The 57,671-nt window shown below is 71.6% G+C and carries 50 protein-coding genes (1 of these 50 only partly in view); 28 read left to right on the top strand and 22 right to left on the bottom strand.

Annotated features, from left to right (window positions below; all coding sequences use genetic code 11):
• The first annotated feature begins 91 nt into the window (after positions 1-91).
• Positions 92-1,108: a hypothetical protein gene (locus tag V3N99_10250; protein ID MEO3937127.1), complete on the top strand. Its 1,017-nt coding sequence runs from the start codon at positions 92-94 to the stop codon at positions 1,106-1,108.
• Here the strand turns inward: V3N99_10250 and V3N99_10245 are convergent.
• Positions 1,069-1,956 (bottom strand): hypothetical protein, encoded by an 888-nt coding sequence (locus V3N99_10245; GenBank protein MEO3937126.1) that lies wholly within the window; start codon positions 1,954-1,956, stop codon positions 1,069-1,071. The two genes, V3N99_10250 and V3N99_10245, sit on opposite strands and share 40 nt — an antisense overlap.
• 42 nt (positions 1,957-1,998) lie before the next feature.
• Between V3N99_10245 and V3N99_10240 the strand changes: the two genes are divergently transcribed.
• Positions 1,999-3,042, top strand: a complete 1,044-nt coding sequence (locus tag V3N99_10240; GenBank protein MEO3937125.1) for a Gfo/Idh/MocA family oxidoreductase — start codon at positions 1,999-2,001, stop codon at positions 3,040-3,042.
• On the opposite strand, the gene V3N99_10235 is transcribed toward V3N99_10240, so the two are convergent.
• Positions 3,027-3,863, bottom strand: coding sequence for a thioesterase family protein (locus V3N99_10235; protein MEO3937124.1), 837 nt, complete (start codon positions 3,861-3,863; stop codon positions 3,027-3,029). The genes V3N99_10240 and V3N99_10235 overlap by 16 nt on opposite strands.
• A 290-nt stretch (positions 3,864-4,153) precedes the next feature.
• On the bottom strand, positions 4,154-4,825 hold the full coding sequence (locus tag V3N99_10230) for an LON peptidase substrate-binding domain-containing protein (protein MEO3937123.1): 672 nt from the start codon (positions 4,823-4,825) through the stop codon (positions 4,154-4,156).
• A 23-nt stretch (positions 4,826-4,848) separates the two neighbouring features.
• On the opposite strand from V3N99_10230, the gene V3N99_10225 reads away from it, so the two are divergent.
• The 3 genes from V3N99_10225 (at position 4,849) to map (ending at position 6,985) form a co-directional block, all read left to right on the top strand.
• Positions 4,849-5,688, top strand: a complete 840-nt coding sequence (locus V3N99_10225) for an alpha/beta hydrolase (protein ID MEO3937122.1) — start codon at positions 4,849-4,851, stop codon at positions 5,686-5,688.
• The gene (locus V3N99_10220; protein MEO3937121.1) at positions 5,688-6,089 is read left to right on the top strand and encodes a pyridoxamine 5'-phosphate oxidase family protein; all 402 of its coding nucleotides are present in this window, start codon (positions 5,688-5,690) and stop codon (positions 6,087-6,089) included. Before V3N99_10225 ends, V3N99_10220 begins: the two co-directional genes overlap by 1 nt.
• A 128-nt stretch (positions 6,090-6,217) precedes the next feature.
• On the top strand, positions 6,218-6,985 hold the full coding sequence (gene map / locus V3N99_10215) for a type I methionyl aminopeptidase (GenBank protein ID MEO3937120.1): 768 nt from the start codon (positions 6,218-6,220) through the stop codon (positions 6,983-6,985).
• Here the strand turns inward: map and V3N99_10210 are convergent.
• The 3 genes from V3N99_10210 to V3N99_10200 form a co-directional block, all read right to left on the bottom strand.
• Positions 6,945-7,895, bottom strand: a complete 951-nt coding sequence (locus V3N99_10210; GenBank protein MEO3937119.1) for a DMT family transporter — start codon at positions 7,893-7,895, stop codon at positions 6,945-6,947. The genes map and V3N99_10210 overlap by 41 nt on opposite strands.
• A gap of 103 nt (positions 7,896-7,998) precedes the next feature.
• The gene (locus V3N99_10205; protein ID MEO3937118.1) at positions 7,999-8,232 is read right to left on the bottom strand and encodes a hypothetical protein; all 234 of its coding nucleotides are present in this window, start codon (positions 8,230-8,232) and stop codon (positions 7,999-8,001) included.
• A gap of 121 nt (positions 8,233-8,353) precedes the next feature.
• Entirely contained in the window at positions 8,354-11,689 is a 3,336-nt protein-coding gene (locus V3N99_10200; protein ID MEO3937117.1) for a DEAD/DEAH box helicase, read from the bottom strand.
• Positions 11,690-11,926: 237 nt separating this feature from the next.
• On the opposite strand from V3N99_10200, the gene V3N99_10195 reads away from it, so the two are divergent.
• Positions 11,927-13,057 (top strand): acyl-CoA desaturase, encoded by a 1,131-nt coding sequence (locus V3N99_10195; protein MEO3937116.1) that lies wholly within the window; start codon positions 11,927-11,929, stop codon positions 13,055-13,057.
• A gap of 178 nt (positions 13,058-13,235) precedes the next feature.
• Here V3N99_10195 and V3N99_10190 read toward each other — a convergent pair whose 3' ends face one another.
• From V3N99_10190 to V3N99_10180, 3 genes are all read right to left on the bottom strand, one after another.
• A complete protein-coding gene (locus V3N99_10190; protein ID MEO3937115.1) occupies positions 13,236-13,580 on the bottom strand; it encodes a hypothetical protein in 345 nt (114 codons plus the stop codon).
• Positions 13,581-13,678: 98 nt separating this feature from the next.
• The gene (locus V3N99_10185; protein ID MEO3937114.1) at positions 13,679-13,873 is read right to left on the bottom strand and encodes a hypothetical protein; all 195 of its coding nucleotides are present in this window, start codon (positions 13,871-13,873) and stop codon (positions 13,679-13,681) included.
• On the bottom strand, positions 13,843-14,175 hold the full coding sequence (locus V3N99_10180; protein ID MEO3937113.1) for a sigma factor: 333 nt from the start codon (positions 14,173-14,175) through the stop codon (positions 13,843-13,845). The genes V3N99_10185 and V3N99_10180 overlap by 31 nt, the downstream gene beginning before the upstream one ends.
• A gap of 146 nt (positions 14,176-14,321) precedes the next feature.
• Between V3N99_10180 and V3N99_10175 the strand changes: the two genes are divergently transcribed.
• Positions 14,322-14,669, top strand: coding sequence for a UBP-type zinc finger domain-containing protein (locus V3N99_10175; protein MEO3937112.1), 348 nt, complete (start codon positions 14,322-14,324; stop codon positions 14,667-14,669).
• A gap of 18 nt (positions 14,670-14,687) precedes the next feature.
• Here the strand turns inward: V3N99_10175 and V3N99_10170 are convergent, their stop codons facing one another.
• The gene (locus V3N99_10170) at positions 14,688-15,323 is read right to left on the bottom strand and encodes a pyridoxamine 5'-phosphate oxidase family protein (GenBank protein MEO3937111.1); all 636 of its coding nucleotides are present in this window, start codon (positions 15,321-15,323) and stop codon (positions 14,688-14,690) included.
• Between the two features lie 87 nt (positions 15,324-15,410).
• Here V3N99_10170 and V3N99_10165 point away from each other — a divergent pair, with 87 nt between their 5' ends.
• Positions 15,411-15,947 carry a GNAT family protein gene (locus V3N99_10165; GenBank protein ID MEO3937110.1) on the top strand — a complete coding sequence of 179 codons (537 nt, stop codon included), beginning with the start codon at positions 15,411-15,413 and terminating at the stop codon, positions 15,945-15,947.
• A gap of 36 nt (positions 15,948-15,983) precedes the next feature.
• On the opposite strand, the gene V3N99_10160 is transcribed toward V3N99_10165, so the two are convergent.
• The 3 genes from V3N99_10160 to V3N99_10150 form a co-directional block, all read right to left on the bottom strand.
• On the bottom strand, positions 15,984-16,355 hold the full coding sequence (locus V3N99_10160; GenBank protein ID MEO3937109.1) for a hypothetical protein: 372 nt from the start codon (positions 16,353-16,355) through the stop codon (positions 15,984-15,986).
• A gap of 171 nt (positions 16,356-16,526) precedes the next feature.
• Positions 16,527-16,742, bottom strand: a complete 216-nt coding sequence (locus tag V3N99_10155; GenBank protein MEO3937108.1) for a hypothetical protein — start codon at positions 16,740-16,742, stop codon at positions 16,527-16,529.
• A 514-nt stretch (positions 16,743-17,256) separates the two neighbouring features.
• Positions 17,257-17,799, bottom strand: coding sequence for a PadR family transcriptional regulator (locus V3N99_10150; GenBank protein ID MEO3937107.1), 543 nt, complete (start codon positions 17,797-17,799; stop codon positions 17,257-17,259).
• A gap of 4 nt (positions 17,800-17,803) precedes the next feature.
• On the opposite strand from V3N99_10150, the gene V3N99_10145 reads away from it, so the two are divergent.
• From V3N99_10145 to V3N99_10135, 3 genes are read left to right on the top strand one after another with little or no spacing between them, the layout of a single operon-like run.
• Positions 17,804-18,073, top strand: coding sequence for an MFS transporter (locus tag V3N99_10145; protein MEO3937106.1), 270 nt, complete (start codon positions 17,804-17,806; stop codon positions 18,071-18,073).
• 47 nt (positions 18,074-18,120) lie between these two features.
• On the top strand, positions 18,121-18,555 hold the full coding sequence (locus V3N99_10140) for a heme-binding protein (GenBank protein ID MEO3937105.1): 435 nt from the start codon (positions 18,121-18,123) through the stop codon (positions 18,553-18,555).
• 51 nt (positions 18,556-18,606) lie between these two features.
• The gene (locus tag V3N99_10135; protein ID MEO3937104.1) at positions 18,607-18,939 is read left to right on the top strand and encodes a hypothetical protein; all 333 of its coding nucleotides are present in this window, start codon (positions 18,607-18,609) and stop codon (positions 18,937-18,939) included.
• Positions 18,940-20,469: 1,530 nt separating this feature from the next.
• Here V3N99_10135 and istB read toward each other — a convergent pair.
• Both istB and istA read right to left on the bottom strand, forming a co-directional pair.
• Positions 20,470-21,279: an IS21-like element helper ATPase IstB gene (gene istB, locus V3N99_10130; GenBank protein ID MEO3937103.1), complete on the bottom strand. Its 810-nt coding sequence runs from the start codon at positions 21,277-21,279 to the stop codon at positions 20,470-20,472.
• On the bottom strand, positions 21,276-22,883 hold the full coding sequence (istA, locus tag V3N99_10125; GenBank protein ID MEO3937102.1) for an IS21 family transposase: 1,608 nt from the start codon (positions 22,881-22,883) through the stop codon (positions 21,276-21,278). The genes istB and istA overlap by 4 nt, the downstream gene beginning before the upstream one ends.
• Before the next feature lie 723 nt (positions 22,884-23,606).
• Here istA and V3N99_10120 point away from each other — a divergent pair.
• Positions 23,607-23,933 (top strand): helix-turn-helix transcriptional regulator, encoded by a 327-nt coding sequence (locus tag V3N99_10120; GenBank protein ID MEO3937101.1) that lies wholly within the window; start codon positions 23,607-23,609, stop codon positions 23,931-23,933.
• A 1,111-nt stretch (positions 23,934-25,044) separates the two neighbouring features.
• Here the strand turns inward: V3N99_10120 and V3N99_10115 are convergent.
• Positions 25,045-25,719, bottom strand: coding sequence for a response regulator transcription factor (locus V3N99_10115; GenBank protein MEO3937100.1), 675 nt, complete (start codon positions 25,717-25,719; stop codon positions 25,045-25,047).
• Positions 25,716-27,254 (bottom strand): ATP-binding protein, encoded by a 1,539-nt coding sequence (locus V3N99_10110; protein ID MEO3937099.1) that lies wholly within the window; start codon positions 27,252-27,254, stop codon positions 25,716-25,718. The genes V3N99_10115 and V3N99_10110 overlap by 4 nt, the downstream gene beginning before the upstream one ends.
• 529 nt (positions 27,255-27,783) lie before the next feature.
• Here V3N99_10110 and V3N99_10105 point away from each other — a divergent pair.
• Positions 27,784-32,013, top strand: coding sequence for a chitobiase/beta-hexosaminidase C-terminal domain-containing protein (locus V3N99_10105; protein MEO3937098.1), 4,230 nt, complete (start codon positions 27,784-27,786; stop codon positions 32,011-32,013).
• Positions 32,014-32,210: 197 nt separating this feature from the next.
• The gene (locus V3N99_10100; GenBank protein MEO3937097.1) at positions 32,211-32,591 is read left to right on the top strand and encodes a response regulator transcription factor; all 381 of its coding nucleotides are present in this window, start codon (positions 32,211-32,213) and stop codon (positions 32,589-32,591) included.
• 587 nt (positions 32,592-33,178) lie between these two features.
• Here the strand turns inward: V3N99_10100 and V3N99_10095 are convergent.
• Positions 33,179-34,009, bottom strand: a complete 831-nt coding sequence (locus tag V3N99_10095) for an MBL fold metallo-hydrolase (protein MEO3937096.1) — start codon at positions 34,007-34,009, stop codon at positions 33,179-33,181.
• Positions 34,010-34,514: 505 nt separating this feature from the next.
• Here V3N99_10095 and dnaK point away from each other — a divergent pair.
• The 10 genes from dnaK to V3N99_10045 all read left to right on the top strand — a co-directional run bounded on the left by dnaK (position 34,515) and on the right by V3N99_10045 (position 46,529).
• On the top strand, positions 34,515-36,407 hold the full coding sequence (dnaK, locus tag V3N99_10090; GenBank protein ID MEO3937095.1) for a molecular chaperone DnaK: 1,893 nt from the start codon (positions 34,515-34,517) through the stop codon (positions 36,405-36,407).
• Positions 36,404-37,018 (top strand): nucleotide exchange factor GrpE, encoded by a 615-nt coding sequence (gene grpE, locus V3N99_10085; GenBank protein ID MEO3937094.1) that lies wholly within the window; start codon positions 36,404-36,406, stop codon positions 37,016-37,018. Before dnaK ends, grpE begins: the two co-directional genes overlap by 4 nt.
• A 41-nt stretch (positions 37,019-37,059) precedes the next feature.
• Positions 37,060-38,103: a DnaJ C-terminal domain-containing protein gene (locus V3N99_10080; GenBank protein ID MEO3937093.1), complete on the top strand. Its 1,044-nt coding sequence runs from the start codon at positions 37,060-37,062 to the stop codon at positions 38,101-38,103.
• Positions 38,100-38,573, top strand: coding sequence for a MerR family transcriptional regulator (locus V3N99_10075; GenBank protein ID MEO3937092.1), 474 nt, complete (start codon positions 38,100-38,102; stop codon positions 38,571-38,573). Before V3N99_10080 ends, V3N99_10075 begins: the two co-directional genes overlap by 4 nt.
• Complete coding sequence (locus V3N99_10070) at positions 38,570-38,869, top strand: ribonuclease E inhibitor RraB (protein ID MEO3937091.1); 300 nt, start codon at positions 38,570-38,572, stop codon at positions 38,867-38,869. The genes V3N99_10075 and V3N99_10070 overlap by 4 nt, the downstream gene beginning before the upstream one ends.
• Complete coding sequence (locus V3N99_10065; GenBank protein ID MEO3937090.1) at positions 38,870-39,841, top strand: hypothetical protein; 972 nt, start codon at positions 38,870-38,872, stop codon at positions 39,839-39,841.
• 9 nt (positions 39,842-39,850) lie between these two features.
• The gene (locus V3N99_10060) at positions 39,851-40,684 is read left to right on the top strand and encodes an enoyl-CoA hydratase-related protein (GenBank protein ID MEO3937089.1); all 834 of its coding nucleotides are present in this window, start codon (positions 39,851-39,853) and stop codon (positions 40,682-40,684) included.
• A 169-nt stretch (positions 40,685-40,853) separates the two neighbouring features.
• Complete coding sequence (locus V3N99_10055) at positions 40,854-42,893, top strand: DUF1800 domain-containing protein (GenBank protein MEO3937088.1); 2,040 nt, start codon at positions 40,854-40,856, stop codon at positions 42,891-42,893.
• Between the two features lie 134 nt (positions 42,894-43,027).
• A complete protein-coding gene (locus V3N99_10050) occupies positions 43,028-45,103 on the top strand; it encodes a DUF1800 family protein (protein MEO3937087.1) in 2,076 nt (691 codons plus the stop codon).
• Between the two features lie 34 nt (positions 45,104-45,137).
• Complete coding sequence (locus tag V3N99_10045) at positions 45,138-46,529, top strand: DUF1501 domain-containing protein (protein ID MEO3937086.1); 1,392 nt, start codon at positions 45,138-45,140, stop codon at positions 46,527-46,529.
• Positions 46,530-46,582: 53 nt separating this feature from the next.
• Here the strand turns inward: V3N99_10045 and V3N99_10040 are convergent, their stop codons facing one another.
• The gene (locus V3N99_10040; protein ID MEO3937085.1) at positions 46,583-47,032 is read right to left on the bottom strand and encodes a MarR family winged helix-turn-helix transcriptional regulator; all 450 of its coding nucleotides are present in this window, start codon (positions 47,030-47,032) and stop codon (positions 46,583-46,585) included.
• 143 nt (positions 47,033-47,175) lie between these two features.
• Positions 47,176-48,636 carry an NADP-dependent phosphogluconate dehydrogenase gene (gndA, locus tag V3N99_10035; protein MEO3937084.1) on the bottom strand — a complete coding sequence of 487 codons (1,461 nt, stop codon included), beginning with the start codon at positions 48,634-48,636 and terminating at the stop codon, positions 47,176-47,178.
• A 159-nt stretch (positions 48,637-48,795) separates the two neighbouring features.
• Between gndA and clpB the strand changes: the two genes are divergently transcribed.
• The 4 genes from clpB to V3N99_10015 all read left to right on the top strand — a co-directional run bounded on the left by clpB (position 48,796) and on the right by V3N99_10015 (position 54,040).
• Positions 48,796-51,384, top strand: coding sequence for an ATP-dependent chaperone ClpB (gene clpB, locus V3N99_10030; protein MEO3937083.1), 2,589 nt, complete (start codon positions 48,796-48,798; stop codon positions 51,382-51,384).
• 232 nt (positions 51,385-51,616) lie between these two features.
• Complete coding sequence (locus V3N99_10025) at positions 51,617-52,714, top strand: hypothetical protein (GenBank protein MEO3937082.1); 1,098 nt, start codon at positions 51,617-51,619, stop codon at positions 52,712-52,714.
• On the top strand, positions 52,711-53,469 hold the full coding sequence (locus tag V3N99_10020; GenBank protein MEO3937081.1) for a DALR anticodon-binding domain-containing protein: 759 nt from the start codon (positions 52,711-52,713) through the stop codon (positions 53,467-53,469). Before V3N99_10025 ends, V3N99_10020 begins: the two co-directional genes overlap by 4 nt.
• Before the next feature lie 193 nt (positions 53,470-53,662).
• Positions 53,663-54,040: a hypothetical protein gene (locus V3N99_10015; GenBank protein MEO3937080.1), complete on the top strand. Its 378-nt coding sequence runs from the start codon at positions 53,663-53,665 to the stop codon at positions 54,038-54,040.
• Between the two features lie 75 nt (positions 54,041-54,115).
• On the opposite strand, the gene katG is transcribed toward V3N99_10015, so the two are convergent.
• Positions 54,116-56,401, bottom strand: coding sequence for a catalase/peroxidase HPI (katG, locus tag V3N99_10010; GenBank protein MEO3937079.1), 2,286 nt, complete (start codon positions 56,399-56,401; stop codon positions 54,116-54,118).
• Between the two features lie 143 nt (positions 56,402-56,544).
• Positions 56,545-57,671: the 3' portion of an alpha-amylase family protein gene (locus V3N99_10005; protein ID MEO3937078.1), read on the bottom strand. It continues 829 nt past the right edge of the window; only the last 1,127 of its 1,956 coding nucleotides appear in the window; the start codon falls outside the window, past its right edge; the stop codon is at positions 56,545-56,547.

Here is a 57,671-nt window from a genome sequence, read left to right as displayed (position 1 = left end):
GGCGAGCGGTCGGTCAGTGTGAAAGGTCGCCGGTGCCCGGTAGCGGCGTGGCCGCCTCCCATCAGGAGCCCCGGGGTCCTATTCTGCGGATGTGACCTCTGGTGCCCACGAGCGGGCCAGCCGCCGCCCACGAGCCGACCTCGCGGCGCCGGCCCTCGACGGCGCGGGCTGGCTGCCCCGGCCGGTGGCGGAGCAGCTCGGTGGCCGGGTGGCCGACCTCGTCGGTGACCTGGTCATCGACCTCGAGCGCACGGTCCCCGGGGCGGTCGACGCCGCCTACGTGGTGGGCTCCGCGGCCGTGAGGGACCACCGGAGCGGTCTCGACGACGTCGAGCTCGTGCTGGTCCTCGCCGGCCGGCCCGACGCCCTGCTCGGGCGCCTGCTCGACGACGTGCACGAGCGGGTCGAGCGGGCCCACCCCGACCTGCGGCCGGATCTGGTCTACACCACCTGGCGCGACCTCGGACGGCCGCCGGCGATGTCCGGCACGGCCTCCGGGGCCGCGTCCGGGCCGGCCCCCGTGACGCCCGGTCTGGCCCGTCGGGGCGGGGTCACGCTCACGGGCGCCGAGTGCGCCCCCACGGCGTTCACCCGCCAACAGCTGCTCGACCACGGGGTCGCCGTCATCGGCCCCTCGGTGTCGATCGCCCAGGTCGTCGTCACCCGCGACGCGCTCGCAGCCCAGTGCCTGCGTGAGATCGCCGAGTGCTGGACCCCCTGGTGGGAGCGGTCGGCCCTGCTGCTGTCCTCCGCGGGTCGCGCGAGCCTCTCGCCCCTGGTGACCGACCCCGTGCTGCGGATCACCCGCCTGCACCACACCCTGCTGAGCGGTGAGGTGCTCAGCCTGAGCGACGTGGGTCAGTGGGCCCTGACCGTGTGCGAGCCGCAGTGGTCACGGCTCCTGCGCGAGAGTCTGCTCGTGCGCCAGGACCCCACCGCCGCATCGCTCTACCGCAACCCGTTCGCCCGCCGCCGTGACGCGCTCGCCTTCACCGACCTGCTCATGACGGTCGACGAGGAGACGTATGGAGCGCCGCCCGTGCGGCAGCTGCCGCTGGTGACCCCTGGTCAGGTCGAGTCACGCAGGCGGTTGGTCGGCCGCCGGTAGCCGTCGGCCGACCCCGGCAGCTCGCGGGTGCCCGCAGCGCTGGGGGCCTCAGACGCACCGGTAGCACCAGACACGCCCGACGAGGTGGGTCGTTGGGAGGCAGCCAGGTCGACGGTCGGGGGGGAGGCGACCACGACCAGCTCGGGCGCCGGTGGCGTCGACGGGGCCGACCCGTTCACCCCGGGCGGGGTGAGGGGCACGCCGCTGGCAGTGGCGCCAGGGGAGTGGGCGGCCTCGGCACCGGCGTCCCCTCGGCCAGTCGTTCCAGCCGGTCCGGACCGGCGACCGACGGCGCCCGTGGCCAGCAGCAGGGCCGCGCCAGCCCCGATGACGGCCGTGAGCAGGCCCAGGCCCCCCTGACCGGCGAGCGTGTCCCAGGGGTCGACCTGGAAGCTGGAGATGCTGTCGCTTCCCCCAGCATCAGCGACACTCCCGTGGGTGGTCAGGACCCACGCGACGACGACCACAGCGAGGGTGGCTCCGAGGGCGCCCACCAGCCCGGCGACCACCGCGCCCGTCCGGCGCACGCGATCGGTCACCGGCACGGTCGGCACGTGAGCCAGGGAGACGACGGTCAGGGCGAGCACGGCCAGCGCCGGAGCCAGGTTCGGCGACGTGGTCGACGGATAGGAGAGCAGGATGCCGATGCGCAGGCTGAGCGGCACCGTTGCGGTGCCCTGCCCGCCATCGCCCGGGAAGATCCCGCCGTGCAAGCCGCTCTCGACGTGGTACACCTGCCCGACGACTCCCAGAGCGGCGCACAGCACCAGGGTGGGCGCGAGACCGCTCCCCGCCCAGGTCAGGACACGACGGCGAGGTGACGGCGCGGCATACTTCTCGGACTCCACCCGCAGATCCTGCCATCCCCGAAGGGAACGTGCTCGCCTCCCATGAGCGACGCCATCACCAGCAGCACCGCCACCCTCGTCCCCGACCCTCGCGACGCCCCGCCGCTGCGGTGGGGGATCATCGCACCCGGGGGGATCGCCAACAAGTTCGCCGCCGCGGTGCGCGACCACACTGCGGGCAGCGTCGTGGCCGTCGGCTCGCGCGACGCGGCCCGAGCGGCCGACTTCGCCGGGCGGCACGGCATACCCCGCTCCTACGGCTCGTATGCCGCGCTCCTCACCGATGACGAGGTCGACGCGGTCTACGTCGCGTCGCCGCACTCGGCCCACCGCGACCACGCGGTGCTGGCACTCGAGGCGGGCAAACCGGTGCTCGTCGAGAAGGCGTTGGCGCGCAACGGCGGCGAGGTCGACGAGATCTTCGCCGCTGCCGAGCGCACGGGCCTCTTCGCGATGGAGGCGATGTGGACCAGGCACCTGCCGTCGATCGCCCGGCTGCGGGAGCAGATCGCGGCCGGCGCCATCGGCGAGGTCGTGAGCGTCAGCGCCGACCACGGACAGTCCCTCGACCTCGGCGCCGAGCACCGGCTGAAGAACCCCGCGCTGGCCGGCGGGGCGATCCTCGACCTCGGGGTCTACCCCGTCTCCTTCGTCGTCGACCTGCTCGGGGCGCCGACCAGCGTGCAGGCGGCGGGGCTGCTCACCGAGACCGGGGTCGACGGGCACGTGTCGATGCTGCTCGCCTACGGCGGCAAGGCGGTCGGGCTCGTCGACACCACCTTGTGGACCAAGACCCCGACGACGGCGACGGTCTCGGGCACCGAGGGCAGCCTCGAGATCGACGGCGACTTCTACTCCGGCGGGCGCACCGTGACCCTGCGCGGCGGCGACCGTGAACGCACCGTGCTCGCGACGTGGCACGACGACGTCACCAACGGCTTCGAGTACGAGGCGGCAGAGGTCGCCCGGTGTGTCGTTGCCGGTCGGAGCGAGAGCGGGCGGATGACCTGGGACTCGTCGCGAGCGGTCATGGCGGTCATGGACGCGGCCCGACGACAGGTGGGAGTCGTCTACCCCGGCGAGTGAGGGCGACGGCGGATCGTGAGGATCTGCTCGGCGCGGCCGACGGCACCCTGCTGGTCGAACAGCCACGAGGTGGTGAGGCCGACCCCCTGCCCGCCGAAGACGACGGTGGTGTCGAAGCCGACCCACTCGCCCACCGGCTGGCGGAAGAGGTGCAGCGACAGGTCGATGTTGGGGTAGATCCACGCCTGCGGGTCCTCGCGGACGACGACGCCGTTGGCGGTGTCGACGAGGCCGACGAAGGCCGCAGTGGGGCTGGTGTCGGTGCCCTCGACGAGGTCGATGTCGGTGCGCAGCCAGACCCGTCCGCGTCCGGGTCGGCTCGCCGGGTCGCGCCAGCCCTCGAGCGAGTCGAGGTAGCCGCCTCCCTCGGGCCAGGTCGACCGGCTGTCCCACCGATCCCACGTCTCGGGGGCGGGCAGCGGTGCGGGGGCGCCACCGGCGACGGCGGCCGTGTCGCCGTGCGCCATCCGCCAGGCGTGGGCCCGCACGGCCGGTCGGCCACCGGCGACGAGCACGGCCTCGACCAGCTCGATGGTGCGCCCCGGGCGGATGGTCGTGACCGTCACCTCGGTGGTGCCGCGCGGGATGACCCCGAGGATCTCGAAGGTGACGCGAGCCAGCTGCAGGTCGTCGCGCGGCTCGTGCTCCTCCATCGCGTGCACGAGCAGGCCCGACACCGGCGCCATGTGCTGCTCGTGGTCGTTCCACGCGCCATGCACGTGGACGCTGGGCTCGTAGATCCCCCCGGGCAGCCGGCGGTAGTAGCTCGTCGGCACCGGGAGGGTCCCGGCTTCGAGCGTCGTCGCGGTGTCGGCGGTCATTGCGCCAACTGTAGGGGCCCGGCCTCGCTCAGGGAGGGGGTTGGCCGGTTGTGCGGTCCCACACGCGCCTGGCCGGTCCCGATCAGGCCCGGGGCAGCCACTCGATCACCTGGGCGACGACGCTGTCCCAGTCCGGCCACTCGTGCCCACCGGGTGGGTACGCCGTCGCCGGTGCCCTGCGGCAGCACGACGCACACGCTCGTGCCCATCTCGAGGGCGTCGGAGAAGAGCTCCCAGGTCAGTGCCGCCACGTCGCCACCATGCAGGAACGCCAGCCGACGTCGGTCAGGCTAGTTGAGGTTGGACGGGGGCGCGGGTCGCGGCGCCAGCGTCACCCCGAGACGGTCCTCGATCTGGGTCTCGCGGCGGATCGTGCGCAGGACCATGCTCAGCCGCGTCTCGGTGTCGGGGGCGGCCAGCAGCACCTGCGTCTCCTGCGGCTCGAGCTCGAGCACCCGGGGCGCCCAGTAGGAGATGCCGGTGGGGTCGTCGGGGGGCTGGCCCTCGGCCGCGAGCTCCTCGCCGCGCGCGTCGAGGTGCAGCCCCACCGCGACGACCAGCTCGCGGCCCAGCGTGGCCGCCCGCTCGGGGTCGCCGATCGGCTCGGCGAGCCGCTGCACCAGCCCCGTCAGGTAGGGCGTGCTGCTGGTCTCGTCGAGCCCACGCAGGTGGAAGCGCTCGGCCCCGACCGCGACCACGCCGAAGACGCCCTGACCGATCAGGCCGATCTGCTCGATGCGCGCGACCGTGCCGACGTCGTGGGTGTCACGGATGCCCTCGCCCACCTCGAAGCCGCGCCGGATGGCGACCACACCGAACTGCGGTGACACGCCCTCGGTGCGGGCCCCCTCCCCGAGCAGGTCGTGCATCAGCTGCACGTAGCGCGGCTCGAAGACCTGGAGGGCGAGCGGTGCTCCGGGCAGCAGGACAGAGCCGAGGGGGAAGAGCGGGAGGGAGTCCACCTCTGCGACCCTACGATGTCGGCATGCCTGACGCCTCCCTCGAGCCCCTCACGACCTTCCGCCGGGGCGACCTGACCTTCGACGTGACCGACTCCGGACCCGGGCCGGAGGAGGCCGTGGTGCTGCTGCACGGCTTCCCCGCCGACCGCCAGTGCTGGGACGAGGTCGCGAGGCACCTGCAGGGCGCCGGTCTGCGCACCCTCGCCCCCGATCAGCGCGGCTACAGCCCGCGGGCCCGCCCGAGGGGGCGCCGGGCCTACACGACCGACGAGCTCGTGGCCGACGTCGTGGCGCTGCTCGACGCGGCCGGCCTGGAGAGGGCGCACGTCGTCGGCCACGACTGGGGCGGGGCGGTCGCGTGGGCCGTGGCCGGCAGCCACCGCGACCGGGTGGCCTCGCTGACCGTGCTGTCCACGCCCCACCCGGCGGCGCTCGCGCAGGCCTACCGCACGCGGTGGCAGGCGATGCACTCGGCCTACATGGCGTGGTTCCAGCTGCCGTGGCTGCCCGAGGCGCTCTTCGAGCGGACCTTCCGGCCGGGGCTGCTGCGGTCGGGGCTGCCGACCGCGGTCGCCGAGCGCTACCTCGCCAGGATGAGGGAGCCGGGGCGGCTGACCGCGACGATGAACTGGTATCGCGGGATGCCGTTCTCGAAGGGGTCGATGCACCGCAGCAAGGTGCCGACGACCTTCGTCTGGGGCAGCAGCGACGCCTTCCTCGGGCGGGTCGCCGCCGAGGGCACGGCGGCCCTGGTGACGGCCGACTACCGCTTCGTCGAGCTGCCCGAGGGCCACTGGCTGCCCGAGGTCGCCGCCGGGGCGTGCGCCGACGAGATCATCGCGCGCGTGCAGTCGACGCGCTGATGCGCTTCGACCCTGCGGCGCTGCCGCCGGAGATCGCCGTCTTCCTCACCGAGCGCCACCTCGCCACGCTCACCACGCTGCGCGCCGACGGCACCCCGCACGTGACGGCGATCGCCTTCACGGTCGACCTGCCCACCCTGACCGCGCGGGTGATCACCAGCGACGGCAACCAGAAGGTCGCCAACGTGGAGCGGGCGGGCGGGGACGGTGCCCCCGCGGTGCTGGCGCAGGTCGACGGCCGTCGGTGGGTGGCGCTCGAGGGCCGGATGCGGCTCTCGCGCGAGCTCGCGGTCGTGCAGGACGCCGAGCACCGGTATGCCGCCCGCTACCGCGTCCCGAAGCCGAACCCGCAGCGCGTGGTGCTGCTGATGGACGTCGAGGCGGCGATCGGGTACTTCTGAGCGGGGCGGGCGTTTTACCCCGCTGCGTACCGAGGTAGAACGTCGCTCCGGGGCGCGACGTTTCACCCCGCTCCGCCACCAGCCACCCGCCCGGACGGAGTCGCCACCGGCGGCATACGCTGGAGGGGATGATCGAGCTGCTCACCCCCACCCAGGTCGAGGAGATGCGCCCCGCGGGGCGTTTCGTCGCCTCGACGCTCACCGCCCTCGCCGAGGCCGCCGACGTCGGGGTCGACCTGCTCGAGCTCGACGCCCTGGCGCACGACCTGATCCGCGAGGCGGGGGCGACGTCGTGCTACATCGACTACCACCCCAGCTTCGGCGCGATGCCGTTCGGCAAGGTGCTGTGCACGTCCGTCAACGACGCGGTGCTGCACGGGCTGCCGCATCCATACCGGCTGCGTGACGGTGACCTGCTGAGTCTCGACTTCGCCGTGAGCCTCGATGGCTGGGTGAGCGACTCGGCCCTCAGCCTCGTGGTGGGTGAGGCCCGTGACGAGGACCTCGCGCTCATCGCGACCTGCCAGGAGGCGCTCGACGCGGCCATCGCGGTGGCCCGCAACGGGAACAAGATCGGTGACCTGTCGGCCGCGATCGGTGCGGTCGCGCGCGCCCACGGGCTGGGGGTCAACACGCAGTTCGGCGGCCACGGAGTCGGTCGCACCATGCACGGCGACCCGCACGTGGCCAACGACGGGCGGGCCGGCCGGGGCTACCCGCTGCGGCCGGGGCTGGTCATCGCGGTCGAGCCGTGGTTCCTGCAGGCGAGTGACCAGATCCGCTTCGACGACGACGGGTGGACCATCCGCAGCGCCGACGGGTCGCGGGGGGCGCACGTCGAGCACACCATCGCCATCACCGACGGCGACCCGATCGTGATGACCGCCCGCGGGTAGTCCGGGGTGTGGGTCCGGGGGTGCGGCGGCGGGTCGCCACGGCGACCCCGGCCACCGCGATCACGAGCCCCGCGAGCTCGCGCACGGTGAGCGTGCGGTGGAGCACCAGCCACTCGAGCACGGCCGTGACCGGCGGCATGAGAAAGAAGAGGCTGGCCGCGGCCCCGGCCCCGCGGGCCCGCACCAGGGTGCCGAGCAGGAGCAGACCGAGCACCGAGTTGGCGATGGCGAGGTAGCCGAGCGAGAGGGCCGCCCCGGTCGGGTCGGAGACCGGGTAGAGCCCCTCTGTCGCGAGCGCCAGGACCCAGACCGGAGGGGCCGACACGGCGAACTGCAGGGTCGCCGACCAGATCGGGTCGGGCCGCCCACCGATCCACCGCTGGCCCAGCGTGCCGAGGCTCAGCGCGAGGGTGCCGAGCACGCCGAGGGCCACCCCCACGATCCCGCCCGCCTGGTCGAGGTCCGGCCCGAGGACGACGAGCACCCCGACGACGCCGACCACGAAGCCGACGACCTGCACGCGGCTGAGGCGCTCGCGCAGGATGACGGCGGCCAGCAGCGCCGTGAGCACCGGGCTGAGCGAGTGCAGCAGCGAGCCGAGCGTGCCGCTCAGCCCCGCGGCGAAGCCGAGGTACATCAGGCCGAACAGCAGCCCGTTCATCACGAACCCGACGACGGCGATGCGGGCCGCCATCGCCCGGTCGATGCCCGGGCGGCGCCGCAGGGCGAGGGCGAGCGCCGCCGCGACGAGCGCCGCGAGGGCGAAGCGCCAGGCGACGAGGGTGAGGGCGCCCATGGTGCGCACGCCGTACGGGCCGGCGATGTAGCCCGAGGACCACACGAGCACGAAGGCGACCGCGGGGGCGACGGGGAGCGAGGTGGACTCCCCTCGCCTCTGGTCCACCGCCACCGGCGAATGGTGTCACGGCCTACGTCACGGCCGGGTACCCGGGGTGGGGCATCCGGTCGGTGCGCGGCCGGGTGGGCCCCGGGGTCGGGTCAGGGGGAGGCGGTCAGTGCCTGGCGGGGGTGCGGCCGCGGACGAAGTAGGCGAGAGGCAGGGCGCCCATGGTGTTGCCCAGGACGAGCGCGACGGCCCAGCGACGCTTCGGCCCGCGCACCTCGCTCGCGGGACGTCGCCGCAGGTCGACGAGCGCAGCGATCCGGAGGGTCGCGTCGAGGGCCCCCGCGACCAGGATGAGCCGCCGCGTCCGCCGGCTCAGCTCGCTCCACGACGTCATCTCCATGAGGCACTCCCCCGTCGTCCCGCGTTCGACCGACGCCGAAAGCCTGTCGCCAGTGTGTCGTCGGCTCTCGTGGGCCGCAAGTCGCCGAGGCCGGCTTCCCGGCGCGACCCGGCGCCGGGGCTCAGTCGGCTGCGAGCAGCCCGCGGATCTCGTCGGCGGTGATCTGCCCGCTCGAGAGCGCACCGCCGTCGATGACCTGCCCGAAGAGCTGACGCTTGCGCTCCTGCAGCGCGACGACCTTCTGCTCGATGGTGTCGGCGGACACGAGGCGGTAGACCATGACGTGCTTGTCCTGGCCGATGCGGTGCACGCGGTCGACGGCCTGGGCCTCGGCGGCAGGATTCCACCACGGGTCGAGCAGGACGACGTAGTCGGCCTCGGTGAGGGTCAGGCCGAAGCCGCCCGCCTTGAGGCTGATGAGGAAGACCGGGGCGTCGCCCGTGCGGAACTCGTCGATGACGGCGCCGCGGTTGCTCGTCGAGCCGTCGAGGTAGGTGTAACCGATGCCCGCCGCCTCGAGGCGGGTGCGGGCCCGCGCCAGGTAGCGGGTGAACTGGCTGAAGACGAGGACGCGGTGCTTCTCGGCGAGCAGCGGCTCGAGCAGCTCGAGCAGGGTGTCGAGCTTGGCCGAGCCCACCTCCTCGTGGGCGGCGTCGACCAGGGCCGGGTCGAGGCTGAGCTGCCGCAGCAGGGTGAGCGAGCGGAAGATCGCCATCCGGTTGCCCTGCGGGTCGTCGAGCAGGCCCAGCAGCTTCTGTCGCTCGCGCTGCAGGTGGGTGTCGTAGATGCGGCGGTGCTTCGGCGACAGCGTCACCTCGAGCACCTGCTCCTGCTTCGGGGGCAGGTCGGAGGCCACCGCGTCCTTGGTGCGGCGCAGCACGACCGGGCGGATGCGCGAGCGCAGCGTCGTGAGCCGCTCGGGGGCCTCGCCGCTCTCGATCGGCCGACGGTAGACCTCGGAGAAGCGCTGCGGGCTGGGGAAGAGGCCGGGGGCGACGATCGACAGCAGGGCCCACAGCTCCATCAGGTTGTTCTCCATCGGCGTGCCCGTGATGGCGAACTTGACCGGTGCCGGCAGCCGTCGCGCGCACTGGTGCACCTGCGACTGGTGGTTCTTGGCGAACTGCGCCTCGTCGAGCACCAGCGCCGACCAGGCCGTCTCGCGGAAGCCGGGGGCGTCGAGGCGGAAGACGGCATACGAGGTGACGACGAGGTCGGCGCCCGCCACCGCCTCGGCGACCTCGGTGCCGCGCTTGCGGCTCGTCGACCCGAGGGTGACCACCTTGAGCGACGGGCAGAACCTCGCGGCCTCGCTGGCCCAGGTGGGCAGCACGCTGGTCGGGGCGACGACGAGCACCGGAGGCCCGTCGGGCTGCTCGTCGCGGGCGGCCAGCACCATGGCCAGCGCCTGCAGGGTCTTGCCGAGGCCCATGTCGTCGGCGAGGATGCCGCCGAGGCCGGCGCGGCGCAGCAGCGCGAGCCAGGTGAACCCCTCCTCCTGGTAGGGGCGCAGCGTCGCCATCAGGCCCGCGGGCACGGTCGGTGACTGCCGCCCGTCGTCTCCCGACAGGGCCGAGACCGCCTGCGCCCACCGGGCGCTCTGTTCGCGCACCACTCCGAGGTGCACCAGCTCCTCCCAGAGGTCGGCCTGGTAGGGCGTGACGCGCAGCGGGCCGTCGACGCTGTTGTCGTCCTGCAGGTCGCGTGCCTCCTGCAGCAGTCGGCGCAGCTCGTCGAGCTCGGGCAGGTCGGTGCGGAACCACGTGCCGCTGTCGAGGATGACGTGACCGACCCTGGTCGCGAGGGCGGTGAGCAGGGTCGCCATCGGCACCTTCTCGCCGCCGATCGTCACGTCGACGGTGAGGTCGAACCAGTCGGTCTTGCCCGGCACCGAGATGCGCGGGTCGGTGACGGTCAGCTGCACCACGGGGGCCTCGTCGGCCTCGGCGTAGCTGCGCTCACCGAGGACCTGCACGTCGAGCCCGGGGTCGGCCTGCAGGGCCGGCAGGACCTCGTCGAGGAAGGTGAGCATGGGCAGGCCGGACAGCCGGGTCGTCGGCACCAGCCGCGGTCGGCCCGCCACCATGACCCGCAGCGACGGCACCTCGGCGAGGACGTCCGGCCCGAGCAGGAGCCGTGACTCGGCGCTGGCGTCACGGGCCACGCCCTGCCCGCCGGCTGCATCGGGTGCGATGACGACGGTGCGCTCGCCGACGGCATACCGGAACTGCCAGGCGAGGGTCACCTCGTGGCGCGACTGCTCGTGGGAGACCACGAGACCGAGGCGGGGCGGGCGCGCCTGCGGGAACTCGACGCTGCCGTCGGTCGAGGTGAGCATCACCTGCCGGCGCAGCACCGGGGTGTGCGCCACGAGGAAGCGCTCGACGTCTTCGGGCGGGATGCGCACCGAGCCGAGGGCGAGGAACCGGGCCTGGTTGCGGTCGAGTGGGGGGTCGATGCGGGCGAGCTCGAGTGCACCGTCGTCGGCGATGGAGACGGTGCCGAACGGTGGGTCACCGATGAAGGCGGGCTCGGTGACGTCGGGCTCGCCCCACCCGGACTCCTGCGGGAGCGACACGCGGGGCAGGACCCGGACGGCGCCGCCGACCTCCTCGCGTCGCACGTCGAGCACGAAGCTGGCGCCACCCGACCGCAGCCGCACCTCGTGCTGGCCCTTCTCACCGCTGAGGAGCGTGACCCCACCCTGCTGCAGCTCGCGCATGAGCAGCCACCACCCCGGCCCGAGGTCGTCGAGGTGCAGCTTGTCGCCCGAGCCGATGTAGAAGCGGCGTCGCCGCTGCTGGTAGGTCTGGGCGAGGTCGACGAGCAGGCGGCGGTGCTCGGGGTCGATGCGGGCACGGTTGACCCGGTCGTGCTCGACGTTGGTCCACGTCACGAGGGTGCGGCTCCACGGGCCCTTGGCGCCCCTCACGAGCGGCCGCATCTGCACCCGGGCCCGGGCGCCAGCGCGGGTCACCTCGAGCAGCAGCGCCACCGGCGAGTGGGCCTCGTCGTCCGGCGTCGCGGACAGACCGGCGAGGGCGGCCTCCCAGTCGGGGGCCTGCAGGGCGGCGACGGCGCGTGTCGAGCCATCGGCTCGACCGCCGCCCGGTGCGACGACACCGAGCCGGGTGCGCGCAGCGGCCACCAAAGCGACGGTGTGCTTGCAGTGCTCGCCCACCGGGCACGTGCAGGTGCTGTGCCAGTAGGCCAGGTCGGTGCCGCCGGGGCCGGAGTCAGCCTCCAGCCAGACGGTCGTGCGGTAGTCCTGACCGGCGCTGCCGTGGACGACCCCGACGAGGCGCCGCCCGTCCTGGCTCGCCGTCACGGCCAGCACCCGACCCTGGGACGCGTAGACCAGGCCCCGCGCGAGGGTCGCGGGGCCGGTGATGCCCTGCAGGTCCTCGTCGTCGAGCTCGACGAGCGAGCCGGCCACGAGGGGGTGCGCCGAGTCCATGGCCACCGCTCATCCTCCTGCTCTCGCTGCCCGCAGGCCGACCGCGTGGCCCTGTGTCCATGCTAGGCACCCGCACCGACAGCGTCTCCCGCCGTCCACAGGGAGTGTGGGGGGGCTGCTCCCGTCGCGCTACTGGCGTCGACCCGCGGCACGTGATCCACTTCATCCCGGAGCGCCGTCGCTCCCGACCCCGGACCCGGTCGAGCACCACCACCTGACCGTCGGAGACGAGGCACCATGGCCGTCCAGCCCGTCGCGCTATCGATCGCGACCCCCGCCCCGAGCGAGCCGCGGCGAGCCCCCGACCCACGGGCGCCCGGCCCACGGGCCCGCGACCACGTCAGCTCGTATGCCGCCCTGCTGGCCCAGGTGCGTGCCGCCGGCCTGCTCGAGCGGCGCCTCGGCTGGTACGCCCGGCACGCCCTCGTGCTGGCGCTCGCCCTCGCCGGTCTCGTCACCGCCTCCGTCCTGCTCGGAGACTCCTGGTGGCAGCTGACTGTCGCCGCCGGGGTCGGCGTGCTCGTGGCCCAGCTGGGCTTCCTCGGTCACGACGCCGCCCATCGCCAGGTCTTCGCCTCCTCGCGGGCCAACCTGCGCGCGTCCCTGCTGATCTCGACCCTTGGCATCGGGCTCAGCCACGGCTGGTGGATCCACAAGCACAACAAGCACCATGCCAGCCCCAACGAGGAGGGGCGAGACCCCGACATCGCGCCCGGCGCGATCGCGTTCACGCCCGCGGTCGCCGCGACCCGGCGCACCGGAGCGGTCGGCTGGTTCACCCGCCACCAGGGCATCTTCTTCTTCCCCCTCCTGCTGCTCGAGGGGGTCAACCTGCACGTGGCCGGCATCCAGACCCTGGTCCAGCGTCGAGACCTGCCGCACCGGCGCCTCGAGGCGACCCTCCTCGCCCTGCGCCTCGGCGGCTACCTCGCGGTCGTCTTCGTCTTCCTGCCCCCGGGCAAGGCCGTCGCCTTCCTCGCCGTGCAGCTCGGCGTCTTCGGCGTGCTGCTCGGGGCCGCGTTCGCCCCCAACCACAAGGGGATGCCGATCGTGCCGCGCGGTGCGCGCCTCGACTTCCTCACCCGCCAGGTCGTCATGTCGCGCAACGTGCGCGGCGGCCCGGTCGTCGACACGATGATGGGCGGGCTCAACTACCAGATCGAGCACCACCTCTTCCCGAGCATGCCGCGGGCCAACCTGCGCCGGGCGCAGCCCCTGGTGCGCGCGTTCTGCGGGGAGCACGGGGTGAGCTACACCGAGACCACGCTCGTGGCGTCGTACGCCATCGTCGTGCGCTACCTCGACGCCGTCGGCCTCGGCGAGCGCGACCCCTTCGCCTGCCCGCTCGCGGGAGACCTCGGCCGCTGAGCCCGTAGGGGCTCAGTGACCGCGCGGGACCGAGGACAACCCCCCGCTGGGGGTCGAAGCGCAGGATCCACCCGCTCCTCGACCCGACCACACCGGCACCCGGTGGGTAGCAGGGACACGAGCGAGATGGAGGGGACGTGGCGCGCGGGGTCCCCGAGGAGGACTGGCGCGAGACCAGTCAGGGGCGCGTCGCCGAGCGGCCCTTCCAGCCACGCGCAGCGGCGACGGCGCCCACGACGACGACCACGGGGCCAACCACCGCCCAGACGCTGTTGCCGCTCATGGCACTCCGGCCCACGTAGCTCAGCCCCTGCAGCGTCCACTGGGCGCCAGCCCGAGCGGAAGATCCAGAGCAGGCCGCCGGTGGGCGACGGGGTGGCGGAGTCGCCGGTGGCGGCGGAGCTGCCGGTCGTGGCCCGGGCAGGCGCGCACCTGCCGTGCTGATCCCGACGGGGGCAGCCAGCGTGCAGGCCGCGAGGGTGACGGCGAGCAGGGCGCGGGTGGGGCGGAGGGGCGAGGTCATGACGGGCCTCTCGCAGGAGTCGTGGCGCCGCTGTCGGTGTGTCACGACGTCCACCCTGTTGACGCGGCGGGTGGCTGGTCCGGTTGCCCGAGGCCGGGTCAGGACGGGGGCGTCTCGAGGGCCAGCACGGCCGTCGCCAGGTGGGAGAGCTGGCCGCTCAGCCACGCGCTGGCCCGGGCGCGTTCAGCCGTCGTGGGCAGGGACTGAGAGCCGACCGCGATCAGGTCGCCCCGCTCGATCGACCCGTCGGGACGCTCACGGGTCAGGCTGACCTGGAAGAAGGTCCCCTGCACCGTCCCCGAGCACCTGCGACGGCTGGGTGGTCGGTGCGGTGGTGGGTGCGGTGGTCGGTGCCGTGGTCGGTGCCGGTGGGGGGGGCGGCGTCGCCGGCGCCGTCCTCGTGCTCGATGCGGTCCCACTTGCGGTAGACCGAGACCAGGGCGTTCTGCACGACGTCCTCGGCCAGCAGCCAGTCGCCCACGACGAGGTAGGCGGTCCGGCAGAGCGACGGGTAGGCAGCCGCGACGAAGGCGGCGAAGTCCTCGTCGCGGGCACCGTCACGGGAGCCCCCGCCCCGCAGCCATGCGATCTTCACCGGACCATCCTCGCTGTCGCCCACCATGGTGCCCCTCGCCGGGGCACCTGACCAGTGGACGCGCGCGGGCAGCGATCAGGTTGCCTCCACCGACGTGACGACGCCAACCACTCGCGTCGGGGGGCGGCGCTGCATACGGTCGGGGAATGAGTGCAGACCCGGCCATCGACCCCTCCGTCGCCCCGAGCGGCACCGGCTGTGTGGAGTGCCTCGCCGACGGCTCGTGGTGGTTCCACCTGCGCCGGTGCACTGCGTGCGGGCACATCGGCTGCTGCGACAACTCCCTCGGGCGCCACGCGACAGCCCACTGGGAGGCGTCTGGCCACCCGCTCCTCACCAGCTACGAGCCGGGGGAGGACTGGTTCTACGACTACCGCGACGAGTCGATGCTGGCTGGGCCGCCGCTCGCGCCCCCGACCAGCCACCCCGACGACCAGCCGGTGCCGGGGCCGGCCGGTGCGGTGCCGGACGACTGGCAGGAGCAGCTCAGCTGACGGCGGGCACTCCGGCGGTCAGTGGGTGGCGCGCAGCCCCGTGACCGACGGGGGTGGCGCGATCGCGGGGCGCAGGTCGGGGGCGGCGACCACGGTGGTGGGGCGCTCTCCGAAGAGCACCTTGCCCGACCACGCCGGGCCAGCGACGTCGTCCGCCGGGTCCTCAGCCCACTCGTCCGAGAGCCGGAGCGACCACTCCTGCAGCGGCATCGCCAGTACGACGGTGGCCGCGAGCTCCTTGCGGGTCGAGCGGCGCACCTCGGCCACCCGACCCGGCACGAGGCGGTCGGTGAGCACGTCGAGGGCGACCGCCTTGGCGTCTCCGGTCACCTCGACGAAGGTGCCGAAGACGACCGCGCTGCGGTAGACGAGCGACGACTCGAACGCCGAACGGGCGACGACCACCCCGTCGACCGTGGCGACCGAGACGACAGCCGGCGCGTCACGCACGATCCCCAGCCAGCGCGAGCCGGTCGACCCGTGCACCAGCAGCCGGTCGCCCCAGCGCACGACCGCGGTCGGCATGATCCCCGGGCCGCCGTCGGGTGCGACGAAGGCGACGTGCCCGACGATGGTCGCGTCGAGCAGCGCGTCGAGCGCCGCCCGGTCGCGAGACATCTTCCCGGGAAGCCGGGTGGGCTCGGTGCGTGTCATGGGAGCACTCTGGCAGGCCGGCGGCTAAGAGGTCGTCTCGGCCGCACCCGGGGCGGCGATCGTCGGGTCCGACGTAGTCTCCTCGGTGTGCCCAAGACGCCTTCCGTGTCGCTGCGACCGAGCACGGTCGACGACCTGGATCTCCTGTTCGAGATCGCCGCCGACCTCGATACCTGGGAGGAGCGAAATCCGCAGGCGCCGCGACCTCTGACGAGGGACCGCTTCGATGCCCGGCTCGTGCGGAGGGCCGACGACGACGACCCGCGAGCGGCGGTCTCCCTCGTAGTCGACGTCGACGGCACCGCGGTCGGCAGCGCGACCCTCTTCGACGTCGACCTGCTCGCCCGCCACGCCGAGGCGGGGATCGCGCTCGTGCTCAACGCCCGGGGCCGTGGCATCGGCACCGCCGCGATGATCCAGCTCGTCGAGTTCGGGTTCGTGCGTCACAACCTGCGCCGGATCCACCTGCAGGCGATCGCGTCCAACGTCGCCGCGATCCGGGCCTACGAGAAGGCGGGCTTCGTGATCGAGGGACGGCAGCGCCAGCACGCCTGGGTACGAGGCGCCTACGAGGACATCGTGCGCATGGGGATCCTGCGCTCGGAGCACACCTCCGTAGTCTGACCGGGTGGCCTCGGGCGCACCGCCCGGCGCCCGGCGTCAGAGCGCGTCGAGAGCGGCGTCGACTGCCGTGACGAGCGCGTTCTTCGCCTCGTTCGAGATGCGGTGGTTGAGGAACAGCGCCCAGTCGAGATCGTCACCTCGACTGTGGGCGATGGTGCTCGTGCCCTCGAGGTCGCCGTAGCGCGTCCCCGGCATCCGGCCGCCGGTGTCCCAGGCGGCGTGGGTGCCCAGGAGCCGCGCCGTCGTCGTCGCCGACGTCGCGAGCCCGCCTGCGGTCGGGCCGGGCTCGAGGGCCATCTTGCTCACGAACGTCCCGGGGGAGTCGAGGGAGCCCCAGACCAGCCCGTGCCGCGTGAGCCCCTGCGCGGTCGGCTCGTCGAACTGGCTCTGGTGGCGGGCGGCGTCCACACCGTGGTGAGCGCGGAAGGAGTCCCTGCTCGCGAGGAGCGTCGGGGGCCGTCTGCTGTTACCTCGCACGCGATCCGACGATCGGAGAGTGCCGGCTCAGGTGCGGCGTCGGCTATCGCGTCCCGTCCGATGACGCAACGGGCGTCCCTCCGCCTTGCCGTGAGCCTGCCGTCAGATCTTGAGGCCGGTCTTCTCCAGGATCAACCGGGCGGCACTGTTCCTGGCCACGTCCTTGCTGGAGTCGGACAGCGGCTCCGAGATGGTCACGGTGCCCTGCGGGCCAGAGACCTTCATCTTGCCCGTGCCGGCGCGTTCTACCTCACCGCCCGCCTTCTGGATCTTCTTGACCAGGTCCCGAGCAGCCGAGGAGCGCCAGCGTTCAACCATGGCCTCAGCCTACGCGCTCGGTGGGTCGTGGGTCGATGTAGGTTCCCGCGTGATGTGTCGTCCGAGCAGCGCTCTGGCCTGCGGTTTGACAAGAAGCTGAGACGCTCGCGTTCTCATTACCTTGTCCAGATCCTCAGTGGCGGCGTACCGCAGGACGACCCGGTCCCGGGGCACCCATCCGGACGGGCTAAACGGGACGCCAACTACGGCGGACCACGGTTGCCTTACGCCGCTCCCGCAGGCGGGTCCCCTATCGGACAACCCTCGCCGTCATGTCGGAGGTTGCCAAGGGCGCGGTCTTGTGTGATAGCAATCGACACCGACCGCGTTGCCTCCTCAGCCACGACAAGCTGGCCACGCCTGCAACGTGCACCGGCAACGTCCTCAAGGACGGTAGGTCAGCTTGCGGAACGTGACGTGCCTGTACACGCCTTGGTCAGCGACAATCTGGCGTCTGACGGTCCGGGTCTTGTGGGCGTTCTGGTGGGGAGCGCTTGGCTTGATAGGCACGCGGTCAGACGTCGAGCGCCCGAGCTGCCTCGTCGAGGAAGGCCTGGTCGGCCTGGGAGCGGCGCAGCCCAAACAGGGCGGTAAGCAGGCGTGGGTCGTGAGGTGGTGGTCCACCGCCATCGGGGTCGAAGCCGCGGTGGGTCAGGATCTGCCGGCAGTGGGTCTCGGACGCCTCGGTTTGGCTGCGCCAGCTGGCGAGCAGTCGGGTGACGTTCTCGACCGGGGCATGCGCCGCGAAGAACAGGAGCAGCTGCTGCGGGTGTCGTGGCCGTTCGCTCACGTCGAGGTGGGTCAGCCACGCCTGGAACGCCTCCCGCCCGGCGGGGGTCACCGCGTAGACTCGCTTGGTGGGGGAGGCCGCCTGGGGGACGTCGGTGCTCTCGACGAGGCCGCGCTGCTGCAGCCGGGGCAGCTCGGCGTACAAGGCCGACCTCGTCACCGGCCAGAAGTGCACCACGCTGCGCTCAGCCCTGTGCCACAGGTCGTAGCCGCTGGCCGGCTCGTCCAGCAACAGCCCGAGCGCGAGCCAGGCAGCGTGAGGATCCATGCCGATGTCGTCGGCCCATCAGCGCCCCACCTTGCTCGTGACGGGCCTTGCCTTCTTCATGGTCCTGCTCGACACCACCATCGTGACCGTGGCGCTGCCGTCGGTGCAGAGCGACCTGTACGCCGACCTCGGGTCGCTCAGCGCCGTGGTCACCGGTTACACGCTGCCGTTTGCTGTGCTGCTGCTGCCCTGCGGCACCCTCGGTGACCGGTTCGGGCGCCGCCGCCTGTTCCTCGTCGGGCGCCGTCAGCAGCGTCCTGCTATTGCGCGCTAGGCGCGTCGCTCACCCCCCAAGCGCCGACGTTCCCGTCGCCGTTCCCCATGAAGGAGCCCCCACATGCCCCGTTCACCCTCCAGCACTTGCTCGACGCGCTGCACACCGCTCTCGCCGAGGCCGACCGGCGCTCCATTCCCTCAGGGATCTGCCTCGTCGACGACGGCGGGCACGTGCTGCTGCACGCCCGCCACCCCGACGCCCCGATAGCCGCTGCCGACAGTGCGCTGAGCAAGGCCCGCACCGCCGTGTGGCTCGGGGCCGACACGGGGGCACTGCCGCCGACCTCACCCCTCGTGCCCGCCCTCACGTCCGGCGTGTCATGGCCCGTTGCCGTTTTCCCCGGTGGCCTTGTGCTGCGCCAGCACGGCAGGATCGTCGGCGCCGTCGGCGTCGGCGGGAGCACCGACCCGGCCGATGATGCCGCCGTCGCCTCCACGGCTGCCGCACGGCTGACCGGCGCGCACGACGCCAACGGCTGACTCGACCGACTCTTCGCAAAGCCCGCCCAACAACAGGACAGCGGCTCCCGCTTGGCCAACCTCCTGCGGGCGACCCACGGGCGACCCACCGCCGACCCGGCTGGGGACCGCGCCTGGCTCCTTAGGCAACTCAAGAGTTGGAGCCCCGCACTGAACGCGCCGATCCAGAACGCCGGTGACGAGATCATCCCCCGACTGATTCATGCCCTGCCGGTCGGCCACCTGTGGCCACGGGTGCCGGGTGCCTACGCGGCCGACATGTTCTCCCGCAGCACGGTGTCGCCCGCGATGTCCGCTGCCAATCTGGAGTCGTTCTCCGAGCCCGACACGCTGGAGCGCGTGGTCGCGCTCTTCTGGGGCCTGAGTGTCGGCAAACCGACTTGAGAAGGCGCGAGCGGTTGAGACGATGTCCGAGACGGGTCCAGTAGCTGCACGGAGACCGAGCCCATCTCTGTCGCGAGGTCCTTCGTCTCCATGGGGGGCTGATAGTCGGCTGAGGCACCTCGTGCTTCTCAGGGCTAACGCAGGGGCGCCGGTCTACGCGGGCGGTCCGACATAGGTGAGACGGGTGGTGGGCATGGGTGAAGTCAAGCACGGGTCTCCCCAGCAGATCCTCGTTCTGGTCACCGGTCCCTGGGTCCTTGCGCGCTCCTTGAGGTGGGCACAAAATTCTGTATGAACGCACTCCACACACGTGATTAACGCAGTGCGGACCATTGATGGGGTAATCAACGTCTGCCGAATCATCTGGTCGGTGCCGGAGCGCCGGAGCATCGATGACGGTGTGCCGCACGTAGCGGTCGCGGCATCGACCCCATCAGCCGGGTAGTGGGACCGTTGCAGTTTTACCGCCGTACCCGTTCTTGAGGTCGTGACCCTCGATGGTCACCGAGCCGACTGAGGAGGGGATCCGCACGTTCGTCTGCGTTCGGGTGAACGGTTGTTCTGAGGCATGGTCGTGACCGAGTGTCATCTCACCGAACACCCTGTCGCCGCTCTTCACCCGCCACCCGTCGGCATAACGGTCTGGAGAGTCGTACGGTGAGCTCATCGTGACGTCGAAGGTCCAGGTGCCGTCCGAGGCGCGTGACGGGGACACCTTGACGACGCTCGGGAACCTCGACTGCGCAGCGGAAGCTGTCAAGCCGACGGGGGCCGGAACTGATGTCGACGCGGTCGAGGAGCAACCCCCGACAGCCAGAGCGCCGGCCGCGATGAGCACGATCACGGACAGTCGATTCATCCCGCAATCATGTCAGGCATGACAAGTCTCTGACCGCAGCCCATTGAGCGATCCCAAACCGGGACGGCCGCGCTCGTCGCGGTTGCCTGTGCCGGGGTCAGATCCGTCTCCGCGCGAGGTTCCGCCTCCGAGACGGGCCTTGCCGGCCACCGGCCTCTGACGCAACGGCTTCACGGTCATACGCGGCGAAAAGACACAGCCTGATCTCGCACCCTGATGGGGCTGAGCGGCCTACGCACTCGGCGTGCATGCGAACTGGTGGACCCGTGACCAGTCGCCGCAGCGCACTGGTGCTGGGGAGACAATCTCGACGGTGAGGTCGGTACGGGCGACAGCACGGCATTCCACTAGAACCCCGTCCGGGTCCCCTGACCCGACCCGACCGACTAGACCGACCCATCCGACCCAACCCCCGACCCGGACATGCGGTGGGGCGGAGGAAGTTCCGACTGCCGGCCGTGAACTCCGGCAGCCAGCTTCGCCGCGGCCCCCCGCGGGATGGGACGGGCTGGTCACGGGGTCCGCGTCACCATGTGGAGCTGGATTGTCAAGGGCCATTGAGATCTGCCCAGAGGCGGTCGTGAGACCTGCCCGGTGACGGTCACGAGAACTGCCCGGTGGTGGCCATGGGATCTGCCCAGTGCTGGCCACCCTCGGCCTCAGGGCGTGGGTCAGGTCAAGGGGCTCACCCCCGCGCCGGCGAGGGCTTGGGTCAGGCGGACGCTGTCGCCGGTGGTCTGACAGATGTGGGCGTGGTGCAGGAGCCGGTCGACGGTCGCGGTTGCGAGGGTCTTGGGCATCAGCTCGTCGAACGAGGCGGGGTGCAGGTTCGAGCTGATCGCGATGGACCGCTTCTCGTACGCGGCATCGACGAGGCGGTATAGGCCCTCGGCGGCGTCGTGGGCCACGGGGAGCAGGCCAATGTCGTCGACCACGACGAGATCTGCTCGCAGGACGCGGGCGATGGCGCGGGTGACGGTGTCGTCGGCGCGGTGGCGGCGTAGCAGGATGCCGAGGTCTTCGAGGGTGAACCAGGCGACCTTCAGGCCTTGCTCGACGGCTTGCTGGCCCAGGGCCTCGAGCAGGAACGTCTTGCCGGTGCCCGAGGGGCCGCACACGACGAGGTTCTCCCGCCGGTGGACCCACTCCAAGGTCCGCAGGGCCTGCTGGGTCGGCGCGGGGATCGAGGAGGCCTGCGGGTCCCACGCGTCGAACGTCTTGCCCGTGGGGAACCCGGCGGTGCTGCGGCGGGTCGCGAGGGCGGACCGTTCCCTGCCGGCGGCTTCCTCGCCGAGCAGGGCCCGCAGGACCTCGACGGGTTCCCACCGTTGGGCCTTCGCGGTCGCGACGACTTCAGGGGCGTGGCGCCGGATGTGCGGCAGGCGTAACCGCCGCAGCAGCGCCTCGAGGTCGTCGGGCAGCGGCGGTGGGGCCGGGACACCCAGGGCCGGGGCTGCGGTCGTCTTCGTCGCCGAGCTCACGAGGTCACCTCCGGTCGAGGGTCGTTGACCGTGACAGCACGGTCGTTACACAGCGCCGACGACGACGCCGTCTCCGGGCCCGAGGTCAAGGTCGAAGTCGTGGCAGCGCCGAGGGCGGCCCAGCTGGAGGTGCCCTGGGTCAGGGACCCGTCTTCTCCGGCACGGCTGACCGCCGCGTTCCGCGTGACGTGTTGGTGGTGATCGAGGATGGACGCGAGGTCGGCCTCGGCGAACCGGGCGTGAACCGCGGCGTGGCCCAGCGCCCAGTCGACGTCCTTGGTGTCGAACAGCTTCGCCAACGTCACGGCCTGGGCCATCTTGACCCGGATCTTCGTCGTGCCCGCGGCCGCGGCCTCGCTCAGCCACAGCCGGGCACCGTCACCGATGGTCAGGAACTCAACCTCAGCAGCGTTCCGGGCCAACGGTTTCCGCCCCAGCGCCCCCACGGGGGTGTGGGGGAAGTGGTCATCGTTGATCTTCGGGCTGCCCGGGGTAGCACGGGCGTGGCGGGCGACTTCGACCGGCCCGGTCGGGCCGACGTGCACGAGCACGATCACCTCGTCAGCGCCTTTGCCGTGGACGCGGACCCACACCGTTTGACCGAGCAGCCGGGCCGGGACGGAGTACTGCCCACCCTCGAACGAGACCATCGGGGTGCTCGGCGGCACGGTCCGGGTCACCCCAAACGCGACCGTGTGCGGGACGAGCGGGATGGGGTGAAGCCGGGCGTGTTCCTCGGCGAGCATCTCCACCGGGACCCGGCGGGTGACCCGGTGGACCCTCGTGTTGACGTGGTCACAGAACTCCTCGCACGCGGCCTCGAGCTGCGCGAACGAGGCGTACTGCTCGCGCAGGTTCGTGTCCTTCGGGACCAGGTCAGCCTTGGCGATCTTCACCGACGACTCCGACCCACCCTTCGACGCCGGGTCAGCCGGGACGCAGGTGTGAATGGTGAGACCGTAGTGCCGAGCGAAGGCGACGATCCCCGGGTTGCGCACCGGCACCCCGGCGACATGCTCGGTCGTGACGGTCTTCTCGTTGTCCGTCAACACGTACGTCGGGGCGCCACCGAGCCGGCGCAGCGTCACGTCGAGCGCGGCCATCACCGACGGCATCGTCTTGTCCCGGATCGGCAGGACCACCCGGAACCGCGACCACGCCAACCACGCGATGAACAACGTGGTCTTCACCCCGTCGATGACCGGGCCGTCACCGAAGTCGTACTGCAGCCACATCCCCGGCTCCGTCACCCACGGACGGTGGACGCGGACACGACCGAGGCGGTAGTCCTTCTTCACCGCCGCGACCGCGCGTCGGGTCGTGCGCTCGGACCCGGTGTACCCGAGGGCTGCGAGCTTCTCGTGGGCTCGATCCGCGCGGAGCTTGCCCTTGGACCGCTCGATCCACTCCTCGATCTTGGGCAGGAACTCGTCGATCAGCTGCGGTCTCGCAGCGGGACGATCGGACAGGACGCCCGATTCGCGGGCGGCGACGTACCTCGCGACGGTGTGGTGCGAGACCCCGGACAACTCCCCGGCGTCCCGCAACGACCCGGTCAGGTCGAAGGCTTCCAACATGTTCATGATCTCCTCGGCAGACTTCATGGTGTCCCTCCTGGGGGGCGGCAGGCGCATCAGCACCGCCACCGCACCCCAGGAGGGGCCTCAACCGCTGTATGCGGTGAGGCCAACGAACTCGTGTCGGGCAGATCCCGTGACCGTCAGCGGGCACTTCTCGTGGCCGCTACCGGGCAGTTATGTGGCCGCCTCCGGGCAGTTTCTCGTGGCCGCTGCCACTGGATGTCCTCGACGGTCCCGTGCCGCGCGTTCTTGAGGGTCGCAGGACCACCAGTACGCGAGGTGAGACGCCAGGACCTCGCGCACACCCTAGGGGACGACGTGCGACAGCACGGGCGACGGGCACGTCCTCGTCGTCGGGGTCCCAGTCCAGGGTGCATGGTTCAGCCAACGAGGCCGAGCCCCACAGGAACGTCTCGTTGCTTGCCGCAGTCGAGGCACTCCTGGTACCTGGCTCCAAACTCGGAGCTGTCGGGGTAACGGTGCGTCCGCCAGCGGTGCCACAGATGTAGGCGGCTTGTCCACCGTCCGGGCCGTCGGGTCTCCTGTCCCGGCTCGCGATTGCGGGTGTCGGTCATGTCCGATCTCCTCTCAGAGTTCGCCACGGAAGGTGGCATCCTTGTACTCTACCTAGCCTCCTAAGTAGAGTACAAGGATGTCTTTCCGGCATCCGCGAGGGGACCCTGAGGTCAAAACCGGTAGGCGCTCCCTCCCAGTCCAAGAAGCTGCCGCCCTCGGTAGAGTTCATGCATGACCCCCCGGATGACGCTGTCGACTCAGCTCGTCTTGCGGGCCCTGCTCGCCGACCCGACGGCCGAGTACTACGGCGCCGAGATCGGTGACGCGGCAGGGCTGATGAGCGGAACCGTGCATCCGATCCTCGCTCGGCTCGAGTCGATTGCCTGGGTCGAGTCACGCTGGGAAGAACTCGACACCCGAGCCGCCGGCCGGCCGGCCCGCCGGTACTACCGGATCACCGCCACCGGGGCCGAACAAGCGCGCAACGAACTCGCCCGAATCCGACAGCCGCAGCCCGGCCGCCTCGCACCGCATCCCCTCCCCGGCACGTCATCATGAAAACGCAAGCAGCGGGCCGAGCGCGTTGGGTCCGGGTCACCCCGATCGCGAACGTCCTGGTGTCCGTCGCGGTGCATGTACTGCCGAACGGAGCGACCCGTGACCGGTACCGGGTCGAGCACGACGCTGAACTGCGCGCCCTGTCAACCGGCCGACAGGTGACGTACGCGCTCGGCGCCGTGATGACATCACTCGCCCTGCGGCGCGCGTCCTCCTCCGGGGCCACCGAACGGGGCGTGACCGAGGGGCTTGCGCGGGTGAGGAAGCCCCTCCTCTGCCGGCTCAACGTGCACCACACCTGGCTCTGGCATAGTACCTCCGACGGCGGCCGGTTCCGGCGCTGCGAACGCTGCGGCAAGGACCACCCCGGAATCCCCCGGGGCCCGGGGGACTGGTTCCACGGAGCCTGACCCCGGACTCGAACCTGCAGTGTGGCCTCGACACCCATTTGCCCGCGAACGCCGTGCGGTTCCGTGGGCGCGGGAGCCGGGTCTGCGAGACGCAACGCGGCAATCCAACGGGAGCGCCCCACTGGTCCCGGGACCGCGCATCCCCGGGCCGGGCGAGCCCACTGTCGGGCGCCGGAACACTGCTGGGGCGTCAGCCACCACCGCCTGCATCCGGCGGGCGGCTCGCAGTCGCGCTCTGCCGGCCACCGGCCGCATGCGGCCGCTGAGCAGTGCCCTCCTCGGAAGCGACCCCACCACCTCGTCGGGGCCCAGCGCCGAACTGCTACGGGGCCGGCGTCGATCGGCGGGCAGGCCGCGGCTCCTCAGGTGGTCGAGTATGTGCCACGCGTGCTGGCGGGCTCTCCGGGCACATCGTCCCGCCAAGTCCCTAGCGACCTAAGAGATACTTGCAGATCCCGGGGACGGGGCGCCCCGGCGAACTGAAACGGTCGCCACGTGGCAGAAGGGGACGGCCGCACTCGCGGCGGTGTGACGCGGGTTGTGTGCCCTCGGGCTGCGAGGCCGGTGCATCGGTGGGCTCAGGTGGAGGTTGACCGCGACGGACCCCCACAGGCATCCAACCGACGCCCACGCCACCGCAACTGGCCAAGCAGCCGAATCTTGGCGCACCGCGGTGCGCCCCGGAGGCGGCGCCAACCTGCTCACGTGAACTGACTTGAGGCAGGCGGTGGCCCCATGCGTGGTCCGCTGGAACTGATGTCGTGGCGTTGAGCCCATAACGCGGCGGAGGTGCGGTCAGCGACGCCGAGGACCGTGAACACTCGCGTGAGGTGCGCCTTGACGGTTTTTTCGCTGATCGTCAGCCGTCGGGCGATGCACTTGTTCGCGAGACCGGTAGCAACGAGGGCCAACACCTCCTGCTCACGCGCCGTCAACAGGCCCGTGTTGGTGTTGGTGACCGGCCGGGTACTGGGCAAGAGCGCCCGGGCGGCTTTGGGAGACAGCGGGACACCGCCGTTGACGGCGTCGTGCAACGCTTTGATGATGTCCTCGGGTTCGGCGTCCTTGAGCAGGTAGCCGACCGCCCCACCTTCCAGCGCGGCGCGGACGCGGGCACCTTCGCAGTACGACGTCATGATGATGACCTTCGTCGTTGGTCGCACCGCCAGTACGGCGCGTGTCGCGTCGATCCCGTCAAGCCCTGCCATGTTCAGGTCCATCAGTACCAGGTCCGGCTCCAGGTCGTTCACTGCTGCCGCCGCCAGGGAACCGTCGCTGATCTCCCCGACGACGGCGATGCCCTGTGCCGTACCCAGCACGGCGCTCAGACCACGACGGACGACCGCGTGGTCATCGACGACGATGACCCGGATCATCGAGACACCATGGCATAAGTCCGCTCTGGCGCCGACGACTCTCGGGGCTGCTCCGCCGCCGGCTTGAAGGGCACTGTGACCGTTACCTCGGTACCCTGGTTGACGAACGAGTCAACGGTCAGGGCTCCGCCGTGGGAGGTGACTATGGCGTCGAGCAGCTCGAGTCCGACACTGCCACGGTGGCGCGCGGAACTCCCATCGGTGTCGAACCCACAGCCATCGTCGCTGACCCGCAGCACAAGAGTCTGCAAACCCCGGGCCGAAGTGGGGGTGAGGACGCGAGTGACGCTCAGCGTCACAGCGCTGGCATCGGCGTGACGCACGATGTTGCGCACGGCTTCCTGGGCAGCCCGGTAGACCAGAGTCTCGGTGGTCTCGTCGAGCCCGTCGGCGGCGGTGACATCGAAATCGATCCTCAGGCCGCGCAGTTCGAGAGTCGCGCCCAGGTCGGCCAGGGCCCGTGGGAGGCCGTGCTCATGGAGTGCAGGCGGGGTGATCGTCACCACCAGGCTCCGCAGCTCCCGCATCCAGCGACGTAGATCCTTGGCTGTGTCCGACATGACCTGAGCCATGCTCTCCTTGCTGTCACCGATCCGCACGGCTGCCGCGCTCAGCGAGTACGACGCGCCGGTCAGGCCCTGAACGACACCGTCGTGCAGGTCTGCGGCGATGGTCGCCCGTTCGCGATCAGACGCGGCGAGCGTGGCCAGGAGCAGACCTTCACGTTCGTCCTGGCTTCGTTTGAGACGGCGGGCCATTCGGTACGCCAGTGGCGCCTGCACAACGTAGAGCAAGGAGAGCCCGCCCAGGAGGACCGGCATGCTGGACCGCCACAGCCGTTCGCTGGAGTCCGTGATGACCTGATAGGGCTGGTAGGTCTCGAACAGCAGCCGTTGTCCGGTGGGCGTCCGGACGACCTGGTACACCTGAAGGAGCTGCCCCCACTGTTTCTCGTCCTGGTTCTCGGCGCCCGACAGGTCGCTGACCTCCGCGGACGCGCCACCGTTGTCGAGTACCGCCTTCTCCTGGCCTTCCAGCGGAAAGCGCGTCCCGACCAAGGAGGTGTCGTCCGAGTACGCGATGCGTCCGGTGGCATCCCAGATCTTCACGCGCACGATCTGGTGGCCGATCACCCGCTGGCGCACGACGCGATCGAGCGTCACCTCTGCTGGTCCTGGCACAAGGGCTTCGTCGACCAAGACTGGACCGACGACTGCGGTTGCCTCCAGGTTCGTCACCATCAACGCCTGTCGGATCGCCTCGGCGGTCGCGGTCGCGTGCAGGACGAGGGCCAGGACGAAGGCCACCACGGTAAGGACGACCAGCCCGGCCAGGAGAAACGTCGCGACCGCCTTGGGCACGGAGACCGCCCCTGGCGGCTCGGTGTCCGCGATGCCACGCGATCGCCGGGTCATCAGACACGTCTTCGACTGGGCCGGCTGGGCCGGCTTGGGGATCAACGTGCCACCTGACGGCGGGATGGGAGCAGTTCTTCCCCACATGGCGCTGCCGCCCTGCTCACGCACCGTGCGCATGCCCACCCCTTCCGGTCGAAGAGTCGACCTCTCTCGCGAAGGATCCAACGACGGCCTTGGGAAAACCCTGAGGCGACCAGTTGTGGCGGCCCCGGCCGCGCTTCGCCCGGGGCGCTCGACCTCGGTCGCGCCGAGGTGCTGTGTGGTCTTACGACCAAAGTCGTAGCCGCCTGGCTGGCCCTACGACCAATGTCGCATGGCGTGATGACTGGCGACGCAGGAGCCTGACCTCAACACCCCTGTTGCCCAGGCCTAACAGATCAGCTGGGTCCTGGATCCGGACCCCCCGGTCGTACTCGTCGCTGAGGACGTCTGGTGGGTGAGTCCACGCTTGGTCGCCCTTGAGGACGCCGTTGCCACGGTTGACAAAGGGCAGGATGTACTCACGTGAGGAAGAACCGTCATGAACTCGCAACCGTCGACATCATCAGGGCCCCTGTTCGTGCGTAGCTCCCGCCGGGAACGCTCCCAGTTGCGGGGCTTCTTCGCTCGTGTCCTACCGGTCGCGTTGGCGGCCACCGTGGGGACGGTGTCTCTTGCGGTCCTGGTGGCTGCCCCCGCGTCCGCGGCCACCGGTGAGGCGTACCTGCAGCAGGCCACCGACCCGCACGGGAACATCTGGCTGGCGGGCACCACCGACGGGACCACGGCGGGGCCGATGGATCCGGGAACGGACCCCGCCAGCGCGGGTTACGGCCACCTCTGGACCACCGACGTGCCCTCCGGCTTCTGCCGGATCCTGCCGTCCTCGACGGACCCGGGCACCGGCGCGGTGACGGCGGCGGTGCTGGACCGCAACACCGTCGGTGGGTGTATCACCGCCGGGGGCAAGGCTGGCGGGCCGGCGTTGGACTCGCGCCGCAACGCCGACGGGACGTTCTACGTGTACACCCCCGACTGGTCTGTGCGCAGCAGCGGAGTGTACCGGTTGACCTACAACCCGGGCACCCAGACGATGACCAAGTCGGAGCTGCTGGCCCCCAACCGGTTCCCCTTCGACAACAAGCCGTTCGACGTGCAGCTGGGCCCACTGGACCACAAGCTGTACGTGAGCAACGACAAGGACGGCAACCTGCTGCGGATCACCGGGGTCAACGGGCCGCTCAGTCTGCAGACGGTCGAGTCCGTCGGCAAGTCCAGCGACGCCTCCCGGATGCGCGCGCTGACCTTCGCGTGCTGGTCCAACCTCGGCTCGCTGAACGGCGGGCTCGGAGCCTCGCGGGCACCCGGCGCTCCGGGCTGCTCGGCCGCCGACCCGGCACCGGACCTGGTGCTGGCCCAGAAGACCTCGATCACGGTCATCCTCAACGCCGAGACCTGCCAGAGCGCACCCGGTGGGTGCACCGCGGTGAGCACCCCGATCAAGGTGCTGACCCCGATGGGGTTGCGCACCGACCCCGCCGACCCCAGCGTCGTGTACGTCAGTGACTCCCCGGGTTCGATCTCCCAGATCATCCGCTACCACATCGGCACCAACTTGCAGGACTCCTACGCCAACTACGGGGTGATGCCCGACGGTTCCCTCTCACAGTTCTCCTTCGCCTTCGACGTCGGCTTCGGACCGGACCACGCGATGTACGTCGGGGACGACCCGACCGCGGGAGCGACCGCGTTCAACGGACGCTACTTCCGGGTCGGACCCAACGCCCCCGCGGACGCCCAAGGCACGCCCGGGGTACCGGCGAACATCCCACCGCTGCCGACCCCGTTCAACGGGACCTTGTACGGCGGAGCTTTCGGCACCGACACCGCCCCGGCGGGCTACTCCGACCCGACCCTGCCGGGCAACGGGGTGTGGCTGCCGGGCGCCCTGGGCGGGCACCTGTGGGCCGCGGACTCGATCGCCGGCCTCTGCCGCATGGATGTCCCCCCACCGCCGGCCGGCGTTCCCGCCGCGGCCGGAGCGCTGACCCACGAGAACGTGTCCACCTGCAAGGTCGGCGCCACCGCCGGTGGGCTGCTCAAGCCCGAGCAGTCCTCCTACGACGCCGGCCGCCACCTGCTCTACGTCGCCGACGGCGGCACCAAGAGCGTGGGCGTGGTGCGGTTCAGCTTCGACCCAACCACCGAGACCCTGTCCAACCCGCAGGTCATCGCCGCCGGGCTGGTCGGAACCGGTCTGGGCCTGGATGGCCAGCGTGCCGACGCCGTCGCCCGTGACCCGCTCACCGACGCGCTCTACGTCGGGTTCCGCACCCGCAAGATCGGGGCCAACACCCAGATCGCCCGGGTCCCGAACGCGTCCGCGGCCGACACCACCACCCAGAACGTGGACTTCCTGGCCCAGACCACCCGCGACGTGCCGGTCTTCGGGCTCGGCGTCGTGGTCAACCCCGCCATCGGCGGGTTTCCCGCCACCGCAGACCTGTACGTCGGCGACAACAAGGGCGTCGACACCCTCTACAACGTCGGCGCCTGCGTCCCGGGGGGCTGCTCCCCGATCCTGCTGCTCAACGTGCGTGGCCCCAAGGGCTTCGCCACCGACGGCACCGACCACCTGTGGATGTCGTCCCCACCCCCACCCGGTACCGCCAGCAGCACCACCACGGTGCAGCAGTACACCATCAGCACCGGAAACCTGGCACCGTTCACCGCGATCGGGGTCAACCCCGACGCCACCCAGCAGCCCTACGCGTACGCGTTCGGCCTGACCCTCGACACCGCCGGCAACGTCTACGTCTGGGACAACCCCAACGTGCTCGCGCCACCGAACAACGTGGGCCACGTGTGGAAGATCAACATCGGCGCGGCCGGCCCGGCCCAGCCCGCCCTGACCAGCAAGCCCGCCAACCCGGGCAACAACCCCAGCCCCACCTTCGCGTTCGCCTCGGCCACCGGCGGTGTGACCTACCAGTGCTCACTCGTGGCGACCACCACACCGGCCACCGCGGACGCATTCACGGCCTGCACCTCCGGGCAGACTTTCGGCCCCCTCGCTGACGGCCCGTGGACGTTCAAGGTCCGCGCGATCGACGGCACCGGCACGACCAGCACGGCCGCCGCCTACGGATTCACCGTCAACACCGTGACCCCCGTGGTCAGCATCGGCTCCTCGCCCGCCAGCCCGACCAAGGTGAACACCCCCTCGTTCACGTTCACCTCTTCCAAGGCCTCCACCACGTTCACGTGCTCGCTCAGCACGGGCGCGGCGGCCTACTCCACCTGCGGGTCCCCGCAGACCTACACCGCCCAGCCCGACGGCACCTACACCTTCTCGGTGCAAGGCGTCGACCTGGCCGGCAACCTGAGTGCCCCCACGAACGTCACCCTCACCATCGACACCGTCGCCCCGGTGCTCACGGCGGCCCCGGCCGGAGGTTCCTACCCGTCCGCGCAGTCGGTGACGTTGAGCGCCAACGAGGCCGCGAGCATCTACTACACCACCGACGGGTCGGCGCCGACCACGGCCAGCCCCGGCTACACCGCACCGATCCCGGTCGCGGCCTCCACCACGCTCAGCTACCTCGGCGTGGACACCGCCGGAAACACCTCCACGGTCGCCACCCAGACCTACACCATCGGCGCCGTGATCCTCGACAGCTCGCCGGCCAACCCCTCCGCGGACACCAGCCCGACGTTCGCGTTCTCCACCCCCGGCATCACCGGCGCCACGTTCACCTGCGCCAAGACGGCCGGGCCGCCCACCGCGGCGGACTTCACCCCCTGCACCTCACCGGTCAGCTACCCCGCCACACCCAACGGGACCTGGACATTCACGGTCAACGCCGCTGACGCCACTGGAACCCCAGCCGGCTCGGCCACCCGCACCTTCCTGCTCGACAGCGCCCCCCCGGTGCTGACCAGCAACCCGGCCAACCCCTCAGCAACCTCCACCGAGACCTTCGCCTTCCACAAGGCGCAGACCAGCGGGTGGACCTACCAGTGCAGCCTGGTCGCCTCCGCCGCAGCCGACGCGTTCAGCGCCTGCACCTCACCGACGTCCTACCCGGGAGTCGCCGACGGCACGTACACCTTCAAGGTGCGCGCTCAAGACGCGGCCGGGGTCAGCTCCACGACCACGGTGTACACGTTCATGGTCACGGCCGGGTCGACCGCCCCCACCACCACGGCGCCGGTCGCCTCGTTGACCATCCCCTCGGGGCCGGTGTCGCTGACCGCGGTCCCGGCACAGCTGAACTGGACCGGGAGCCCCAACGCCACCGGCTACGAGCTACAGCAGTCGATCAACGGCGGCGCCTTCTTCGACATCGCCGGCTGCACCGCCACCACGACCTGCGCCACCACATCGGCCACGGTCAACGTGCGCCCCAGCCTGACCAACCAGTCGACGGTGACGACGTACCGCTACCAGGTGCGCGCCATCAACGCCTCCGGGGTGTTCGGCCCCTATGCGGCCGCCGCGGCCTTCTCCGCCCCGGCGACCGACAACACCGGCGGCTTCAGCTTCAACGGCGGCTGGAGCGGGGTGAACCTCTCCGGCGCCTTCAACGGCTCGGTCCAGGAGTCCAGCACGATCGGTGCCCTCGCCCAGAACAGCACCGGGTTGGCCGGGGCCACCGTGGCGTGGGTCTCGACCACTGGACCAGACCGCGGGATGGCCAGCGTCTCCGTGGACGGCGGTCCCGCCGTCACGGTCGACTTATACTCCGCGACCCTGAAGCCGGCCACCCTGGTCTGGCAGGCCACCAACCTGGGCAGTGTCAACCCCCACACCATCAAGGTGACAGTCCTCAGCGCCCGGAACCCGGCCTCGGCCGGCAACAAGGTCGACATCGACGCCTACCTCGCCCTGAAATAGACCGGCAGACCCGGCGGTCACCCCCCGAACGGCCGCCGGGTCTGCCCCTGTTCGCCACCCACCGCCCCAGCACTTGACCCTTAGGTGTTGCCCACCCGGCTCCTCCCTGCCGGGGGCTAGGAGTCCTCAAGGCGGGTAAAAACCTGACCCACCACTGATGCGCGTTCCTATGTCCGGAGGACCCCGTGATCCGAGTCTTGGTCGCTGACGACCATCCCGTCATGCGCTTGGGGCTGCAGCTGATGATCGAGTCCGCTCCCGACCTCGTCCACTGCGGCTCGGCCGCCAACGGTGTCGAAGCCGTGTCGCTAGCACAACAGACCGCGCCCGACGTTGTCGTGCTCGACGTCCGCATGCCAGGTGGAGACGGCATCCACGCAGCCCGCCGGATCCGAGAGCTGCTACCCAACACCGGCGTCGTCATCCACACCTGGCTCGCGTCCGCTGAACCCGCCGCCCAGGCCGCAGGTGCGGACGCCTTCGTCCTGAAAGGCGCCACCCCCCAAACCTTGATCGAGCACATCCGCTCAGCAGACACCACACGTCGAGCCACCAGAGAGCGCACCAGCGAGGCGTAGGTCACGCACGGACCCGGTCGTGACGACCCGTTCACATGCCCTCCTAACCCCCGGCTCTCCGGCTCCCGCACCGAGAACGCAGCATGCGCACGCCCTCATCGCGGGGGCTAGGACGTCCGGTTGACTTGGTGACCCGCAGGGGTTGAAGACATCGCGTGGATCAAGGTCGATATCCGACAGCGACCAGCAGGGTCGTGCAGAAGGTGGTGCCGCCGTTGACCTCGTGGCGCCCAACCCGATGTGGGGCTCGCCAGCTGGAAAGGGAGGCAGTTCGTGCGACTGAAAGTTATCCCACTCTGCGGTAAATCTTGAGGATTCCGGTCCGTACCTGGCGGCGGTTCCTCTGAGATCAGATCAAGTCCCCTGACGTGGTGCGTTCGGTCGATGCTTCACCGGGGCGTCCCCCCTGCCGGCCGCAGGTGCTGCGTCTATCTGGGCGGTGTGACGCGGCTGCACGGTTGGCGCTGCGCATCGGGTCTCGGTAGCCCGTGTCGCCCCGTCCCACAAGACGATCCGCCTGCGGGGACCATAGATCGAGGCGGTGCTGGCGGTTCTCTTGGCCTCTTCGTCCTTCAACTCGGCGGTGATCATGGGGAGGGCGTGCGGTCAGGTCGTTGACCTTGCATCCGTGCCACGTAACGGTCGGCCGACCGTCGTATCGCCGCGGCACCGTCGTCGACGACAACACGGCCCCACCAGCCGCCGTAGACGCGGTCGAAGCGGAACCGTTCGACCCGCGCAGCGATGTTGAGCACCGTCACCTCGTCGAGTGGGATCAGGTTCGGATAGCTCCACATGAAACTGACCCACGATCGGTCCTGGACGACGGTGATCGTGTCGCCTGTCAGCAGAGCACCGCGACCGTCTGATCCTCCTGTCCAGTGCAGCACCGCTGCGCCGTCGAAGTGTCCGCCGATACGGGCGACCGTCAGCCCGGGCACCGGTTCGACGTCGTTCTCAAAAAAGTCGATGCGAGGAGAGGGGCGTTGGATCCATTGCTGATCGGCCTTCGGGATGAGCACCCGGGCATCGAAGGCGTCGGCGATGTCGACGTGTGCGCCGTAGAAGTGGGGGTGCGACATGGCGATGGCGTCGATGCCGCCGAGGTCGAAGATGCGCTGCTTGGCGTCGTCGTCGATCAGCGCCGTGCTGTCCCACAGCACGTTGCCGTGCTCGGTCCGCACGAGCAATGCCCGTTGACCGATGCCGAAGGCCGGCTTCGTGCCGACACCGAACAGATCCCGTTCTTCCTCGCGCAGGTCGGTCTGATGCTCGGTGGCGAGCTCTTGAGCAGTGGTCCACTGTTGGCCTTGCCAACCGACGTACTGTCGCTCGTCCTGACAGATCGGGCACTGTTGAGGCGGGACCTCGGTGTCCGCCTGTTGCACAGCACACGTGACGCAGATCCACGCTGGCATACCCTCTCCTTTCCTCGAACCGCATCGATCGACAGTCAACAACTACAAGACGGGTCGACGTCAAGCCGCTGGTGTGTCACCGCCGTGCGAGCGGACCCCCAACGCACAGGGGTCGGCCACGCTCACGGAGCGCCCACCCGTGCCAAGCACCAGATGACGGTGAAGATCACATTTTTCCACAAGCGGATCGGCACGCGGGCGTGCCACAACGGGATCGCCGTGTGCGTCCACCCTGCCTCGCGGCGACCGGCTCACAGGTCGAGCGTCCTCTTCGCCGACAAGAAACCTGGACGACGACAAGTTGATCCGGATCCCACACTGCTTCACCCCCGGGAGGAGCCCAGGGACGGGAACAACAAGCCCGCCCGTGGAGTTGAGCCTGATGTACGCAACTTTACCGAGTGCTGGTTTGACAAGTTGCACGGGGCTCAGGCACATTGAGTGTGCACGCCTCAACTTTCATCACCAGCCTCCACCCAGCAGCAACCCAGTCACAGGAGAACCCATGTCACGTGCGGTCGGAATCGATCTCGGCACCACCAACTCGGCCGTCGCCGTCCTCGAGGGCGGAGAGCCGACGATCATCGCCAACGCCGAGGGCGGGCGCACCACCCCCTCGGTCGTCGCCTTCTCCAAGAACGGTGAGGTGCTCGTCGGCGAGATCGCCAAGCGCCAGGCCGTCACCAACGTCGACCGCACGATCCGCTCGGTCAAGCGCCACATGGGCACCGACTGGAGCACCAAGATCGACGACAAGAAGTACACGCCGCAGGAGATCAGTGCGCGCATCCTGATGAAGCTCAAGCGCGACGCGGAGTCCTACCTGGGCGAGTCCGTCACGGACGCCGTCATCACCGTGCCGGCGTACTTCGACGACGCCGAGCGCCAGGCCACCAAGGAGGCCGGCGAGATCGCGGGTCTCAACGTGCTGCGCATCATCAACGAGCCCACCGCGGCCGCGCTCGCCTACGGCCTCGACAAGGGCAAGGAGGACGAGCTCATCCTCGTCTTCGACCTCGGCGGTGGCACCTTCGACGTGTCCCTCCTCGAGGTCGGCAAGGACCCGGAGGACGGCTTCTCGACCATCCAGGTGCGGGCCACGAGCGGTGACAACAAGCTCGGTGGCGACGACTGGGACGAGCGCATCGTCAAGCACCTGCTCACCACGGTGAAGAACAGCAGCGGCGTCGACCTGTCTAAGGACAAGATCGCCATGCAGCGGCTGCGTGACGCGGCGGAGCAGGCCAAGAAGGAGCTCTCCTCCTCGTCCAACACCAACCTCAACCTGCAGTACCTCTCGATGAGCGACAACGGCCCGATCCACCTCGACGAGCAGCTCTCGCGGGCCCAGTTCGAGCAGCTGACGGCCGACCTGCTCGAGCGCACGAAGACGCCGTTCAACAAGGTCATCGCCGACGCCGGCATCAAGGTCGGCGACATCGACCACATCGTGCTCGTGGGTGGCTCGACCCGGATGCCCGCGGTCAGCAAGGTCGTCACCGAGCTGACCGGCGGCAAGGAGCCCAACAAGGGCGTCAACCCCGACGAGGTCGTCGCGGTCGGAGCCAGCCTCCAGTCGGGCGTGCTCAAGGGTGAGCGCAAGGATATCCTGCTCATCGACGTCACGCCGCTGAGCCTCGGCATCGAGACCCAGCACGGCCGGTTCACCAAGCTCATCGAGCGCAACACGGCCATCCCGACCAAGCGCAGCGAGATCTTCACGACGGCCGACGACAACCAGCCGTCCGTGCTCATCCAGGTCTTCCAGGGCGAGCGCGAGATCGCGCAGCACAACAAGGGGCTCGGCACCTTCGAGCTGACCGGTATCGCCCCGGCCCCGCGCAACGTGCCCAAGATCGAGGTCACGTTCGACATCGACGCCAACGGCATCGTGCACGTGTCCGCCAAGGACCAGGGCACCGGCAAGGAGCAGTCGATGACCATCTCCGGCGGGTCGGCCCTGCCGAAGGAGGAGATCGAGCGCATGGTCAAGGAGGCCGAGCAGCACGCCGACGAGGACAAGCAGCGCGTCGAGGAGATCGAGGCCCGCAACGCCGGCGAGCAGCTCGTCTACTCGACCGAGAAGTTCCTCACCGACAACGCCGACAAGGTGCCCGCGGCCGAGAAGGCCGAGGTCGAGACGGCCCTGGCCGACCTCAAGACCGCGGTCGGCACCCGTGAGGCCCCCGGCACCGACGTCGCCGACATCAAGGCCAAGACCGCGACCCTCTCCGAGGTGTCGCAGAAGATGGGCCAGGCCATGTATGCCGCTGCCTCCGCCGAGGAGGCCGGCGCCACCGACGGGAGCCAGGACGCCCCCGCCGCCGAGGCCGACGACGACATCGTCGATGCCGAGGTCGTCGACGAGGGCGACGACGCCGCGAAGGACTCCAAGTGACGGACGCACCCCAGGGGCGCGAGCCGCACGACGAGCAGCCGCTCGAGCACGACGAGCTCGCCGAGCCCGGCCACGGTGGCCAGGGCTCGGCGGGCCCCGCCGGCTCGGCCGAGCCCGGTGGCTCCGACGAGTACGACGTGCCGGCCGATGCCTCCGAGCTCTTCGCCACGCCCCAGGCGACGGAGCCGGACGCGGCGCCGGGCGACTACCTCGAGGACCTGCGCCGGGTGCAGGCCGAGTACGTCAACTACAAGCGCCGGGTTGACCGCGACCGGTCGCTGGCCACGGAGGCCGGGGTCCAGCAGGTCGTCGAGGCACTCATCCCGGTGCTCGACGACATCCACCTCGCCCGCGAGCACGGTGATCTTGCAGGCCCCTTCGAGAAGGTCGCCGACAAGCTCGAGGGCGTGCTCGGCCGCTTCGGGGTAACTCGTCTGGGCGAGCCCGGCGTGCCCTTCGACCCGGCGGTCCACGAGGCGCTCCTGCACGTCGAGGCCGAGCTGCCCGCGGGCACCGACACCACGACGGTGGTCACCGTGCTGCAGCCGGGCTGGAAGGTCGGCGAGCGCGTCGTCCGTCCTGCCCGCGTGTCCGTCGCCGACCCCAGCTGATGCCGACCCGACCCAGCCGACCCGAATAGTCAAGGAGCACCATGGCGAGCCAGGACTGGCTGGAGAAGGACTTCTACGCGACGCTCGGCATCGCTGCCGACGCCGACGACGCGGCCATCAAGAAGAGCTACCGCAAGCTCGCGCGACAGCTCCACCCCGACCAGACGGCAGGCGACGCCACGGCCGAGAAGCGTTTCAAGGAGGTCGGGGAGGCGTATGCGATCCTCTCCGACCCCGAGCAGCGCAAGGAGTACGACCAGATCCGCGCGATGTCGCGCGGGGGTGCCCGCTTCACCTCCGGTGGGCAGGGCAGTGGTGGCGGGTTCGAGGACCTGTTCTCCAGCTTCGGCGGGGGCGGTGGCGGTCGCACCCGCTACTCCACCGGTGGGGGTGGGCAGGGCGCCCCCGGTGGTGGCAGCCCCGACATCAACGACCTGCTCGGCAGCCTCTTCGGCGGGGGCGCCGGCGCTGGTGGCTTCCCGGGGGCGGGTGGTCAGCCGGGCTTCGACTCCTACGGCGCCACCCGCGGCCCCCGCAAGGGCACCGATGCCCAGGCGCGCACCACGCTCTCGTTCCGTGACGCCGTGCAGGGCTCGACGGTGACGCTGTCGGCGGCCGGTCACAAGGTGACCACCAGGCTGCCCGCGGGCGTGAGCGACGGGCAGAAGATCCGGTTGCGGGGCAAGGGCAACCCCGGCGGCGCCGGGGCGGCGAGCGGTGACCTGATCATCACCGTCACCGTGCAGAAGCACCCGGTCTTCGGTCGCGACGGGGACAACCTCACGATCGACCTGCCCGTGACCTTCGCCGAGGCTGCCCTCGGCGCGACGGTCCAGGTGCCCACCCTCGACGGCACCCCGGTGCGGGTCAAGGTCGCGCCGGGCACGCCGAGCGGGCGCCAGCTGAGGCTCAAGGGTCGTGGCGTCGTCCGCGAGACCTCCACCGGCGACCTCATCGCGCGTGTGCTGGTGGTCGTGCCGCAGCGCCTCACCAAGGCGGCCCGGGCGGCGATCGAGCAGCTCCAGGCCGACGAGGCGGAGGTGGACCCGCGGGCGGAGCTCTTCGACCGCGCGACGGCGCCGTGAGCTCCGCCGGCTTCGCGGGCGGGACGTCGTCGGGCTTCGGCCCCGACGACGACACCCCGGTCTTCGTCATCTCGGTGGCGGCCCAGCTGGCCGGCATGCACGCCCAGACGCTGCGGCAGTACGACCGGATCGGCCTGGTCTCGCCGTCGCGCACGCGCGGCGGCGGGCGACGCTACTCCGGCCGTGACGTCGCGCTCCTGCGTGAGGTGCAGCGGCTGTCGCAGGAGGAGGGCGTCTCGCTGGCCGGGATCCAGCGCATCCTCGAGCTCGAGCACGAGGTCGGGGCCCTGCGCTCGCGGCTGCTCGAGGTCACGGCGGCCCTGGAGGCGGCCAACGCCCGCACCCTGCCCGGCTCCCGCGTCTTCGCCGCCGGCGCCCGCGGCGAGATCATCTCGCTGCGCCCCGGCGAGCGGGCCCCCCGATTCCTCTCCCGCAGCCAGGCCCTGGTGATCTGGCGGCCGGGCCGGTGATCGAGCACCTGCTGGTTTTCGCCGAGCGCGAGGTCGCCGACGCAGTGGCCGACGGCCTCGACCGACACGCCTACACCGTGCGCGTGCTGCGCGAGACCCTCTCCGGTGAGGACGACGCCGACGGCGCCCAGTGGCTCGTCCACGTCGTCGACGAGCGGGACCTGCCGGCCGTCGACGCCGACGCCGAGCGCCAGCGGCTGAGCGACCTGGCCCGCGACAACGACGGCTGGTACGACGACGACGACGAGGCCGACGGTCAGGCTGCAGTCGCCCCGAACGCCAGCCCGGCGGGCTGAGTGCTGCCGCCCCTGTGGGAGCGACGCGAGACCGCGGTGTCGTGCGGCTTCGATCCCGACTCGCTGACCCTGCGGTCGGCGCGACGCCGGACGGCGGAGGCTGGGTCGGGTCGTGAGGTGGTCATCCCCGTCTACGCCCACCGAGAGGGTGGTGACGGCTCGAGCCCGCCCCTGCTCGGCGTCCCCGTACGACTGGCGCCCGGGCGAGCCGTCGCTGCCCTCACGCCGCTCTATCCTCCCGGGCTCGGCCCGCAGCGCCAGCTCTGGCTGGCCGCCCGGGTCGCCGCCGGGTCCCCTGGCGCCGTCGGTACGAAGCAGGGGTGGACGCGGGTGCTCGTGTCTCGCCCGGGCCTCGGGGCGTGGGTCGCGCTCGTGCTGCGCGACGCCGACTGGCTGCTGCTGCGCGCTGCCCTCGAGGCGCGACCGGTCGACCCGCAGGTGCCGCAGGACGCCCCGGCCGAGCACGTGCTCGCCCGCCACCTCGCCCGGCTCGACGGACTCGACGGCTCGGCCGGCGCGGACTACTGGGGTCGGCTCGCTCTCGAGGTGGTCTCGGTGCGGGTGCCTGGTCGGCTGGCCGACAGCCTGTCCCTGCGGTGGACGGCGTGCTGGGGGCGGGCCGGGTTCGGCGCCGGGTCCGCCGGCCGGGAGACCGGGTCGGGCGACCGCCAGACCCTGTCCGACCTCACGCAGCACCGGTTCGTCGTCCGCGGGCGGCCCTTCCGCCTGCGGGCCCTGCCCGACTGGGAGCGTGAGGAGTCGGCGCTCGACCTCGCGCTCCCGGCAGGGCTCCTGGTGGCGTGGAGCACGACTCCCGTCCCCGCGATCGTGCAGCTCTTCGGCGACCGGGCGCCGGCCGCGGCCCCTGACCCGCTGCGGCCCGGGCGGGGGGCGGCCGTCGGGCGCTGGCCGGGCGCCGCACCGCAGGACCGCGACGCCTGGCCGGGCCCCGGACCGCAGGACGCCCGCTAGCGTGGGGTGATGACCGACCTGCAGGAGCACCCCGCACCACACACCCCCGCACCGCGCACCCCGGCACCGGGCTCGTTGTACGAGCACATCCGGGTCGAGCGCGAGGGCGCGGTCGTGACCATCACCATGGCGCGGCCCCAGCGGCGCAACGCGCTCTCCGAGGCCCACCTGCGCGAGCTGCTGCGCGCGGTGACCGAGACCGCTGAGGGGGACGCGCTGGCGATCGTCCTCGCGGGTGAGGGGCCGGTCTTCAGCGCGGGCCACGACTTCGCCGACGTGGCTGCCCGGGACATCGACGGGGTCCGCGACCTGCTGCGGCTCTGCACCCGCGTGATGCAGGCCCTCGAGGCCGCCCCACAGGTCGTCGTCGCCCGCGTGCACGCGCTCGCCACCGCCGCCGGCTGTCAGCTCGTGGCCTCCTGCGACCTCGCGGTGGCGGCTGAGTCGGCGGGCTTCGCGCTGCCGGGCGGCAAGGGAGGGTGGTTCTGTCACACGCCCGCCGTGCCCGTCGCGCGCTCGATCGGGCGCAAGCGACTGATGGAGATGGCGCTCAGTGGTGACGTCGTGCCCGCGACCACGGCCGCGCAGTGGGGGCTGGTCAACGAGGCCGTCCCCGACGACGAGCTCGACGCCGCCGTCGCCCGGCTCGTGGCCCGGGTCACCCGGGGGAGCGCCTCGGCGAAGGCGCTCGGCAAGCAGACGATCTACGCCCAGCTCGACCGTCCGGAGCGCGACGCCTACGCGGTGGCCCTCGAGGTCATGGCCGGGGCGAGCCAGTCGGCGTCGGCTCGCGAGGGGATGGACGCGTTCCTGCAGAAGCGGCCCGCGGTGTGGCCCGGCTGACCCCTGCTGATGCTGTTGCCTCCCGAGGGGGAAGCGACAAGGGATGAAGTGTTGCTGATTGTCCGTGTTGGGCTTATTGTCAGGTTGCGTACGTTCGTAGCCTCCGGTTTCCCCGGCGACGTGGTGGTCAGCCGCACCGCCGTGGGCGCCTCTGCCTCACGGAGCCCCCATGCTCGATCACCAGCCCGGCCCCTCCCTGTCCTCGTCCTCGTCCAACGCCTCGGACGCCTGCGAGCCCGGTCGGCCTGACCTCGAGGGCACCTCGGTCGAGCTCGACTGGGTGGGCCTGGCCCGGGTCGACTCGCGCTCGGCCCACCAGCCCCGCCGCATGCTGCCCACCGACCGCAGTGTGCTGCTGGGCCCGGCCGCACGGGCCCGTCTCGCCGCCCGCCCGCCCACCTCGACCGGCGCGGGTCACGAGCCCGCCGAGCCCTCGTGGGCCTTCTTCGGCGTGGCTCCCTCGTCGATCGCCTCCGCTGTGGCCCGGGCGCCCGTCGCGCCCCCCGCCGTCGTCTCGGCGCGGGAGGCCCAGGACCTGATGGCCGCCCGGGTCGAGGCCTCGGGACTGCGGGCCGCCACGGCCCAGGCTGCGGCCCTGACCTCGCCTCCCGCCGCGACGACGCCTCCCGGGGTGCCGTCCATCCCCGCCGCGCCGCCGGTCGGGGGGCTGCCGGTCCTCCCCGCGCCGCCCTCGGTCCTCGAGCTGCCCGTCCTGCCCGACCCGCCCGACCCGGGTCGCCGGGTGCCGCGGGCGCCCGTGACCACCTGGATCGACTCGGGCTACGCCGCGGTCGCCGCCACCGTCGTGCCCACGCGGCCCGGGGTCTTCACGACCGACCCGGTCCTGCACCTCGCCCGTCGGGCGACCTTCGGGCCGCGACCGGGCGACCTCGACGACATCCGCACCCAGGGCATCGACGGCTGGATCAGCCGTCAGCTGCTCCCCGAGACCATCGTCGACGCCGTCGCCGACCAGGCCTGGGGGCTCTTTCCCCTGGCCGGTGCCAGCCGGGACGAGATCCACGCGGCCCTGCCGTCGCACTCCTGGGATGCGGAGTGGATGACGGCGCAGGCGACGCTCGCCCGGCAGGTGCTCTCGCAGCGGCAGCTCTACGAGCAGGTCGTCGACGTGATGACCGCCCACCTGCACGTGGCGATGCCGTGCGAGGCGTGGGACACGGCGCCTTCCTACCCCATGCAGGTGATCCGACCGTATGCGCTGGGCCGCTACCGCGACATGCTGCTCGCCGCGATGCGCCACCCGGCGATGCTGCAGTACCTCGACAACGACTCCTCGTCGCCGAGGGTCGGCGACGAGCACCTCGGGCGTCTGCTGCTCGAGCAGCACACGGTGGGCGCCTCGGCCGGCTACAGCGAGGCTGACGTCACGGCCAGTGCGACGGTGCTCAGTGGACGCTCGGTGGCCGACGGCCGGTTCGCCTACCAGCCGGAGAGCCACCGGACCGGGCCGGTGTCGGTCCTGGGCTGGTCGTCGGCCAACGGCACTGCGGCGGGCGGCCTCCACGTCGGCGACGACTACCTGACCTACCTCGCGGAGCACCCGTCGACGGCGCGCACCATCGCGCTCAAGCTGGCCGTGCGCTTCGTCAGCGACGAGCCGCCGGCGAGCCTGGTCGACCGGATGGCCGCGGCCTACCTGTCGCACGACACGGACCTGCGGGCGGTGCTGGACTGTCTCTTCCGCAGCCCGGAGTTCTGGGCGTCGACCGGTCAGCAGTCGCGGCGCCCCCTCGAGGACGTCGTCGGGGCGGCGCGGGTGCTGGACATGCGTCCCGGGCCCGGTACCCGTACGGTCATCGAGACGCTCTTCTGGGTCGTGCGCGCGGCCAGCGACCCCGTGGTCTGGGACCCACCCGGGGGCTATCCCGGTGTGGTGGCGGCGTGCGACGACGCGGGCGGCCTCATCACCCGCTGGACGCTCTACCGCGCCCTGGTCAACGACTGGTGGCAGGGGATGACCGTCACCCCGCTGCTCGACCTCGCTCCCGTGGGTCCGGGGACGACCGCCGGAGAGTGGATCGACGCGCTGAGCCGGCGGCTGCTCGGCCAGACGATGACCACCGACCGGCGCGACGCGATCGTGGCCATGGCCGGCATCGGGCCCTCCGACCCGGCCGACCTGGCCTCGGCACACGCGTGGACCCTCATCCCGCTCGTCCTCGACACGCCCTACTTCCGGCTGCGCTGACCGGTCCAGCCCCCTTGTGTGGTGTCCGGTTAGGGCATATTGTCGGTTTACGCACGTCGCATCATCCGGTCCCCCACGGAGAGGTTCCTCCCTCGCCGCCGGCGCACGTGCCCCGGCCTGACGGAGCGCCCCACATGCCCGAGCACGACGCCTGCCCAGCGCCTGCCCCCGACCTGGAACCGGCGCCCGACCTCGACCCTGACGGCGCCCCCGCCCGACGCACGCTCGTGCGGGGCGTCCTCGGGCTCGGCGTGCTGGGTCTCGCCGCCGCCGCGCCTCGTCACCCGTACGCGGCCGAGACCGCGGCCTTCGCGTCACCGCCTGCTCCCTCGTCGCCGCTCGCGCACTCTCAGCCTGCCCAGCCCATCCGCAGCTCCCAGCCCATCCGCAGCGCCCAGCGCACCCAGCACACCCAGCCGGCCCAGCCGGCCCAGCCGGTCAGGTCGGTCAGGTCAGCCCAGCCGGCCCGGCCCACCCGCCGCACCCCGGCCGAGCCCACCCGCCCGGCCCCGCGCAAGCCCCACGTCGCCGTGCCGGACTCGGCTCCGGCCCAGGTGGCCTCGCGCTCGGCGCCGCAGGTGGTCGCCGGCCGTGCGGCGGCGGAGCAGGTGGCCGCCACCGCCACCGCGCGGGCGCACGCCCAGGGTCTGGCGGCGGCCGCCAGCGTCGCGCGCTCGCCGCGGGTGGTCTCCACCTCGACACCCGGCACGACCGTCCCCGTCGCTCACGACGCCGCCCCGAGCCGGGTCCCGATGCCAGCGGGATTCAGCCCCGGCTACGCCGCGGTCGCCCGGTCCACTGCGCCGACGAAGCCCGGCATCTTCACCACCGACCCGGTGCTGCACCTGGCGCGGCGGGCGACCTTCGGGCCACGCCCCAGCGACATCACCGACATCCGCACGCTGGGGATCGACGCGTGGCTGAGCCGGCAGCTCGCGCCCGAGACCATCCCCGACACCGCCGCCGACCAGGCCTGGGGGCTCTTTCCGCTCGCGGGCGCCTCGGCCGCCGACATCCAGGCGGGGCTCCCGTTGTATTCCTGGGACGCAGAGTGGATGACGGCCCAGGCCACCCTCGCCCGGCAGATCCTCTCGCAACGACAGCTCTACGAGCAGGTCGTCGACGTGCTGGCCAACCACCTGCACGTGGCCGTGCCGTGCGAGGCGTGGGACACGGCCCCCTCCTACATCACGCAGGTGATCCGGCCGTATGCCATGGGCCGCTACCGCGACCTGCTGCTCGCCGCGATGCGTCACCCGGCGATGATGCAGTACCTCAACAACGACGTCTCGTCGAAGGCCCTCGTCAACGAGAACCTCGGCCGCGAGCTGCTCGAGCTGCACACGGTCGGCTTTGGAGCGGGCTACACCGAGGCCGAGGTCGTCGCCAGTGCCAAGGTGCTGACCGGCCGCATGGTGAGCAACGGCCGGTTCGTCTACCGACCGGAGTACCACTGGACCGGGCCGCTGTCGGTGATGGGATGGTCGTCGACGAACGCCACGGCCGCCGGTGGTCTCGCCGTCGGTGACGACTACCTGACCTACCTGGCGAACCACCCGTCGACGGCGCGCACCATCGCGCGCAAGCTGGCCGTGCGCTTCGTCAGCGACCAGCCGCCGGCGAGCCTGGTCGACCGGATGGCCGCGGCCTACCTGGCCCACGACACCGACCTGCGCGCGGTGCTGGACTGTCTCTTCCACAGCCCGGAGTTCTGGGCGTCGACCGGTCAGAAGTCGCGGCGTCCCCTCGAGGACGTCGTGGGTGCCGCGCGGGTGCTCGACATGCGGCCCGGTCCCGACACGCGCGCCGTCATCGAGACGCTGTACTGGGTGGTGCGCAGCAACGGTCACGCACCCCTCGGCTGGGACCCACCCAACGGCTATCCCGACGTCGCCGCCGCGTGGAACAACGCCGGCAACCTCGTCAACCGCTGGACCATGCACCGAGCCCTGGTCAACAACTGGTGGCAGGGGATGACCGTCACCGCGATGCTCGACCTCGTGCCGCTGCGGGCCGGCCTGACCGCCGGGCAGTGGGTCGACGAGCTCAGCCTGCGGCTGCTCGGCCAGAAGATGACGACCGCCCGTCGCGACGCGGTCGTGGCGCTGGCGAACGGCATCGCGCCGACGGCGCCGGCGGTGGAGGCCTCCTGGTACGCCTGGACGCTCATCCCCCTGATGCTCGACTCGCCCTACTTCCAGCTGCGCTGAGCCCTTCAGCCCCCATGACGCCCCGGAGCCACTGATGACGACCGCCGCAGACGCGACCCACCGGGAGAGCGCGCCCACGGCGCCTCTCGGCCAGCACCCCGAGTGCCCCGACTGGCGACGCCTCGGGCCGACGCCGGTCGACGCGGCCCTGCGCGCGGCGGCCGCCGGCCACGAGGCCGAGACCCTCGAGCGAGAACGGCTGTGGAGCAAAGGTTTCAGCCGTCGACGGCTGCTCGCCGGGGGTATGGGGGTCGGCGTCGCCGCCCTCGGCTCGCAGCTGGTGACCACCCGGGTCGCGTATGCCGCGTCGGCCGCCACCACGGGCACGATGGTCGTCATCTTCCTGCGCGGGGGGATGGACGGCCTGTCGGTGCTCGTGCCGGGTGCCGACGCCGACTACCTGACGGCCCGGGGCTCGATCGCCGTCCCGGCCTCGTCGCTCATCCCGCTCGACCGCGGCTTCGGGCTGCACCCGGCGATGGCGCCGCTGCAGCCGCTGATCAGTCGGGGACAGCTGGCGGCGGTGCCGGCCATCTCGACGCCCGACCTCAGCCGCAGCCACTTCCAGGCCCAGGACTGCCTCGAGCGCGGGGGAGCGGTGACCGGTGCCCAGACCGGCTGGCTCGACCGGGTGCTGCAGGCGGGCGGGCCTGGCACGACCTTCCGGTCGGTGGCGGTGGGCGGGCTGATGCCCCGGTCGCTGGCGGGTCTCAACGGCGCCGTGCCCTTCGGCTCGCTGGCCAACCTCAAGGTCCAGGGGGCAGGCAACGCGGTCTGGTCGGAGAAGACCAACGTGGCCATCAAGGCGCTCTACACCGGGCTCGACGACCCGATCGCCGCCCAGGCAGGGATCGCGATCGACGCGGTGCGGACCGCCGCCGGGCTCACCTCCAGCCCACCCGTGACCACGGTGACCTACCCCACCGGCGAGGTCGGGTCGGCCCTGCGGGACGTCGCGACGCTGATCAAGGCGGGGTCGGGCGTGCGCGTCGCGACCGTCGACGTCGGCGGGTGGGACATGCATACGGGGCTCGGCACGATCGACGGGGGAGACATGACGCGCAGCCTCGGGGCGCTGGCCGCAGCCCTGGCTGCCTTCACCGCCGACCTCGGGGCGCTGCTCGACACGACGACGATCGTGACGATGAGCGAGTTCGGTCGTCGGCTCACCAAGAACGCGAGCGACGGCGTCGACCACGGTCACGGTGGCGTGAGCCTGGTGCTCGGTGGCGGAGTGCGCGGCGGCGTCAAGGGGACGTGGCGGGGGCTGGCACCGGCGGTTCTCGACCAGGGTGATGTGCCCGGCAGCAACGACTACCGCGACCTGCTCTCGGAGGTGGTCGGCACACGGCTGGGCCTGAGCGCCGGCGCCCTCGCCACCGTCTTCCCCGCCTGGACGCCGACCCGGCTCGGCCTCATGGCCTGACCGGGGTGGGTCGGGCCCGGGCTGCGCGCAGCCGAGTCGGAGGCCGGCTCGTCTCAGTCGAGGTCGTCGTTGAGACGGCCGAGCAGCGACGCGAGGGTGCCCACGTCGTCGGCGCTCCACCGGCTGAGGGCCTCGGCGATGCGGGCCCGTCGAGCCGACAGGGCAGCCGTCAGCAGCACGCTGCCCGTGTCGGTGATGTGCAGCAGCCGGGCCCGGGCGTCGCTCGGGGAGGTCAGCCGCTCGACGAGTCCGATCCGCTCGAGCACCGTGATGTTGCGGCTCATCGTGGACTTGTGCAGGCGCAGGCGCTCGGCGACGTCGGCGGCCCGCACGCCTTCGGGGAGCGTCTCGGAGAGCTCGAGCACGGTGATGAGCACGGCGTAGGACGCCGGATCGAGCTCGGGGTGGACCTCGGCGGCGATGGCGCCCGAGGTCGCGCGCGCACGTCGCAGCAACCGGGTGAGCTCACGCTCGACACCGGGGAGACCGGGGCGGTGGGGCACGGGCAGGCCTGTCTCGTCAGAGCGCCTGCGCTCGGGCCGGCAGGCGGCGATGGTCGCCACCGTAGCGGGCGAGGTCGGGTGGCGGGGTGGCCGGGGCCGCTCGCTCCCCTCGCGGCCGCCGCCTGCCACCCCCGCCGTCCGGGTCAGCCGGCGTCGACCTCGGTCAGGTCGCCGCTCCACAGCGTGTGGAAGGTGCCCTCCTTGTCGGTGCGCTCGTAGGTGTGCGCGCCGAAGTTGTCGCGCAGCCCCTGCACCAGGGCGGCCGGCAGCCGGTGGGCCCGCACGGTGTCGTAGGCCGCCAGCGCCCCTCCGAGCGCCGGCGCCGGGATGCCGCCGGTCGTCGCCACGGCGACGGCCCGCCGCCAGCCGTCCTGCCGGCGGGCGAGCCCGTCCTGCAGGCTGTCGGCCGCGAGCAGGGTCGCGAGGTCGGGGGTCGCGGCATACGCGTCGGTGATGTCGCGCAGGAGCCGGGCGCGGATGATGCAGCCGCCCCGCCAGATGCGGGCCACGGTGGCGATGTCGACGCCCCAGTCGTAGTGCTCGCTGGCGCCGCGGATCATCTCCAGGCCCTGGGCGTAGGCGACGACGCGCGACGACCAGAGGGCGGCCTCGAGGTCGGCGACGAGCCCGTCCCTGTCGAGTGCGCCGACCTCGCCCAGGGCGCGCCTGGGACCCGGTAGGCCGCGAGCAGCCTGGCGCACCAACAGGTCGCCCGACATTGCGCGCGCGAAGACGGCCGCGCCGATGCCGGGCACCGGCACGCCGAGCTCGAGGGCGATCTGCACGGTCCAGCGCCCGGTGCCCTTCTGCTCGGCCTCGTCCTTGATCAGCTCGACCAACGGGGTGCCGGTGCCGGCGTCGACCTGGGCGAGCACGGCGGCGGTGATCTCGACGAGGAAGGAGTCGAGATCACCCTCGTTCCACGTGCGGAAGACGTCGGCGGCCTCGGCGGCGGTGAAGCCGGAGGCCGAGAGCACGTCGTAGACCTCGGAGATGGCCTGCATGTCGGCGTACTCGATGCCGTTGTGCACCATCTTGACGAAGTGGCCGGCGCCGTCGGGTCCGAGGTGCGCGCAGCACGGCTCCCCGTCGATGTGGGCCGAGATCGACTCGAGGATCGGGCCGAGGGTCTCGTAGGCCGTCGCCGATCCGCCGGGCATGATCGACGGGCCCTCGAGCGCACCGACCTCGCCACCGGAGATGCCGGCGCCGACGAAGTGCAGACCTCTGTCAGCCAGGGCTTGCTCGCGACGGCGCGTGTCCTCGAAGTGGGCGTTGCCCCCGTCGACGACGATGTCGCCCTCGTCGAGCAGGGGCACGAGCTCGTCGAGGACCGCGTCGGTGGGGCCGCCGGCCTTGACCATGATGATGATGCGCCTCGGCTGCTCGAGCGAGCCGACGAACTGCTCCAGCGAGGTGCTGGGCACGAAGTCGCCCTCGTCGGCGAACTGCGACACCAGGTCGTCGACCTTGCCCTGGGTGCGGTTGTGCAGGGCCACGGTGTGGCCGTGGCGGGCGAGGTTGCGGGCCAGGTTGCGGCCCATGACGGCGAGGCCTGTAACGCCGATCTGGGCGGTGGGTGCGGGGGAGGGGGTGACAGTCACCTCCCCTGTCTACTCCCAGACTGCCGCCGCGTCACGGCGGGGGGACCTTCGTCCTCAGCTCACCCAGACCTGAGTGGAATACACTCAACTTTGCCGGACGTTTCCCCCGGCGCCCACCGCACTCGTCAGGTGCGCCGACCAGACCCGAAAGGACCCCCCATGGCAGGCACGGAGCTCCAGCTGACCACCAAGGCCAACGAGGCGGTCTCGACCGCGGTAGGCGACAGCGCAGCCCAGGGGCATCCGCACACCGAGACCGCCCACCTGCTGCGGGCACTCGCCCAGCAGACCGACACGACGACGCCGACCTTGCTGCAGGCGGCTGGCACCTCGGTGGCCGACACGATCACCGCGGCGGACAAGGTGCTCGCCAACCTGCCGTCGGTCAGCGGCTCCACGGTCTCGGCACCGGGCTTCTCGCGTGGTGCCCTGGCCGCGTTCGCGGCGGCCCGGGTCGAGATGACCGCGATGGGCGACTCCTTCGTGTCGACCGACCACCTGCTGCTCGCCCTCGCCCGCAGCGGCCAGTTCGGTCTCGACGCCGACGCCATCGAGAAGGCGATCCCGCAGGTGCGTGGGGGCAGGAAGGTCGACTCCGAGCACCCCGAGGCGTCGTACCAGGCTCTGGAGAAATACGGCACCGACCTCACCGCCGTCGCACGCGAGGGACGGCTCGACCCCGTGATCGGCCGCGACGCCGAGATCCGTCGGGTCGTGCAGGTGCTCAGCCGTCGCACCAAGAACAACCCCGTGCTCATCGGCGAGCCCGGCGTCGGCAAGACCGCGGTCGTCGAGGGTCTCGCCCAGCGCATCGTCGCGGGTGACGTGCCCGAGAGCCTCAAGGGCAAGCGCCTGATCTCGCTCGACCTCGGCTCGATGGTGGCCGGCGCGAAGTACCGCGGCGAGTTCGAGGAGCGGCTGAAGGCCGTCCTCGCAGAGATCACCGGCGCCTCAGGAGAGGTCATCACCTTCATCGACGAGCTGCACACGGTCGTCGGGGCCGGCGCCACCGGTGAGGGCTCGATGGACGCCAGCAACATGCTCAAGCCGCTGCTGGCCCGCGGAGAGCTGCGGCTGGTCGGGGCGACCACCCTCGACGAGTACCGCAAGCACATCGAGAAGGATGCCGCGCTCGAGCGCCGCTTCCAGCAGGTCTTCGTCGGTGAGCCAAGCGTCGAGGACACCATCGCCATCCTGCGCGGGCTCAAGGAGAAGTACGCCACGCACCACAAGGTGACCATCTCCGACGCCGCTCTCGTCGCCGCCGCAGCCCTGTCCGACCGCTACATCCCCGGCCGCCAGCTGCCCGACAAGGCCATCGACCTCGTCGACGAGGCTGCCTCGCGCCTGCGGATGGAGGTCGACTCGAGCCCCGTCGAGGTCGACGAGCTGCGGCGGTCCGTCGACCGCCTCCGGATGGAGGAGCTGCACCTCGAGAAGGAGACCGACCACGCCTCCCGCGACCGGCTCGAGCGCCTGCGCAAGGACCTCGCGGACCGCAGTGAGCAGCTGGCTGCCCTCACCGCCCGGTGGGAAGCCGAGAAGGCAGGGATCAACCGGGTCGGCGACCTGCGGGCCCAGCTCGACGACCTGCGCATCCTCGCCGAGCGCAATGAGCGCGAGGGTGACCTGGCCCGTGCCTCTGAGCTGCGCTACGGTCGAATCCCCTCGCTGGAGAAGGAGATCGAGGCCGCAACGCGAGACGAGGACGCCCGAGGCTCCGACGTCATGGTCAAGGACGAGGTCGGGGCCGACGACATCGCCGACGTCATCTCGGCCTGGACCGGCATACCCTCCGGCCGACTGCTCGAGGGCGAGACCGAGAAGCTGCTGCACATGGAGAGCCACCTCGGTGCTCGCCTCATCGGCCAGCAGACGGCGGTCCGCGCGGTGAGCGACGCCGTACGACGCGCCCGCTCGGGCATCGCGGACCCCGATCGCCCCACCGGCTCGTTCCTCTTCCTCGGCCCCACCGGAGTCGGCAAGACCGAGCTGGCCAAGTCACTGGCTGACTTCCTCTTCGACGATGAGCGCGCCATGGTGCGGATCGACATGTCGGAGTACTCCGAGCGGCACGCGGTCGCCCGCCTCGTGGGGGCGCCCCCCGGCTACGTCGGCTACGACGAGGGTGGGCAGCTGACCGAGGCCGTGCGGCGGCGGCCGTACTCCGTCGTGCTGCTCGACGAGGTCGAGAAGGCCCACCCCGAGACCTTCGACATCCTGCTGCAGGTGCTCGACGACGGGCGCCTGACTGACGGGCAGGGCCGGACGGTGGACTTCCGGAACGTCATCCTGGTGATGACCAGCAACCTCGGCAGCCACTACCTCGTCGACCCCACTCTCTCCGACGCGGTCAAGCACGACGCGGTCATGGGGACGGTGCGCGCGGCGTTCAAGCCCGAGCTGCTCAACCGGCTCGACGAGGTCATCGTCTTCGACCCGCTCTCCACCGACGACCTCGCCCACATCGTGGGCCTGCAGGTGCAGACCCTCGAGACCCGACTGCGAGACCGCCGGATCACCCTCGAGGTCACGCCCGGAGCCCGGGAGTGGCTCGCCCTCACCGGCTACGACCCGGCGTACGGCGCGCGCCCCCTACGACGCCTCGTGCAGAAGGAGATCGGTGACCGGCTGGCTCGTGCGATCCTGTCCGGCGAGGCGCGGGACGGCAGCGTCGTGGTCGTCGACCGCGACGACGAGGCCGACACGCTCGAGCTCCGGCCGTCAGGCGTGCGCTTGGACAAGTAGGTGGCCCACGGCCGGGCGGTGGCCGCCGCGGCGAGGCGAGGTGCACCCCCGGCTGCTCGCCCCCGCTCCGCCTCCCGGTCCGACCTCCCGCACGGGGGTCGCAGGAGGCGTCGGACAGGCGTCGGCACGGCGGGTGTGGCACCGTGCAGGGGTGGGTACCCCGTCGAGCGCTGGGACGACCGACGAGCCGGGTCGGCGGTCTCGCCCTCGCCGCGCTGGTCGCCCTCGCCGGGTGCTCCTCGCCCCCGCTGGGCACCGGTCGGCCGAGCGACCCCAGCGTGAGCGGTACGACGGCCACGCCGGGAGCGTCGGCGACGGTGGCGCCCGCACCAGCGGCAGCAGTGACGCACGTCCCGGCGGCGGTCTCCGTGGCCGGCGGCTCGTCTGCGGGCCAGGTCACCTCGGCGGTCAGCGCCTCCCTCTTCCGGTCCTCACCCGCGGCGACCGCGGCACCCGCCTCGTCGGGGGCCCCCGGGCCGCCACCGCGGCGGTGAGCGCCATGGCCCGGGCCCCGCACGGGCCCGTCCAGCTGCCCGGCGGCGGCCAGCGGGTGTTTCCCGGGCGGGCGCTCGTCGCGCTCTACGGCCACCCCGGCGGGGGAGGGCTCAGGGTCCTGGGCGAGCAGGGACCCGACGAGACGGTACGACGGGCCGCGAGCGTGGCGGCGCCGTACCGGACCCTCTACGACGTCCCGGTCGTGCCGACTCTGGAGATCATCGCTACCGTCGCCTCGGTGTCGGCGGGGGCCGACGGCGACTACTCCACCGAGAGCCCGGTCGCGAGCCTGCAGCCCATGGTCGACGCGGCGACCAGTGCAGGGCAGTACGTCGTGCTCGACCTGCAGCCGGGGCGCGCCGACATGGTCGAGCAGGCCAGGCGGTACCAGTCGCTGCTCGAGCAGCCCAACGTCGGTCTGGCCCTCGACCCCGAGTGGGCCCTCGGCCCCGACCAGCTGCCGCTGAAGCAGATCGGGTCGGTCACGGCCGGGCAGGTCAACGCCGTCGTGGGGTGGCTCGCTGGTCTCACGGCTGCGAGGAACCTCCCCCAGAAGGTGCTGGTGCTGCACCAGTTCCGCCCCGCGATGGTGCGCGACGCGGCCCGCCTCGACCGCAGCCGCGACGAGGTCGCGCTGCTCGTGCACGTCGACGGCCAGGGGCCCCGGTCGTCCAAGGAGTCGACGTGGGCACGCATCGTGGACACCACGCCCCCGGGCGTCTTCCTGGGCTGGAAGAACTTCTATGACGAGGACCCGCAGACCGCTTCGCCGGCCGACACCGTGAACCGCTCGCCGCGGCCGCTCATGGTGTCGTACCAGGAGGGGCCGAGGTGACGCCGGATGAGCTGGCCCGGGTGGTGTGGTCGGCGGTGGCGCCGGCCACGCCACCGCCCCCGGAGGGACGACCGCGCGTGGTGCCCGCCGCCGACGGGCCGGGCTGGCGCTCGCCGCTGGCGCTCCGGCTCGCGCCCGGACTGGCCCGGTCGTCGAGCGCGCTCGCACAGGAGGCCGCTGCCCGGCTGGCGGTTCACCCCGACGTGGGCGTGGTCCGGGTCCTCGGCGAGGGGGTGCTCGACGTGGTCCTCACCCCTGCGGCCGCGGGCACCGTCGTCGCGCGCGTGCTGTCGGCCGGGGGAGGGGCCGCGCCCCCCGCGCAGTCGTTGGCGACCCCGGGGCTCCCGGGGCCCGGTCGCCGTCGTCGCGACGAGCCGGTCTTCGCGCTGGTCTGGGCTCATTCCCGGGCGCGCACGGTGGTCGCCCTGGCTGCTGCGCAGGGCATCGGACCCGCTGAGGTCGGTGACCTGCTCACCGATCCCGCCGAGACGGCTCTGCTGACCGCCTTGGCGGCCTCCGCCGACGACGTGGCCCGCGCGATCCGCGCCGACGACGGGCTCTGGCTGCTGCGGCGGCTCGCCGAGCTCGCGGGCCGCACCCATGACTGGCTCGACCCCGAGACCGTGGTCCCGCGCCGCGTCGACGACCCGGTGGGGCCGGTGCACCAGGCCCGGGTGGCGCTCGCCCTAGCGACGGCCCTGGTCCTCGGGGCGGGCATCGACCTGCTCGGCCTGCCCCGACCGGTGCCGGTCTGACCGCTCGCCCCGAGACCGCGCGGTGCCCGGCGGGAGGTCGGCCCAGCTCCTGCCCGGTGCTGCGCGTCGCACAGCCGGCCACAGACGATCCTCAGGTTCCTCGAACCTTCCGCCCGGCTCGACGCGGCACCCTTGGAGCAGCCCCGCGTCCTCCACCTCCGCTGGCCGGTGCGCGCTCGACAGGACGATCGCCATGACCATTCCCACGGTGCTCAGCGCCGCTTCCGCCCAGGCCCACCCGGCTACCCTCACCGCCCTCCAGGTCGCCGTGACCGTCGGGGCCGGCGGTGCCGCAGCCGTCCTCCTTCGAGGACGAGCTCGCCTGGCCGGCCGGATGGCCGCGACGTCGTCGCTCGGCGCCAGGCCTGCAGCCGACGCCGTCCAGGCCCTGGCACCGGCTCGGCGTGCGGACCCGGCGATCACCTGCCGCCCCCAGCTGCTGACCCCTCCCGGTACGGCGCGAGCCCGCGGTGAGGTCGACCAGTGGCTGGCTCGGGGCGAGCTCGACCTCGAGACCTACCGCGAGCTGAGCCGCGTCTTCGCCGAGGTCGAGGCTGCCACCCGCGACTGAGTCGCCGCGACCACCGGACGACGACACCCCGGGCCCGCCAGATGGCGGGCCCGGGGTGTCGCGTGCAGTGGGGCGTCAGCCCATCTTGACGGGCTTGACGTCGTATCGGTCGCCCATCATCACCTTGTCCCACACGGCGACGAAGTCACGCACGAAGCGCGTGTGTCCCTCGCTGCCGTCGCTGCCGGCGTAGACCTCGGCGACGGCGCGCAGCTGCGAGTTGGACCCGAACAGCAGGTCGCTGCGCGAGGCGCGGTAGGCCACCCCGCCGCCCTCGCGGTGGTCGAGGGTGAAGCTGGTGCCGGCCTCGTCGACCTTGCTCCACTCGTAGTCCATGCTCGTCACGGTGGTGAAGAAGTCCGTGGTGAGCTCGCCGACCCGGTGGGTGAAGACCCCGGTCTCCGACCCGTCGTGATTGCAGCCCAGCACGCGCAGGCCGCCGGTGAGGGCGACCCACTGCGGTGCGCTCAGCCCGAGGAGGGCGGCCTTGTCGAGGAAGAGCGTCTCCGGCGCGACGGTCGTGACCTGGGCGTAGTCGTCCATCACGTAGTTGCGGAACCCGTCGACGACCGGTGCCAGCCACTCGAAGGTGGGGATGTCGGTCTGCTCCTGGGTCGCGTCGACCCGTCCCGGGGTGAAGGGCACCGTCACCTCGACACCGGCGGCACGTGCGGCCTGCTCGACCGCGGAGCAGCCGCCGAGCACGATGAGGTCGGCCAGGCTGACCTCGGCCTCACCGGAGGCGTTGAAGTCAACCATCACGCCACGTAGGGCCGACACGACGCCGACGGCGCGGGCGTTGACGGCCCAGTCCTTCTGCGGCGCGAGGGCGATGCGGGCGCCGTTGGCGCCGCCGCGCTTGTCGGAGTGGCGGAAGGTCACCGCCGACGAGAAGGCGGTGTAGGCGAGGTCGGAGACCGACAGGCCGGTGGCGAGCACGGCCTGCTTGAGCCGGCTCACCTCCGCCTCGCCGATGACGGCGTGCTGGAGCGCGGGGAGCGGGTCCTGCCAGGGCAGCTCGTCGGTGTTGACCTCAGGGCCGAGGTAGCGAGACTTCGGGCCCATGTCGCGGTGGGTCAGCTTGTACCAGGCCTTCGAGAACTCCCGCGTGAAGAGGTCGAAGTCGGCGAGGAACCGCTGGCAGATCGCGTTGTAGACCGGGTCCACCTTCAGTGCGATGTCACTGGTCATCATCATCAGCGAGTGGTCGACGCCCGCGAGGTGCGCGTCGGGGGTTCGCGGCGCGGTTGGGTCGACCGGCTTCCACTGCAGGGCACCGGCCGGGCTCTGGTCCTTCTCCCACTCGAAGCGGAAGAGGTTCTCGAGGTAGGAGTTGTCCCACTGCGTCGGGTCGGGCGTCCACGACCCCTCGATGCCGTTGGTCATGGTGTACTCCGCGAAGCCCTTGCCCTCGGGGTTGGCCCAGCCCAGGCCCATGGCCTCCATCGGGGCGATCTCGGGCGGCGGCCCGACCTTGTCGGCCGCGACCATGCCGTGGCTCTTGCCGAAGGCGTGACCGCCGGCGATCAGCGCCACCGTCTCGAGGTCGTCCATGGCCATGCGGCCGAAGGTGATCCGGATGTCGACGGCCGAGGCCGCCGGGTCTCCGTTGGCGTTGGGGCCCTCGGGGTTGACGTAGATCAGCGCCTGGTGCGAGGCGGCCAGCGGCTGCTCCAGCTCGTAGTCGGCGTCGCCGGGCTGACCGGTCCAGCGCTTGTCGCGCATGACCATCGCGTCGAACGAGTCGGGGTTGCTGTTCTCGATGTACTCCGCGCCCCAGTACGTCGAGTCGTCGGCCTCCCACGCGTCTCGGCGTCCGCCACCGAAGCCGTAGGTGGGGAAGCCCATGATCTCGAGCGCGCAGTTGCCGGTGAGGACCATGAGGTCGGCCCACGACAGCGCGTTGCCGTGCTTCTGCTTGATCGGCCAGAGCAGGCGGCGCGACTTGTCGGTGTTGCCGTTGTCCCACCAGCTGCTGATCGGCGCGAAGCGCTGGAGCGCCTGGCCGGCGCCGCCGCGGCCGTCGGCGATGCGGTAGGTGCCCGCGGCGTGCCACGCCATGCGGATCATCTGCGGGCCGTAGTTGCCGTAGTCCGAGGGCCACCAGGACACCGAGGTCGTCAGGAACCTCTTGATCTCGCCCTTCAGGCCCTCGAGGTCGATCGCGCTGAAGGCGGCCTCGTAGTCGAAGTCGCGCAGCGGGTCGGCCGCGGCACCGTTCGTGTGGAGCTGCTCGACCCGGAGGCGGTCCGGATACCAGTCGGACAGCGTCGGCTTGGAGGTGTAGGCCCCACCGATCGTGTTGCCGCCGAAGGGACACGTGCCCTGGAGGACGTCGTCGTACTCGACGTATTCAGTCATGGGTGGAAACTACCCGGTCAGCCGGTGTCCCACACCTGTCCTCGGCTCGTCGCTCCGCCTGGCTGGTCGCGTGGCGCCCGTGGGCGGTCCCCGCTGGCGCGACGAGCTGGAGCAGGTGGGCGAACGTCGGGCCGTGGCTCCCGCTACGTCGACGTCCTCGGCTGGCGCGCCACCAGCCACAGTGACCCCCAGGGCGGCACCACGACGTCTCCGTCGACATATCGAGGCGGCACGCCGGTAAGCGCGTCCACGGGCTCGAACAACCCGAGGTCAGCGAGTCGCCAACCAGGCCAACGGGATTCGTCGCCGCGCACGTTGTGCAGAGCCACCATGACCCCGACCGGGTGGCGCCGCAGCAGCGCGAGCACTCCCGGGTCGTGCACCTCGAGCACCTCGGTCGCGACGGACGCGTGCAGGTAGGGCAGGGACGCCCGCACCCGGGCGATGCGGGCGATCGCCTCGAACACCTGCCCCTGAGGGGTGCTCCGGTCGTGCCGACGACGGGCGCGGTCCCAGTCGAGGCGGGGGCGGTGGGTCCAGCGGTTGTCGTCGGCGTGCCCCGGCTCGTCGGCCCAGTCGGGGTCGTCGAGCTGGGCCAGCTCGTCACCACTCCACAGCACCGGTATGCCGCCGAAGCCCGCGATCACCGTGTGAGCCAGCACGATCCGGGCCACGGCACCCTCGGCCGCAGCACGGTCGGTGCCGGCCGAGGCCAGCCCGGCCAGCTGGGCAGCGGTGCCGCTGATGCGCCGGTCACCGGTCGCCTCGTTCTCCTGGAAGACCAGGCCGCGGGCCGGCGACCCGGGGAAGGACCCGGCATACCACTGCGAGAGGAAGCGTCGGTGCGACCACCCGTCGAGCCCGAGGAAGGCGGCGTCGGCGTCGTCGATCGCCCAGCCGATGTCGTCGTGGCAGCGCACGTAGGTGATCCAGGTCGATCGGGGCGGTGCGGGCGGCAGCCCCCGCAGGGCGTGGGCGGTCAGCCGCACGTCGCCGGTCGCGAGCATCGACCAGATCTGCACCATGAGGCTGTTGTGGTAGGCGAGGTCGCTCACCTTGCCCTGGTAGCCACCGGCGCCGAGATAGGCCAGCAGGTCACGCGGCGCCACGATCGCCTCGGCCTTGAAGACCGTTGCGGGACAGGCGATCCGGGCCAGCGTGCGAAGCACCTGCGTGATGTCGTGCACCTCGGGCTGGTTCTGGCAGTTCGTGCCGAGGCGCTTCCACATGAACGCGATGGCGTCGAGCCGCAGCACCTCGACCCCGGTGT

It is taken from the genome of Dermatophilaceae bacterium Soc4.6 (assembly GCA_039889245.1).
In the GTDB taxonomy this organism is placed as follows: Bacteria; Actinomycetota; Actinomycetes; order Actinomycetales; family Dermatophilaceae; genus Lapillicoccus.
The sequence above is the reverse complement of the archived record's forward strand: the minus strand, read 5'-3'. Positions and strand labels throughout refer to the sequence as shown.

What these genes read in the sequence shown, in the direction of transcription:
- V3N99_10060 (MEO3937089.1), top strand. Translation starts at nt 39,851, where the DNA reads ATGACCGACCTGCAGGAGCACCCCGCACCACACACCCCCGCACCGCGC.
- V3N99_10015 (MEO3937080.1), top strand. Translation starts at nt 53,663, where the DNA reads ATGACCATTCCCACGGTGCTCAGCGCCGCTTCCGCCCAGGCCCACCCG.
- V3N99_10235 (MEO3937124.1), bottom strand. Translation starts at nt 3,863, where the DNA reads ATGACCGCCGACACCGCGACGACGCTCGAAGCCGGGACCCTCCCGGTG.
- V3N99_10115 (MEO3937100.1), bottom strand. Translation starts at nt 25,719, where the DNA reads ATGATCCGGGTCATCGTCGTCGATGACCACGCGGTCGTCCGTCGTGGT.
- V3N99_10145 (MEO3937106.1), top strand. Translation starts at nt 17,804, where the DNA reads ATGTCGTCGGCCCATCAGCGCCCCACCTTGCTCGTGACGGGCCTTGCC.
- V3N99_10190 (MEO3937115.1), bottom strand. Translation starts at nt 13,580, where the DNA reads ATGACCTCGCCCCTCCGCCCCACCCGCGCCCTGCTCGCCGTCACCCTC.
- V3N99_10045 (MEO3937086.1), top strand. Translation starts at nt 45,138, where the DNA reads ATGACGACCGCCGCAGACGCGACCCACCGGGAGAGCGCGCCCACGGCG.
- V3N99_10220 (MEO3937121.1), top strand. Translation starts at nt 5,688, where the DNA reads ATGCGCTTCGACCCTGCGGCGCTGCCGCCGGAGATCGCCGTCTTCCTC.
- katG (MEO3937079.1), bottom strand. Translation starts at nt 56,401, where the DNA reads ATGACTGAATACGTCGAGTACGACGACGTCCTCCAGGGCACGTGTCCC.
- V3N99_10200 (MEO3937117.1), bottom strand. Translation starts at nt 11,689, where the DNA reads ATGGACTCGGCGCACCCCCTCGTGGCCGGCTCGCTCGTCGAGCTCGAC.
- V3N99_10055 (MEO3937088.1), top strand. Translation starts at nt 40,854, where the DNA reads ATGCTCGATCACCAGCCCGGCCCCTCCCTGTCCTCGTCCTCGTCCAAC.
- V3N99_10240 (MEO3937125.1), top strand. Translation starts at nt 1,999, where the DNA reads ATGAGCGACGCCATCACCAGCAGCACCGCCACCCTCGTCCCCGACCCT.
- V3N99_10050 (MEO3937087.1), top strand. Translation starts at nt 43,028, where the DNA reads ATGCCCGAGCACGACGCCTGCCCAGCGCCTGCCCCCGACCTGGAACCG.
- V3N99_10120 (MEO3937101.1), top strand. Translation starts at nt 23,607, where the DNA reads ATGACCCCCCGGATGACGCTGTCGACTCAGCTCGTCTTGCGGGCCCTG.
- V3N99_10080 (MEO3937093.1), top strand. Translation starts at nt 37,060, where the DNA reads ATGGCGAGCCAGGACTGGCTGGAGAAGGACTTCTACGCGACGCTCGGC.
- clpB (MEO3937083.1), top strand. Translation starts at nt 48,796, where the DNA reads ATGGCAGGCACGGAGCTCCAGCTGACCACCAAGGCCAACGAGGCGGTC.
- V3N99_10205 (MEO3937118.1), bottom strand. Translation starts at nt 8,232, where the DNA reads ATGGAGATGACGTCGTGGAGCGAGCTGAGCCGGCGGACGCGGCGGCTC.
- V3N99_10225 (MEO3937122.1), top strand. Translation starts at nt 4,849, where the DNA reads ATGCCTGACGCCTCCCTCGAGCCCCTCACGACCTTCCGCCGGGGCGAC.
- V3N99_10170 (MEO3937111.1), bottom strand. Translation starts at nt 15,323, where the DNA reads ATGACACGCACCGAGCCCACCCGGCTTCCCGGGAAGATGTCTCGCGAC.
- V3N99_10155 (MEO3937108.1), bottom strand. Translation starts at nt 16,742, where the DNA reads ATGGTTGAACGCTGGCGCTCCTCGGCTGCTCGGGACCTGGTCAAGAAG.
- dnaK (MEO3937095.1), top strand. Translation starts at nt 34,515, where the DNA reads ATGTCACGTGCGGTCGGAATCGATCTCGGCACCACCAACTCGGCCGTC.
- V3N99_10110 (MEO3937099.1), bottom strand. Translation starts at nt 27,254, where the DNA reads ATGCGCACGGTGCGTGAGCAGGGCGGCAGCGCCATGTGGGGAAGAACT.
- istA (MEO3937102.1), bottom strand. Translation starts at nt 22,883, where the DNA reads ATGAAGTCTGCCGAGGAGATCATGAACATGTTGGAAGCCTTCGACCTG.
- V3N99_10175 (MEO3937112.1), top strand. Translation starts at nt 14,322, where the DNA reads ATGAGTGCAGACCCGGCCATCGACCCCTCCGTCGCCCCGAGCGGCACC.
- V3N99_10095 (MEO3937096.1), bottom strand. Translation starts at nt 34,009, where the DNA reads ATGCCAGCGTGGATCTGCGTCACGTGTGCTGTGCAACAGGCGGACACC.
- V3N99_10150 (MEO3937107.1), bottom strand. Translation starts at nt 17,799, where the DNA reads ATGGATCCTCACGCTGCCTGGCTCGCGCTCGGGCTGTTGCTGGACGAG.
- map (MEO3937120.1), top strand. Translation starts at nt 6,218, where the DNA reads ATGATCGAGCTGCTCACCCCCACCCAGGTCGAGGAGATGCGCCCCGCG.
- V3N99_10140 (MEO3937105.1), top strand. Translation starts at nt 18,121, where the DNA reads ATGAAGGAGCCCCCACATGCCCCGTTCACCCTCCAGCACTTGCTCGAC.
- V3N99_10195 (MEO3937116.1), top strand. Translation starts at nt 11,927, where the DNA reads ATGGCCGTCCAGCCCGTCGCGCTATCGATCGCGACCCCCGCCCCGAGC.